A 57,019-nucleotide genomic window follows, 5' to 3' on the forward strand; every position below is an offset into this window, starting at 1 on the left:
CGGCGCGGAGCAGGGCAGGGCGTGGTCGCGGCACCTGCCGGTGACCCTGCGCCAGGTTGTGCGCGTTGTTGCGGGTGCCGTCGAAGAACAGGCCGATCCGCAGCAGGCCCGGATCAGCCGTCATGTCACTGCTGTGCTGTCCTGGTGCCATGTGCATTTCCCGTCGTGGCCACGTCACGGTAGCGCGAAAGCTTTGTGTTGGCGAAGTGTACTGACGCTTTTGACCTCACTGAACGCAGATGCGGTCGATCACAGATCGCGATTTCCATTCCCCTCATCTATTGAATTCACGCGCCCTGCGCAGGCCTGATGGCCGAACCCGGCTCCCCGGGTCGTGCTGCATCAACGCTGTCTACTTCACTCCAAGGAGCGACAAGATGATGTCCAGATCGATAGGTAAAGCGACAGGTGGTCTGTTGTTGGGATTGTCGGTAGCGGCCGCCGCGAGTGCGGCGCCGTTGTTCGAGCCGGTCACCGTGCTCAGTCGTGCATCGGCCACCAATGAGCCGGCACTGGGGCGATTGCTGGCCACCCCGTCCACCGCCGCCGTACAGGAAGTGCGAGTCGATGCCGCCGCCATCGCGCAGCCACAGCTGGAATTCGAGCTGCTCGGGCAGAAGGTGCAGGCCGTTCGCAGTAAGGTCGAGGCACTGCCGGATGGTGGCAGCGTCTGGTATGGCCAGCTGCGCTCGCCCTCCGATCGCCTGCAGGCGGCCACGTCCAATGGCCAGGACGATCCGGGCAACTCGCTGATCCTGGTGCGCTCGGGCAATACCCTCACCGGTTCGATCCGCAAGGACGGCAAACTGTATCGTCTGCGTCCGCTGGGCAACCGCCACGTGCTGGTCGAGGTGGATGAATCGCGGATGCCCGCCGATCATCCGGCTGACTACAACCAGTTGCCGAAGATCGCCATGCCGGCCAATGATCGCCTTGGCACCGCGCAGGCCTCGTCGGGAAGCCCGGCGACCATCCGCGTGCTGGTGGTGGCGACCAACGCTGCAGTGAGCGCCTACGGTGGCAACATGCAGTCGCTGGTGCAGCTGGCCGTTGCCGAATCCAACCAGGGGTATACCAACAGCAACGTGGGCCTGACCCTGCAGCTGGCCGGTTATGAAACCACCAGCTACACCGAGTCCGGCAATTTCACCACCGACCTGTCGCGCTTCCGTGGCACCAGCGACGGCTACATGGACAGCATCCACACCAGCCGCAACAACACGGCCGCCGACGTCGGCGTACTGCTGATCAACAACACCAGTTACTGCGGGCTGGCCTCGGGCATCGGCTCCACGGCGTCGACGGCGTTTGCCGCGGTGTACTGGGATTGCGCCACCGGCTACTACTCGTTCGCCCATGAAATCGGCCATCTGCAGAGCGCACGGCACGATATCGCCAGTGATCCGAGCACGTCACCGTATGCCTATGGCCATGGCTATCGTTATGAGCCGGCCAGCGGATCGCGCTGGCGCACGATCATGGCCTACGACTGCTCGGCCGGCTGCCCACGGCTGAACTACTGGTCCAATCCGAACATCAGCTACAACGGCGTGCCGATGGGCATCGCCAGCAGTGCCGACAACCAGCGCGTGCTGGTCAATACCAAGGCCACCATCGCGGCCTTCCGCTGAGGCCAAGCGCTGACCAGGGTCGGCGTCTATCAGGGTGGGACCACCTGCTCTGGTAGATGCCAACCTTGGTTGGCACCCTGCGATCGATCATTCGCGGCTGAGCGTATCCAGCGTCCAGCCGTTGGCATCCACGCGCAGCACCGAGCCCTGTTCGTACCAGTCGCCCAGCACGATGCGGGTGCAGCTGCGTCCGCCGGCCTGCAGGGTGTGGATCGCCGGGCGATGGGTATGGCCATGGATCATCGTGTCCACGCCGTGGCGCACGTAAGTGGCTTCCACTTCGGCCGGGGCCACGTCGGTGACCGTTTCGAACTGCGCACGATCGCCCTGTTTCATTTCCGACTGGCGCGCCTGGCTCGCATCGCGCGCTTTCTGCGCGAAGGCGATGCGCGCTTCCAGCGGCTGCGACAGGAACTGCGCCTGGAAGACAGGATCGCGGGTCTGGGCGCGGAACTGCTGGTAGGGAATGTCATCGGTGCACAGCAGGTCGCCGTGCTGCAGCAGCACCGGGCGGCCGTACAGCTCGATCATGCACGGGTCCGGCAGGATGCGAAGGCCGGCGCGGCGGGCATAGTCTTCGCCCAGCAGGAAATCACGGTTGCCGCGGATGAAGAACACCGGCACGCCGCTGTCGGACAGTACCTTCAGCGCATCGGCCACCGCATCGGCTGCGGCCGAGGGGGTGTCATCGCCGATCCAGGCTTCGAACAGATCGCCAAGGATGTACAGCGCGTCGGCGCCGGGCGCCTCCTCGCGCAGGAAGCGCAGGAACAGGTCGGTGATGGCCGGACGGCTGGGGTCCAGATGCAGATCGGAGATGAACAGCGTGGTCATGCGGATATTCTAGGGCATCGCTTTGCCGGTAGCGCAGGGCTCTGCCCCGTCGCAGGGCGTCACACCGGCAGCGGCAACCAGGCCAGGCTGGCCGAGGCCAGCAGTGCAGCGATGCCGGTGGCCGCCAGAACGTCGCTCGGATAGTGCAGGCCCAGTACGACGCGAGACAGGCCCACGCCGAAGGTGAACGGCACCAGCAGCGGTGCCAGCCAGGGGTAGTAGGCCAGCGCAACGATGGTGAACGACACCGCGTGCAGGGTATGCCCGGACGGGAAACTGAACTCATCCAGCGGCGCCACCCAGGCACGGATACGCAGGTCGGCCGCGTACGGCCGCGGTCGCCGGGTCCAGCGTTTCAGCCCCTTGTACAGCAGCAGCGCAGCCAGCCCGGTGGCGGCCATGTGCACCGACGCACGCAGGCCGTCGAAGCCATCAATGAGCACCAGCGCGCCCATCAACATGTACCAGAACACGCCATCGCCGAGCCGGCTGATGATCGAGAACACGCGCCGCACGCGGCGACGTCGGCAGTAGTGGTTGGCGCGGCGGCACAAGCGCGCTTCGCGGCCGGCCAGCAGTTCAAGCGGCGTGGTGCGCATGTCCGCTCCTCCGTGCATTGGCCAGTTCCGCCAGCAGGCTTTCAAACTCCGCCACCACCTGCTGCGGGTGCAGCCGCTTCATCGCCCGTGCCGCGTTGCCGCCCAGTTCACGGCGCAGGGCATCATCGGCAGCCAGTTGAACCGCTGCCTGCACGAACTGCTCGTCGCCATCCACCGCCGCACCGTTCTCGCCGTTGCGCAGGTATTCGCGGGCCGCGCCGTAGTCGAAAGCGACCGTGGCCAGGCCGCTTGCCATGCTTTCCAGTGTCACGTTGCCGAATGTCTCGCTGCGGCTGGGGAACAGGAACAGATCGCCACTGGCGAAATGGCGGGCCAGGGCATCGCCGCGCTGGATGCCGCAGAAGATGAAATCGGGATTCTCATGGGCCAGCTTCTCGCGTGCCGGGCCATCGCCGACCCAGATGAAGCGTGCTTTCGGACGCACCTGCTGCAGCTTGCGGAAGGCCTTCACCGCCAGGCCGAGGTTCTTTTCGGCGGCGATGCGGCCAACGTAGATCGCCGCCAACCCCGTACCATCGATGCCCCATTCTTCGCGCAGCGCCGGGTCGCGGCGCGACGGATCGAACTGCTGGTTGTCGACCGCACGCGCGAGCAGGCGCACACGCTCGAAGCCCTGCTCGGTCAGGAATTCCTGCAGTTCGCGGGTGGGCACCAGGGTCGCAGCGGCCTGGTTGTGGAAGCGGCGCATCCAGCGCATTGCCGCCGACTGCAGCCACGCCACGCCATAGTCGGGCAGGTATTCGTCGAAGCGGGTGTGGAAACCGGTGGCTACCGGAATGCCCAGGCGGCGCGCGGTGCGCAGTGCCGACCAGCCCAGCGGACCTTCGGTTGCCACGTAGATCGCGTCCGGGCGCTGCTGCCGCCAGTGCCGGCCCAGCCGGATCGGTGCGGGCAGGCCGAAGCGCAGGCCGGGATAGCGCGGCAAGGCCGCACCCGGAACCAGCAGGGTGCCCGGTGCCGCCTCCAGCGCTTCACTGGCCTGTCGCGGGCGGATCAGGTCGACCTCGTGGCCGGCGGCGCGCAATCCCTGCTCCAGGCCCTGCACGGTCAGTGCGACGCCGTTGATCTCCGGCGGGTAGGTTTCGGTGACGATGGCATAGCGCATGGCGGGCCTCCGGTTTTACGCATGCTCAGGCCTGGCGATGTAGCCGACATGACCGCTTTGCGACAGCGCGATGACGGCCAGGCAAGGCGAGGCCTGCGTAGTTCCGGGGCACAAAAAAGCCACGGCCCCGAAGGGCCGTGGTCGTGGTGTTGCGCCAGCGCGTGGATCAGAAGCGCTGGGTGTACTTCATGTAGATGAAACGACCGATGTCATAGCCACCGTAGTACGAGAAGACCGAGCGCGGCTTGGTGTACATGACCGGGCCCTGCTTGTCGAACACGTTGTTGGCGCCGACCGAAACAGTGGCATCCCACGGCAGGTTGTAGCGGAACTGGACGTCGTGGAAAGTAACCGAACCACGTTCGTTGTAGTTGCGCGTGCCCTTGTACCAGGGAGCGGCAACGTTCAGGTCCGAGCACTCATCGGCGTACTTGCCCGGGTTGACGCACTGTTCCTTGACGCTGGAATAGTAACGCGCGGTCCAGCTGACGCCGAAGTTCTCCAGGTCCCAGCCCACGGTCAGGTTCGAACGCACGCGGAAGCCGATGCCGGTGTTGGTGGCGATACCGTTGTTGACGGTCGGCACGATCGTGCTGTCGTTGGACGAGCGGAAGACGTCCTTGGCCACGTAGGTGGTCGACCACGAGGTGCTCAGCTTGCCGTAGTCGGTATCCAGGCGGTACGTCAGGTCCATGTCGTAACCTTCCGTTTCCATGAAGCCGGCATTGCGGTTGCCGAACTTCAGGCCGGTAACGATGCCGGTGGTCGCGTTGCGGGTGAAGCGCGCGCAACGGTCGGCCAGGCCCTGCTCATAGCAGTCGATCAGGATCTGGTTCGGGCTGTCGTCGACGATGGTGTCGTCGATGCGGATCTTCCACCAGTCCAGCGAAACGTTGAAGTTGCTGATGAAGGTCGGGCTCCAGACCACGCCCAGCGTGCGGCTGGTCGAGGTTTCCGGCTTCAGGTCCGGGTTCGAGCCGGAGGTGAACGGCGTCGGCGTGGCGGCGACGGAGCCTTCGGTCGGCTGGTTGCGGTTGTCCAGCTGGCGGAAGTTGGCAACGTCGGCGATGTCGCGTGCACAGCGGGCACGCACTTCGGCGCTGCTGCGGGCCGAGCCGTACTTGCTGTCACACGGGTCGGAGAAGTTGGCGAAGGTTTCCGAACCACCGCCGTACAGATCGGAAATGGTCGGAGCGCGGAAGCCCTGGGCCCAGGTACCACGCACCAGCAGCTGGTCGATCGGCTTCCACTTGAAGCCGAACTTGCTGTTGAGCGTATTGCCGAAGGTGTTGTAGTCCGAGAAGCGGGTCGCCGCGTTCAAGCTCAGCTCACGCGCACCCGGCAGGTCGGCCAGCACCGGCACGTTCAACTCCAGGTAGGCTTCCTTCACCTTGTACGAGCCACCGGTCGGGCCAGCGGCCAGGTTGGTGGTGGCGCCGGTCTGCGCCAGCGGGTCCGGTACGAACTTGCCGGTTTCCTCGCGGTTTTCGACGCCGAAGGCGAAGCCTAGGTCGCCGGCCGGCAGGGTGAAGAGGCTGCCGCTGATGGTGGCGAAGGCATTTTTCGAGGTCGTGCGGCCGGTCGCGTTCTCCGGCGGGAACAGCCAGTCCTGCAGGGCCTGGTTGTTGGTCATGCCATAGGGGCTTTCCACGCCATAAGGAACCAGCGGATTCCACGGCATGCAGTTGGCGATCGGCGCACCCGGTGCACCGCACTCAACCTTGCCCGTTGCCGGGTTCAGGTAGGACTTGCCGGTAGCCTGTTCGACGCGACCCTTGTGCAGGTTGCCGAAGGTGCTCTGGCGCAGTTCGTTCTTGTTGTACTGGTAGCCCACTTCCCAATCGAAGTAGCGCTCACCGATGTCGAACGAACCGTCGAATGCGGCCACGGCGCGGTAGGTCTTCAGCTCGCTGGTGCTGGTGCGCGGCACCTCCCACAGGCGGCGGTTCCAGCTCACATCGGTGGGCTTGGCATAGCCATGCTGGTTGCCGAACGGGTTGAAGTAGCTGTCAACCGACATGCCCTTGATCTTGGCGGTGGCGGTGTCGAACGGATAGCCGGCGGTGACGCGGGTCGAGGAGCGCTTGTTGTAGCCCAGCTCGGCCTTGAAGCGGATGTTGTCGGTGATGTTGGCCGTGCCCGAGAAGTACAGCGAATCACGCTTGATCGGGTAGCTCAGGTGCATCTGTTCATTGGTGTTGCTGACGTCACCGGTGAACGCGGTCGGATCGGTGAAGTGGTAGTTCGCCGGGTTCGTCGGGTCGCTGCCGCGGTTGAGCGCGTAGTCGCAGCCGGCTGCCTTGGTGCAGCCCGGGCCGCCCTTCACGCCGTAGAACTGGCCCCACTGGCTGTTGGTGGTCCAGCCATCGGTCGGGTGGCGGTCGGTGTTGCCGTAACGGCTGAAGCCGCGGTCACGTGCCCACACGGCTTTTTCTTCCGAGTGCTCGGCGGCGAAGGTGGCCGAGAAGCGGTCATTGGACCAGCCGGCAACCACGTCGACGCGATCACGGGCGCCGTCACCCTCGCTGTACTGGCCGTGGTAGACGTTGGCGGTGACGCCGTTGACGTTGGTGCGGGTGATGATGTTGATCACGCCGGCCATCGCGTCGGAACCGTAGATCGCCGAGGCGCCGTCCTTCAGCACTTCAATACGTTCGACCGCAGACACCGGCAGGGTCGACACGTCCTGGTAGCCCGAGGTGCTGATGCCCAGGCGCTTGCCGTTGACCAGCACCAGCGTGCGCTGCGTGCCCAGGTTGCGCATGTTCACGTAGGTACCACCAGCATCCTCACCGGCCGACAGTACGTTGGCGCGGCTGATGGTCGGGCTGCCCATCGCGGTCACGTTCTGCAGGATGTCCGACACCGAGCTGAAACCCTGGCGCTCGATGTCGGCGCGGGTCAGTGCCAGTACCGGCTGCGACGTTTCAACGTCCACTTGGCGGATGCGCGAACCGGTGATTTCGATGCGGTCCAGGTTGGTCGGCGAGGCGGTGCTGCTGCTCTGGGCGAACGCAGGCAGCGCAGCCAGCGTCGCGGTGGTTGCCAGGGCGTAGCGGATGGCCTGCCCCAGTGCGGTGGTGCGTGAAGTCATGACGAGCTCTCTCTCTCGGGTCGTGCAAAGGACGCCAATACGGGCGTCGAAGGAATCGGCGGGTCCAAGACCGAGCCGATGACCCGATAGTAGTCTCGTTGGTTAATGCTCTGTAAAGAGCGCATGTCGGTTTGTGTCGTTACGCATCACCTGTTTTCACCAAACGTGAACAAAAGCAGGGGTTTACGTGAAGACGCGGCACGCGCAAGCGCCGCCAGCTGCTGCGTTGCAGCAGGAATCGGCGGTCGATTGCGCGAACTGTAACGAAATGTAATCGGGCGCCGACGGCGATGCGTGGGCGCCCGGCGCCCTGCTCAGACCACGAACGGACGGAACTGGATGCCCAGTCCGGCGATGCCTTCGGTCTCGCCGATCAGGTCGGCGCGCAGCAGCGGGCGCGCATCGATGAAGGCCTGCGGCACGATCAGCGACAGGCGGCTGTCGTCGGCGGTCAACTCCAGCACCGGCAGTGGTGCGTCTTCATGCGCACGGTTGAGCAGTACCGCCAGGCGCAGCAGGGCAGCCAAGCGCCGTGCCGTCAGCAGCAGACGTTCGGGAATGGCATCGAAGGCGGTCTTGCTGATGCCGCGGCGGTGATTGCGCACCAGCGTCGCCAGCATCTGCTGCTCCTGCCGCGAGAAACCGGCGATGTCAGAGTTCTCCAGCACGTAGCTGCCATGCACGTGGTAACCGCTGTGGGCGATCATCAACCCCAGCTCATGCAGGCGTGCGGCCCAGCCGAGCATGCGTGCATCATCGGCATCCAGCTTCCAGCGTTCCTGCACCTGCTCCAGCAACGACAGTGCGGTGTCCTGCACGCGACCAGCCTGCACCGTATCGATGCCGTAGCGATGGGTGAGGGCGGCCACCGATTCATCGCGCGGGTCGTTGTCGCCGGCACGGCCGAGGATGTCATAGAGGATGCCCTCGCGCATCGCGGCCTTGCTGACCAGCAGCTTCTGCAGGCCCAGTGCCTGGAAGGCGGCCTCCAGCACCAGGATGCCGCCGGCGATGATCGGGCGGCGATCGCTGGACAGGCCGGGCAGCACGATGTCGTCGATCTTCTTGGCCTTCAGCAGCTCATCGCGGAGCTGCGGCAACGCCTCGGCGGTGATCGCGCCCTTGCTCAGCTTCATCGTCGCGCAGATCTCGCTGATGGCCTTGTGGGTGCCGGACGACCCCAGTGCCTCCTGCCAGCCCAGCGCGCGGTACTTGCTGGCGAACGGCTGGAACTCGCGGCCGATTTCGGCCAGTGCATCCTTCCAGCGCTTCTTGCTGAGTTTGCCGCCCGGGAAGAAGCGGCGGGTGCTGGCGATGCAGCCGGCCTGCAGGCTCTCGCGCTCCAGGGTCTGCATGCCCTTGCCGATGATGAATTCGGTCGAGCCGCCGCCGATATCGATGACCAGGCGGTGCTGATCGGGCTTGGGCGGTTGTGCATGGGCCACGCCCAGGTAGATCAGGCGCGCCTCTTCGCGGCCACTGACCACTTCGATGGCATGCCCGAGTGCGGTTTCGGCCGGCATCAGGAAGGCCTGCGGCGAACGCAGCTGGCGCACCGTGTTGGTGGCCAATGCACGCACGCGATGGGGGGGGACGTTGCGGATGCGCTGGCCGAACCGGGCCAGGCACTCCAGCGCGCGCTGCCGCGCTGCTGCGGAGAGTCCGCCCTTGCCGTCCAGGCCGTCGGCCATGCGCACGGTCTCGCGCAGGCGGTCGATCACCCGCAGCTGGCCAAGCGTGTAACGCGCGATGACCATGTGGAAACTATTGGAGCCAAGGTCGATGGCGGCCAGCAGGTCGCCATCCTGCAATGCGGGCGGAGTCGTGGTGGTATGCGGCATGGGCGAATGTTAGCCGAAGGGGCGGTGAACTCGTCACCGCGCGGCCTTCACATTTTGTGGTGGGGAGTGCGGCAGGGCTGCGCCCTGCACCCGCAGAGTCAACGTCAACATCAAAAGCGGGGTATCCGTGGGATGGCGGGGTGGGTCCGGTTGCGGGGGACGCTGCAAGTACGTCCCTGTAAGCTCGGTCGCGCCATCCATGGCGCTCACGCCCCCGCAACCGGCCCCACCCCGCCTTCGACAGAACTCCGCGATCGGTCGGAATGGCATGGCCTGCTCTTGGTAGGTGTCGACCTTGGTCGACACGGTAGATCCACGCCATGCGTGGATGCATCCAAACGTGCCGACCAAGGTCGGCACCTACCAGGTCAGAGTCCCTGCATCAACGCCATCTGTGCCGAATGCGGCGCTTCGTCGTGGGCCGGTGCGCGCTTGTGGTAGATGCCCTCGGCATCCAGTTCCCAGGCGTTGAGATTGTCGTCCAGGTAGTTCTGCAGCACTTCGCGATAGACCCGCTTGGCCAGTGCCGGGTCGAGGATCGGGAAGCAGGTCTCCACCCGCCGCAGCAGGTTGCGTTCCAGCCAGTCGGCGCTGGCGCAGTACAGCTCCGGTGCGCCGTCGTTGCCGAACCAGTAGACCCGGCTGTGTTCCAGGAAGCGGCCGACGATCGAGCGCACGCGGATGTTGTCCGATACGCCAGGTACGCCCGGGCGCAGGGTGCAGGCACCGCGGATGATCAGGTCGATCTGCACGCCCGCCTGCGAGGCGGCGTACAGCGCACGGATCACCTGCGCTTCGTTGAGGGCGTTCATCTTGGCGATGATCCGCGCCGGCCGCCCGGCGGCGGCGATGCGCGTCTCGCGCTCGATCCTCGCCAGGATCCCGGTGTGCAGGGTGAAGGGCGACTGCAACAGGCGCTTGAGCTTCATCTTCGAGGCCAGCCCGGACAACTGCTGGAACAGCAGGTGCACGTCGTTGCCGATGTCGGCATCGGCGGTGATCAGGCTCAGGTCGGTGTACGCGCGGGCGGTGCCGCTGTGGTAGTTGCCGGTGCCCAGGTGCACGTAGCGGCGCAGCTTGCGGCCTTCGCGGCGCACGATCAGCAGCATCTTGGCATGGGTCTTGTAGCCGACCACGCCGTACACCACCTGCACGCCGGCCTCCTGCAGCCGATCGGCCAGGCCCAGGTTGGCTTCTTCATCGAACCGCGCGCGCAGCTCGACCACCACGGTCACGTCCTTGCCGGCACGTGCCGCCTGGATCAGTGCATCGACGATCAAGGAGTCCTTGCCGGTGCGGTACAGGGTCTGCTTGATCGCCAGCACGTTCGGATCGAGCGCGGCCTGGCGGATCAGGTCGAGCACCGCTGCGAACGCGTCAAAGGGGTGGTGCAGCAGCAGATCCTGGCGGGCCACGGTCTCGAAGATGCCGTCGCTGTCGCGCAGGGTGCGCGGGGTCATCGGCGGATACTTCAGGTCCGGCTGCGCGATCAGGTCGTACAGCTGGATGATGCGGTTGAGGTTGACCGGTCCATCGATGCGGTACACCGCGTTCTCGGTCAGGCCGAAGTTCTGCAGCAGGGTGCGGACGATGTCGCGCGGCATGTCGTGGGCGATTTCCAGGCGCACCGCAGGACGGTAACCGCGGTCCACCAGCTCGTCACGCAGTGCCAGCGCCAGGTTTTCCACTTCCTCCTCGTCCACCACCAGCTCGGAGTTGCGGGTGACACGGAACTGATAGGCGCCCAGCACTTCAAGGCCCGGGAACAACTCGTCCACGAAGGTGGACAGCACCGAGGACAGGAACACGAAGTTCTGCGGCCCGCCGAGTTTTTCCGGCAGCTGGATGATCCGCGGCAGCGAACGCGGTGCGCGCACGATGGCCAGGTGGCCGCTGCGGCCGAACGCGTCGGTGCCCTTCAGCACCACCACGATGTTCAGCGACTTGTTGAGGATCTTCGGGAACGGATGCACCGGATCCAGGCCGAGCGGCGACAGCACCGGCATGATCTCGTTGCGGAAGTAGGCACGCAGCCAGCGCTTCTGGCGGTGGGTCCAGGAATTGCGGCCGAGCACACCGATGCCGGCCTCCATCAGCGCCGGACGCAGCGTCTGGTTCCAGCAGCGGTACTGCTGGTCCACCAGCTCGGCGGCGCGCTCGTGGATGGCATTGAGGATGGCCTGCGGGCTCATGCCGTCCGGGGCCGGCGGCAGGCCGAACTCCTGCGCATGACGGACCGCAGCGGCACGGATCTCGAAGAATTCATCCAGGTTGGTGCAGGAGATGCACATGAAGCGCAGGCGCTCCAGCAGCGGCACCTGCGGGTCCATCGCCTGCGCCAGCACGCGGAAGTTGAAATCCAGCTGCGACAGTTCGCGGTTGATGTACAGCGCCGGGTCGCGCAACGGATCGCTGTCCGTGCTCACGGGGAGGGGGAGGGATCCGAGGCTGCTCATGGCGTCATTCTTCGAAGGAGGTCAGGGGGGCGGACTCACGCGGTCGCACGTGGTCGGCATCGAAATGGCAGGCGAACACCGAGCCCTTGCCGACCTCGCTGTCGATTTCCAGGCGTGCGTGGTGCAGACCGAGGATGTGCTTGACGATCGACAGGCCCAGGCCGGTGCCGCCGCTTTCGCGCGAGCGGCTGCTGGAGACACGGTAGAAACGTTCGGTGAGGCGCGGCAGGTGCGTGGCAGGAATGCCGTAGCCGGTGTCACGCACCGCCAGCACCACGCCGTCGCCCTCGCGGCGGAACTCCACCGCGATGCGGCCACCGGCCGGGGTGTAGCGCACCGCGTTGGTGACCAGGTTGGAGAACGCGCTGTGCAGTTCCTTGGTCGAGCCCTGCAGGTCCACGCCGGCCAGGTCGTCGATGCTGATCTGGTGGCGGCCCTGGCTGTGCGCCTCGGCTTCGCGGCGCAGCGTGGCCAGCATGGGCTGCATGGCCACCGTCTCGGCCTCGCTGTGTTCCTGCGATTCCAGCCGCGACAGGGTCAACAGGTCTTCCACCAGCTGGGCCATGCGCTGGCTCTGCTTGCGCATCTCTTCCAGCATCGGTCCGGTTCCCGGGAAATCCTCCGGGTCCATCATGTCCAGGTAGCCGTGGACCACGGTGAGCGGGGTGCGCAGTTCGTGTGAAACGTTGGCCACGAAGTCACGGCGCACCTGTTCCAGGCGCAGCAGCTTGCTGACATCGCGGGCGATCAGCAGCCAGTAGTCGGACGAATAGGGAATCAGGCGCAGGTTCAGGCGGATCGCAGGATCGACCGGCGAGGGCACGTCCAGGATCGGTTCGGCATTGCGGCCACCGGCCAGCCAGTGGGCCAGCGGCATCGGCTGCAGGCGTTCGACCAGGGCCTCACCCAGATCGCCCGGATGGTGCAGACCGAGCAGGGCCGTGGCCGCTTCGTTGAACCACTGCACGCGCTGGCTGTTGCGGTCCAGCACCACCACGGCGTCGGGCAGCGCGGCCGCTGCAGCGCGATAGCTGCGCAGCATGTCCAACAGGCGTCGCTTGCGCACGCGCATCTCGACCTGGTTGCGGTACAGCAGGCGGTCCAGCTCATTCCAGACGCCGGTGCCCTCGGCGGCGGTATCCCAGCGCTGGCGCGCGGTCAGCCGGCGCAGCACGCGGCGCAGCCGCCAGTAATGCCAGACCAGCGTCGCCAGTGCCGCCAGCGCGATGCACAGCCACAGGTGGCCAGTGAACCATCCGACCAGACCGGCCAACAGCAACACGGTGGCCACGGTGGCCAGTGTCTTCAACCAGGCAGAGCGGATGTGGCGGGGCATTGCGGTCTCGTCGTGGGTTGCGGCGGTTCACGCAGGTGAACCGAGGGTTATAGCAGAGTTGCCGACGCCGGCACCGTGGGGTGCACGGCGCCGGCACGACGAGGCTCAGGTGGCGGTGGAGAAGCGGTAACCGGCGCCGCGCACGGTCTGCACCATGTTCTCGGCGTTGAACGGTTCCAGCGTCTTGCGCAGGCGGCGGATATGCACGTCGATGGTGCGTTCTTCCACATACACGCTGCCGCCCCACACGTGGTCCAGCAGCTGCGCACGGGTATACACGCGCTCGGGGTGGGTCATGAAGAAGTGCAGCAAGCGGTATTCGGTCGGGCCGATCGGCACCGGCTGGTCGTTGGCGAACACGCGATGGGCGGCGCCGTCGATGCGGATCGAGCCCACCGCCACGCTGCCGTCCTCGTCATCGTCGCGGGCGCGGCGCATGACCGCACGGATACGGGCCAGCAGTTCGCGCGCCGAGAACGGCTTGACCACGTAGTCGTCCACACCGGCTTCGAGGCCGCCGACGCGGTCGTTCTCTTCGCCGCGTGCGGTCAGCATGATGATCGGCACTTCGCGGGTCAGCGTTTCCTTGCGCCAGCGCCGGGCCAGGTCCAGGCCGCTGGTGCCGGGCAGCATCCAGTCCAGCAGGATCAGGTCGGGGACGCGGTCGGCGATGGCGGTCTGGGCCTCGCGGGCGTCACCGGCGTGGACAGGTTCGTAATCGCCCTTGCGAAGGGCGAAGGCGACCATTTCGCGGATCGCGGGCTCGTCATCGACGATCAGGATGCGTTTCTGCACGAGGGCACCGTAGGGCTCAGTTACTGGAGTGGTGCCAGTAGACTACGGTTTGATGACATGTTTGTGACTGCCTGGCCGGCATCTGGCATTGCTGCCATCTGCCGGTCATGCCGTGCTCAGCGGCGGTCCAGGTCCGGGTCCTGTACACCCTGCCGGCGCAGCTCGAGTACGGTGGGCGTGATCGACTCGATTCGCGCATCCACCCGGGCCCGGCCGACGTAGTCCAGGGCGGGGTTGCGCTTGAGTGCCTGCAGCTGCATCAGGGCCTGTTCGGGGCGCCCGCCCAGGAACGCTGCCTCGGCATAGGCCTCGCTGGCGCGGACACTGTCACCGGCCAGTTCACTGGCGCGGGCGTAGCGCTGCTGGAAGACCGGATCGTTACCGCTTTGCGACAGCAGCGGACGCAGCATCGCCTGCGCGCGCTGACCCGCGGCCTGGCCGCCTTGCTCGTTCAGGATCTCGGCATAGGTCAGGGCCACCGGCCGGCTGTTGGGGTGCTCATGCAGCAGCTGCTCGAAGCGCGCATTGGCCTGGGTGGATTGGCCGGTGCGCGATTCCGCCTCGGCCAGGGCCAGGGCGACCCACAGGCTGTCCGGGTGGGTCTTCAGCAGGTCGGTCAACGTCTGCCGGGCCTCGCTGGCGCCGCTGCGGCCGCCGCGCATGCTGGCCAGTGCCTGGCCGTAACGCTGGGCGTCGTCCAGGCCGTCCTTCTGCCGCCGCGCAAGATCGGCGTACTCGCGCTGCAGTTCGGCCGGGCTGTCGGCGCTGAGTACGCGCAGGCGCTCGCGGGCCCAGTTGAAATCACCACTGGCGCCGCGGCTGAGCTGGCCGATCGGCACCCGCAGCACGCTGCCGGGCAACAGCGGGTTGATGCCGCGCAGCAGCGGATCGCCCAGGGTCGGGTCGGCCGGATCCACCCGTTCCCTGCGCTCGCCGCTGGGCGTGCGCGTGGTCAGCAGCACCGTGTCCTTCTTCATCTGTTCGGCGCGGGCCTTGGCCTCGCTGATGCGGGTGGTGTTGACCGGATGGGTGCGCAGGAAGTCCGGAACGCTGTAACCGCCATCATTGCCGCGCATCGCCGAGGACATGCGCTCGAAGAAGCCGGCCATCGCATCCACGTCGTAGCCGCTGCGCGACAGCGTGCGGATGCCCAGCCGGTCGGCCTCGGATTCATTGGAGCGGGTGTAGTCGATCTGCCGTTGCTGCATCAGGCCCATGCCCGAGCTGATCGCCGCCATGGTGGCGTTGCCCGAGGAGGAGCTGTTGCTGGCCTGGGCGGCAACCACCGCCGCCAGCATGCCCAGCAGGATCGGAATCTGGTCGCGCTGGGCGCGCTCCACCCCGCGCAGCACGTGCTGCTGGGTGACGTGGGCGATTTCGTGCGACAGCACCGCCGCCACCTCGTCCTCGCGCTCGGCCGTCAGCACCAGGCCGGCATTGACGCCGATGTAGCCGCCGAGGGTGGCGAAGGCATTGATCTGGCGGTCCTTCATCACGAAGAACGTGTAGGGCTGGCGTGGCTGGTCGCTGTTGGAGCCGAGGCGGGTGCCCATGGTCTGCAGCCAGTCGTTGACCAGCGGATCGTCCAGCAGGTAGCCGTAGTTGCGCAGCTCGCGCAGCATCATCGCGCCGTACTCGGCCTGGCGGGCCGGGGTCAGCAGTTCGCCCGCCGAGGAACCAATGTCCGGCAGCTTCTCCTGGGCCTGCGCCAGCGGGGCGGCCAGGGCCAGGGTCAGGGCAGCGGTGAGCAGCAGGGGTCGCAAGCGGTCGGTCCTCGGGCAGAGTCTGCCCAGCGTGGCAGGGCAGGGGGCAACCATTCGTTAATAATCAATCCACAGTGTTGCGGGCGTGGCGTGGAAATTCCAGCGCACCGGTACCATATATGGACCGTCGATCCATCGTGGAGTTTCCCGTGACAGCCCAGTCCGCCGGCGCTACCCCCGCCATCACCATCTATTCCACCGCCGTCTGCCCGTACTGCGTGGCCGCCAAGAACTTCCTCAAGAGCAAGGGCCAGCAATGGACCGAGGTCCGCATCGACCTGGACCCGGTCGAGCGCGAGAAGATGATGGCCAAGACCCGCCGTACCAGCGTCCCGCAGATCTTCGTGGGCGACGTCCACGTGGGCGGCTACGACGACATGATGGCCCTGCATCGTGAAGGCAAGCTCGAGCCGCTGCTGGCCGGGCAGGGCCAGGCATGAGCGCGGCCGACGACGGCAGCAAGGACCGGATCGCCGAGTTCACCGATTTCCGCAAGCGCATGAATGAACGCATCCTGGGTGAGCCGAACCAGGTGGTGCGCCGCTTCTTCGCGCTGGACACGCAGACCTACCAGGCCGGCGCGCTGGACGTGAAAACCAAGGAGCTGCTGGGCCTGGTGGCCTCGATGGTGCTGCGCTGCGACGACTGCATCAGCTACCACGTGGCCCAGTGCAAGGACGCTGGCGTCACCCGTGAAGAGTTCTTCGAGACCTTCTCGGTCGGCCTGGTGGTCGGCGGCTCGATCGTGATCCCGCACCTGCGCCGTGCCGTGGACTTCCTCGACCAGCTGGAAGGTGGCGCCGCCGCCCCGGAAGCGCACGAGCATTGAGGTAGCGCCGGGCCATGCCCGGCGGGCACCTGTACGAAAGGCCGCCGGGCACGGCCCGGCGCTACCGATGACGTACATCGGGGCCTTCCCCGCGATCCAACAGCCCAGGAGCCCCCTTGTTGTTCAAGGGGGCGCGCCGGTAGGCGCGGGGATAAGGTGGAATGCGCGGGCAATTCTGCCTGAGCCGGGACTGGGACCATGGTCTATTTGGGACCTCGGCCCCGGCTCAGGCATAATTGCGGGTGAAACTTCCTTTGCGCCGGCGTTTCCGGGCACGTCCGGACGGCGTTTTTCCCCCTGTTCGGAACATCGATCAATGACGCAGAAAATTACGGTCATCCGCGGCGACGGCATTGGCCCGGAAATCATGGACGCCACCCTGTTCGTACTCGACCAGCTCAAGACTGGCCTGGAGTACGAGGACGCCGACGCCGGCCTGGTGGCCCTGGAAAAGCACGGCGATCTGATGCCGGCGGTGACCCTGGAATCGATCGCGCGCAACAAGGTCGCGCTGAAGAGCCCGCTGACCACGCCGGTCGGCGGTGGCTTCACCTCGATCAACGTCAGCCTGCGCCGCCACTTCGACCTGTACGCCAACGTGCGTCCGGCCCACACCTTCCCGAACACCAAGTCGCGTTTCGAGAACGTCGACCTGATCACCGTTCGTGAGAACACCGAAGGTGCGTACCTGGCCGAAGGCCAGGAAGTGTCGGCCGACGGCGAGACCGCCTTCTCCGGCACCCGCATCACCCGCAAGGGCTCCGAGCGCATCGTGCGTTACGCCTTCGAGCTGGCCAAGAGCACCGGCCGCAAGAAGGTCACCGCCGTGCACAAGGCCAACATCATCAAGTCGACCTCGGGCCTGTTCCTGGCCGTGGCCCGTGAAGTCGCCGCGCAGTACCCGGACATCGAGTTCCAGGAAATGATCGTCGACAACGCCTGCATGCAGCTGGTGATGCGTCCGGAACAGTTCGACATCATCGTCACCACCAACCTGTTCGGCGACATCATTTCCGACCTGTGCGCGGGTCTGGTCGGTGGCCTGGGCCTGGCTCCGGGCGCCAACATCGGCAAGGACGCGGCGATCTTCGAAGCCGTGCACGGCACCGCACCGGACATCGCCGGCCAGGGCAAGGCCAATCCGTGCGCACTGCTGCTGGCAGCGGCACAGATGCTGGACCATGTCGGCCAGCCGGAAAACGCCGAGCGCCTGCGCAAGGCCATCGTGGCCACGCTGGAAGCCAAGGATTCGCTGACCGGCGACCTCGGCGGCACCGGCAACACCATGGGCTTCGCCAAGGCGATCGCCAGCCGCCTGTAAGCAGCGGCCCGACCCCCGGTCGGATCCCACAGCGGGGCGCCTTCGGGCGCCCCGCTGCGTTTCACCACCTCCACAAAAACTGATCTGTGCAAATTTCGCACAGATCGTGTGCTCGGAAGCGGCTGGTTCGTGCGTTCAGCGCTCCGCATCCTGTGCCGACTTTCCCTCGCACAGGAGCTTGACCATGAACCTCGCTGCTTTCGGCCTGGCCAGCCTGATCGGCATGGCGGCCACCACCCCGGCGGCCGCCGCCGAGTCGTCCCATCCCACCATCCGCCATATGGCCGGCGCCCCGGCTGCCACCTCGCTCGACGCAGCGAAGACGGCCGTGCTGGTGATCGATTTCCAGAACGAGTATTTCGATGCCAGCGCCGCCGTTGGTTTCGCCGGTGGTCGCATGGTCATTCCCGATGGCGTGGCGGCCCTGCGGCAGACCCGTCGCGTGGTCGACTTCGCTGATGCCAATGGCATCCGCGTGATCCATGTGCAGCACGTGCTGCCGGCCGGCGCGCCGCTGTTCGCAGAGGGCAGCGTCAACGCGGCGTTCCACCGTGACATGCAGCCGCGCAAGGGCGAGACCGTGGTGCAGAAGGACAACGTCAGCGTGTTCGCCGGTGCCTCGGCAGCGGTATTGGACAAGGCGCTGAAGGACGCCGGTATCGACACCCTGATCGTCACCGGCCTGCAGACCCATGCCTGCGTTGCCGGTGCTGCACGTGATGCCGCTGCGGCGCCGCGCGGCTATCGGGTGATCGTGGCCTCCGATGCCTCTGCCAGCCGTGATCTGGATCTGGCCAATGGCGGGAGCATCGGCCATCGCGCATTGCATGAAGCGTCGCTGGCGCAGATCGAGGATGCCTTTGGCGATGTCATGACCACCTCGGCGATTCTGGCCCTGCCGGTGCGCAAGGCCGGCGGCGACGCTTGATAAGCTGGCGGGGTCCGCAGCCAGCGGGCCCCGCCGACCGGAGTCACCTCCCGATGGATCATTTCGCCGCCCTGCGAGCTTTGCGCGCGATCGTCGATGCAGGCAGTTTCACTGCCGCCGCCGAGCGGCTGGATACTACCCATTCGGCGATGTCGCGGCAGTTGCGTCAACTTGAAGAGCACCTGCAGGTGCGGCTGCTGGATCGCAACAGCCGGCGGTTGTCGTTGACCGAGGCCGGGCGCGACTACTATCGCGAGGCAGTGGCGCTGCTTGAACGGCTGGAGGCCGCCGATGATCGTGCGCGGGCCGGCCAGGCCCAGCCCAGCGGGCGCGTGCGGGTCAGCGTGCCGCAGGTGGTCGCCAGCCAGGAGTTGCCGCATTGGCTGCCTGGCTTCCTGGCGCGCTATCCGCAGGTGGCGCTGGAACTGTCGGCCGACGATCAGCTGGTCGATGTGGTCGGCGGTGGCTTCGATCTGGCCCTGCGCATCGCGCCGTCCTTGCCTGACAGCCAACTGGTCGCCCGTGAACTCGCGCGCTGCCCGCGCATCCTGGTTGCGGCGCCAGCCTATCTGGCCCGGCATGGACTGCCTCGACAGGTGGCCGATCTGCAGAACCACACGTTGTTGGCATTCAACCCGGTTGCTGCGATCACGCCGTGGCAGCTGCACGGGCCGCGCGGTGCCATGGTCAGCGTGGAAGCAGGCCAACGACTGCGCGTGGACGCCACACCGGCACTGTATGCGGCCGTGCTGGCCGGCATGGGCATCAGTCTGTTCACTGCGCTCACCGTGCAGGAAGACCTGCGCGCTGGCCGGTTGATCCGCGTGCTGCCCAGCTGGCACGGTGGCACGCGCTGCTATTTCGCGCTGTATCCGCATGCGCGTGCGCTGGCGCCGAAGGTGCGCGCGCTGGTCGATCATCTGGCCGCGCATTACGCTGCAGCGTCGGGTGCGGCAGGGTAGTTGCACGGCAGCGGTGAGGAGTGGGGATGGAGTCGGTGTATCTGCTGGTCGCGCTGGGCGCGATCGTCGCGGGGTTCGTACAGGGCCTGTCCGGTTTCGCGTTCGGCATGGTCGCGATGTCGTTCTGGGCGTGGGGGCTGGATCCCCGGCTTGCGGCGACGCTGTCGGTGTTCGGCGCGCTGGTCGGCCAGTTGCTGGCGGTGTTCACCGTGCGCCGTGGCTTCAACCTGCGCCTGCTGCTGCCGTTCGTGCTCGGCGGGTTGGCGGGCATTCCGCTGGGCGTGCTGGTGCTGCCACAGCTGGACATGGTCTGGTTCAAGGCGCTGCTAGGAGGATTCCTGGCGCTGTGGTGCCCGGTGATGCTGATGGCGCGTTCGTTGCCACCGGTCACCGTTGGCGGCAGGTTTGGCGACGCGCTGGCCGGCATGGCCGGCGGTGTGCTCAGCGGCATCGGTGGCTTCGCCGGACCGGTGCCGACGCTGTGGAGCACGCTGCGTGGCTTCGGCAAGGACGAGCAGCGCGCGGTCATCCAGAACTTCAATCTGGCGATGCTGGCGGTGACCATGGCCACCTATGTTGGTACCGGCATGGTGACCCGGCAGATGCTGCCGTACTTCGCCATCGTCGCACCGGCGATGCTGGTGCCAACGCTGCTGGGGGCGAAGCTGTATGTCGGTATCAGTGAAGCGCGTTTCCGGCAGATCGTGCTGGGGCTGTTGACGGCCTCCGGCGTTGCCATGCTGGCCTCGTCGTTGCCGTTGCTGCTGTCCCGTGGGGCGGCGGGATGAGGGCTCAGGCGGGCCGCAGCATGCGGAAGCGTTGCTCGGCGGTGATCCGGAAGTAGTCGGCCGGTCCGCCGCCACGCAGGATGGTGTCGCTCGCGGCAGTGTCGTAGATGCCGTCGACGAGCAGCCGCGTATCGATATGCACGGCGACCACTTCTCCCAGTACCAGCCAGCCATTGGTGTCGTTACCGGCCGCATCACGCAGACGCACGATCTGCGTGCAGCGGCACTCCATGCTTACCGGGCTCTGCGCCACGCGCGGCGGTGCAACCTGCTCCGAGGGCAGTGGTGTCAGCCCCGCCAATGCGAACTCGTCCACTTCGGGCGCGACGGCGCGGCAGCTTTCGTTCATTGCCTTGGCCAGGTCGAATGTGGCGAGGTTCCAGACGAACTCGCCGGTGGCTTCGATGTTGCGCAGCGAGTCCTTGCGCCCCTGGCTGCTGAAGCCAATGATCGGCGGCGTGTAGTTGAAGGCGTTGAAGAAGCTGTAGGGCGCCAGGTTCACATTGCTGTCGGCATCACGACTGGAGATCCAGCCGATGGGGCGCGGGCCGATGATGGCGTTGAAAGGATCGTGCGGCAGGCGATGGCCGTCGGCCGGGCGATAGCTGTGGAAGCGGGGAGGGAGGGTGTCTGCCATGGGTGTGTTTCCGGGGGAGTCGAGCGTGCTCGACGCTACAGAAAAGGCCGCGATCCCGACGGACCGCGGCCTTGTCGTTTACGGCATGGATTGGATCAGCGCTGCTGGATCTTCGACAGCAGGCGCAGGAACTCCACATACAACCAGACCAGGGTCACCATCAGGCCGAATGCGCCATACCATTCCATGTACTTCGGCGCGCGCTGGGCCACGCCGGTTTCGATGAAGTCGAAATCCAGCACCAGGTTCAGCGCGGCCACGACCACCACGAACAGGCTGAAGGCGATGCCCAGCCAGCTGGCGTCATGGATCACCGGCACGTTGATGTTGAAGAAGCCAAGCACGAACGACGCCAGGTACAGCAGGGCGATGCCGCCGGTGGCGGCGACCACGCCGAGCTTGAAGTTTTCGGTGGCCTTGATCAGGCCGCTGCGGTAGGCGAACAGCAGCGCGAACAAGGTGCCGAAGGTCAGCAGCACCGCCTGGAACACGATGCCGGGGAACTTCATGTTGAACACGGCCGAGATGGCGCCCAGGAACAGGCCCTCCACCAGCGCATACATCGGCGCGGTGACCGGCGACCACTCCTTCTTGAAGACGGTGATCAGGGCCAGCACCAGGCCGCCGATCGCACCGCCCATGGCGTACAGCTTGGCGCCGGCCATCACCTGGCCGTAGTCGTCCACGGTCTGGTTCCAGGCGAACGCTGCAGTCAGCACGGTCAGCAGCAGCAGGAAGCCGGTCTTGTTGACGGTGCCATTGAGGGTCATTACCTGGCCGGGGCTGGTCACCACCGAGCCACTGGCCAGATCGAGGAAGGTCGACTCGGAAAGAGCCGGGTTGCCGCTGCGCATGCGAGGTCTCCGTGCGAAAAGGGGGGCGATTCGGCCATCCGGCCGATGGCTGCGAGCATAGCCGATGGCTGCGCAAGCTGTGGTCATGGCCGGGCAGGGCGGGGATTGCGCGTTGACAGTTCGCACGACGCTTGGCCACAATGGTCAGCTCCCCGGGTCCACGCCCGAGGGGATTGCAACACCGGGGTATAGCGCAGTCTGGTAGCGCGCCTGCTTTGGGAGCAGGATGTCGGGGGTTCGAATCCCTCTACCCCGACCAATCCACATCACGTCGGATTGGACGCCGTTCCGGTTCGGGCGCCCGTAGCTCAACTGGATAGAGCACCGGCCTTCTAAGCCGGCGGTTACAGGTTCGATTCCTGTCGGGCGCGCCATTGGTTGGTGCGACACCGGAACGTAGCTGGCGGATGTGAAGAAGTGCTTGCAAAAGCCTGTCGACTCCACCAGAATGTCGGACTCGCTTCGGCGGACCTGAACTTCGGTGACAGTCCTCGGGCAACGTATCAAGCGTCAACGTCGGCAGCATCGACGGTGAAGCGAAAGTTTCAGTGGTGGCTGTAGCTCAGTTGGTTAGAGTACCGGATTGTGATTCCGGTGGTCGGGGGTTCGAATCCCCTCAGCCACCCCACTGATTCAACCGCATCGGCAACGCCGAAACGGTATTGCAATAAACAGAGTGCACGCTACAATGTGCGTCTGAGTTTCAAGGGCTGTTAGCTCAGTTGGTAGAGCAGTTGACTCTTAATCAATAGGTCCAAGGTTCGAATCCTTGACAGCCCACCAAGACAGAAGCCATCGGGTCCACCCGGTGGCTTTTTTCTTCAGATGTAACCCTTCGCGATGGATCGCCGGTTGCAGTGCTTGTTTCAACGACGTTGAAGAAAGTACTTGCAATGCCCTCGCGGATCGGGTCATAATTCGCCCCCCCGATTTCGGGCTGTTAGCTCAGTTGGTAGAGCAGTTGACTCTTAATCAATAGGTCCAAGGTTCGAATCCTTGACAGCCCACCAGACGAAAGCCACTTGGTCCGCCAAGTGGCTTTTTTCTTTCTGTCTCCGCTGGCGTGGAGCCGGCTGGAGGATAGCCCCCTTGAGTCAAGGGGGCGCGGCGAAGCCGGGGGGATGTGGGTGTGGGTGAGAGGGGCCCGCGCGGTGCGCAGCAGCGCGTGGGGCGGCAGCGCGAATGCGCAGCCGCGTCCCCAAGGTTCGAATCCTTGACAGCCCACCAGACGAAAGCCACTTGGTTCGCCAAGTGGCTTTTTTCTTGCCTTCGACAGCACTGGTAGGTCCGCGCCCTGCGTGGATGAAGGCTGTACGAAACGCGCAATCCACGCATGGCGTGGATCTACTGAAGCACGGCTGAAATCAGCGTCAAATGCGTCATCGGCATGTTCAATGCTGTGAGCTGCTTCTCACCGGTTGCCATCGGCATCGCTCCCAATGGGTGTTCCGCGCCGAAGGCGCATGCATGAGGAATGCTTTGATGGCCATTAACAGGACTGTGGGTCTGATGCTGTCCGGCCTGACGGTGATCGTGCTGTCAGGTTGCAGGGCGGACGACGCCGCCACTGCCGGGGCAGCGCCGGATCACGCGCGGACGGTGGAGCGCGCTGCGGATGTCGAGCATGTGCCCGCGCAACCGGTCGACACGGCGATGGCAATGCGTCCGGCCCAGGCAACGGGTGAGGGGGTACCTGCGGAGACGGTTGAAATGAAGCGCCCTGAAGACGGCGCGACGCTTGAGGCCCGCCAGCGCGATGCTGCGGTGGGCAGCGACGGTGCGGCGTCCGGGCAGGTGCAGCCCGCGCATTGATCCGGTGGCCCGGGTCGGCACCCGCCGCCCGGGCCGCTTTCTCCATCAAATTGCGTATTCAGTTTTGTGGAAGCCTTCCGCTTTCCGCCCCCGCCTGCAACAATGAACGCCTGAGCCGGCCACGCGAAAGTGGCGGAATTGGTAGACGCCCTGGATTTAGGTTCCAGTGCCGCAAGGCGTGGGGGTTCGAGTCCCCCCTTTCGCACCAGGCCGGCCCGTCCCCCGCCCAGTCGGGCATTCCGCGTCAATCCCTGCGCCCCGCCATGCTGGCGGCGCCGCCCGAATTGGGCGAAACTAAAGGGCTGCGGCAAGCAGGCGCGTCATCGACGTCGTGTCCTTACAACCGTTTCATCCATCATCGAGCCGGGGGCCAGGGCGCCACCGGTGGCAGGAGTCAACATGCAAGCTTCGATCGAAACCATCGGCAACCTGGAACGCCGCCTGAGCTTCTCGCTGCCGGAAGACCGTCTGCAGAGCCACATCAACGGCCGCCTGGGCGAAATCGCCCGCACCACCCGCATCAAGGGTTTCCGTCCGGGCAAGGTGCCGGCCAAGGTGATCGAGCAGCGCTTCGGCGCGCAGGTCCGTGGCGAGGCGCTGGACGGCCTGCTGCGCGAGACCTTCGATGCCGCCGTGCGCGAGCACGACCTGCGCATCGTCGGCAGCCCGCGCATCGACAAGGGTGACGAGGGCGAGTTCTCCTTCGTGGCCACCGTCGAAGTGGTGCCGGACTTCGGTGACATCGACGTCAGCAAGCTGACCGTCGTGCGCCACACCGCCGAGATCACCGATGCCGACATCGACCAGATGATCGAGAACCTGCAGACCCAGCGTCGCAGCTGGTCGCCGGTCACCCGTGCCGCGCAGGACGGCGATCTGGTCGCACTGGAAACCTGGTCGCAGGCCGGTGACGAGCGCCTGCCGGCGGAAGGCACCGAGAAGGGCAGCATCGTGCTCGGTCAGGGCATGATGTTCGAGACCATCGAGCAGGGCCTGGTCGGCATGACCAAGGACGAAGAGAAGACCCTGGACGTCGAGTTCCCGGCTGACTGGCGCGTGCCGGCGCTGGCGGGCAAGACCGTGCAGGTCACCGTCAAGGTCACCGACATCTCCGAGCCGGTCGTGCCGGCGGTCGATGAAGCCTTCATCAAGAGCTTCGGCGTGAAGGGCGGCGACGTCGAGCAGTTCCGCAGCGACATCCGTGCCAACCTCGAGCGCGAGCTCAAGGGCGCGCTGATGAACCGCCTGCGTCGTGAAGTCGGCGAGCAGCTGATCGCGGCCTACGCTTCGGTGGAAATGCCGCCGCGCCTGGTCGAGAACGAAGCCCGCGCCATGCTGGCCCAGCAGGTCGAGCAGATCCGCCGCAGCGGCCGCAACCCGGGCGAGATCCCGGCCGACGCCCACGAAGGCTTCAAGGACGCTGCTGCCAAGCGCGTGCTGGTCGGCCTGGTGGTCGGCGAAGTGGCCCGCAGCAACGACCTGCGCCTGGAGCCGAAGCGTCTGAATGAAACGATGCGTCTGATCGCTTCGACCTACGAAGAGCCGGAGCAGGTCATTGAGATGTACCGCAACGACCCCCAGCTGATGTCTGGCCTGCAGAACCGCGTGATGGAAGAGCAGGTGATCGACTGGATCGCCGAGCGCGCCCAGCACACTGAAGAAAAGCTGTCGTTCCAGGACGCGATCCGCCAGTAATCCCTGGCGGATTGCCGGATACCCCGCGCCAGCCCTGGCGCGGGGGTGTTTCCCCCCAAGATAGGTACCTCACGAAATGGACAACCGAACCAAAGCCCTGAACATGGTTCCCATGGTGGTCGAGCAGACCAGCCGCGGCGAGCGTGCCTACGACATCTATTCGCGCCTGTTGAAGGAGCGTCTGATTTTCCTGGTTGGCCCGATCGACGATCACATGGCCAACGTGGTGGTGGCGCAGCTGCTGTTCCTGGAAGCGGAAAACCCGGAAAAGGACATCAGCATCTACATCAACTCGCCGGGTGGCGTGGTCACCGCCGGCATGGCGATCTACGACACCATGCAGTACATCAAGCCGGACGTGAGCACCATCTGCGTCGGCCAGGCCGCCTCGATGGGCGCGCTGCTGCTGGCTTCCGGTGCAGCCGGCAAGCGCTATGCGCTGCCGAACTCGCGGGTGATGATCCACCAGCCGCTGGGCGGCTTCCAGGGCCAGGCCACCGACATCGACATCCACGCTCGCGAGATCCTGACCCTGCGCGCGCGCCTGAACGAAGTGCTGGCCAAGCACACCGGCCAGTCGCTGGAGACCATCGCGCGCGATACCGAGCGCGACAACTTCAAGAGCGCGGTCGATGCGGTCGCCTACGGCCTGGTCGACCAGGTCCTGGAGCGTCGTCCGGAAGAGTCGATCCAGGCCGGCTGACCGGCACTCACGGGGCCATGGCAGGCCCCGTTCCTGCAGGGTCGGGTGGACTGATGTCCCTCCGGCCCTGTGTTATTCTCGAATCGAACCCCCGTTCAGCGGGTGGCGTAACTGGGTAAGCGAAGCATGAGCGAAGACCGCCAAGGTCGTTCCACGGACACCGGCAAGATCCTCTACTGCTCTTTCTGCGGCAAGAGCCAGCATGAAGTGCGCAAGCTGATTGCCGGTCCGAGCGTGTTCATCTGTGATGAGTGCGTGGAGCTGTGCAACGACATCATCCGTGAGGAGCTTGAGGAAAAGGCGCAGTCGGCACGCAGTTCGCTGCCCAAGCCGCGCGAGATCCTCGAGGTGCTCGACCAGTACGTGATCGGCCAGAACCGCGCGAAGCGGACGTTGGCCGTGGCCGTGTACAACCACTACAAGCGCATCGAGAGCCGCCAGAAGAACGACGAAGTCGAGCTGGCGAAGTCGAACATCCTGCTGGTCGGTCCGACCGGTTCGGGCAAGACCCTGCTGGCCGAGACCCTGGCCCGCCTGCTCAACGTGCCGTTCACCATGGCCGACGCCACCACGCTGACCGAAGCCGGTTACGTGGGCGAGGACGTGGAGAACATCATCCAGAAGCTGCTGCAGAAGTGCGACTACGACGTCGAGAAGGCACAGCAGGGCATCGTCTACATCGATGAAATCGACAAGATCTCGCGCAAGAGCGAGAACCCTTCGATCACCCGCGATGTGTCCGGCGAAGGCGTGCAGCAGGCCCTGTTGAAGCTGATCGAAGGCACCGTGGCCAGCGTTCCGCCGCAGGGTGGGCGCAAGCATCCGCAGCAGGAATTCCTGCAGGTGGACACCAAGAACATCCTGTTCATCTGCGGCGGCGCGTTCGCTGGCCTGGACAAGGTGATCCAGCAGCGTTCCAACGACGCCGGCGGCATCGGTTTCGGCGCCAAGGTGAAGAGCAGCGAGCGCAAGCAGGAAGTGGGCAAGGTGCTGGCCGAAGTCGAGCCGGAAGACCTGATCAAGTTCGGCCTGATTCCCGAGTTCGTGGGCCGCCTGCCGGTGGTCGCGACCCTGGAGGAACTGGACGAGCCGGCCCTGATCCGCATCCTGACCGAGCCGAAAAACGCCATCACCAAGCAGTTCAAGAAGCTGTTCGAGATGGAAAACGTGGAACTGGAGTTCCGTCCGGACGCGTTGTCGGCCATCGCCAAGAAGGCGCTCAAGCGCAAGACCGGCGCCCGTGGCCTGCGTACCATCGTCGAATCGGTCCTGCTGGACACCATGTACGACCTGCCGTCGCAGGAAAACGTCAGCAAGGTTGTCGTGGATGAATCGGTGATCGAGCACAAGTCCGAGCCGTACCTGATCTACCAGACCCCGCCGGCCCCTGAACAGAAGGCCGCTGGCGCCGAATGATTCTTTCAACTTGTTGAATAGAAAGAATTTTCTCGGAACGTCTTGCATCTGAAAGCCGATGGCCCCATAACGGGGCCATCGGCTTTTTTTGTCTCCGGAAGATGCCCTCCCGGAGACGGTTTTCCCCTTCCCTGGAGCCCCCATGGCCCGTTCCCCAAGTGAGACCCTCGACCTGCCGGTCCTGCCGCTGCGCGACGTAGTGGTATTCCCGCACATGGTCATCCCGCTGTTCGTCGGCCGCGACAAGTCCATGCATGCGCTGGAACAGGCAATGGAAGCGGACAAGCGCATCCTGCTGCTGGCGCAGAAGTCGGCCGAAACCGATGACCCGCAGGCCGCTGACCTCTACCAGGTCGGCACCCTGGCGCAGGTGCTGCAGCTGCTGAAGCTGCCCGACGGCACCATCAAGGTGCTGGTCGAGGGCCTGTCGCGCGTGCAGGTGACCAGCGTCAGCGAACGTGATGGCTCGCTGCACGGCCAGGCCGTCGAAATCGAGGCCACCGACGCACGCGAGCCGCGCGAGATCGAGGCCATCGCCCGCTCGCTGATGTCGCTGTTCGAGCAGTACGTCAAGACCAACCGCAAGCTGCCGCCGGAGCTGCTGCAGACCCTGGCCGGCATCGATGAGCCGACTCGCCTTGCCGACACCATCGCCGCGCATATCAGCGTGCGGTTGTCGGACAAGCAGCGCCTGCTGGAAACGCTGGCCGTGGGCGAACGCCTGGAGATGCTGGTCGGTCTGGTCGATGGCGAGATCGACGTGCAGCAGATGGAAAAGCGCATCCGCGGCCGCGTGAAGTCGCAGATGGAAAAGAGCCAGCGCGAGTACTACCTCAACGAACAGATGAAGGCCATCCAGAAGGAACTGGGTGACCTCGACGACGCGCCGGGCGAACTGGAAGAGCTGGCGCGCAAGATTGCCGAAGCGGGCATGCCCAAGCCGGTGGAAACCAAGGCGCGCAACGAGCTCAACAAGCTCAAGCAGATGTCGCCGATGTCCGCCGAAGCGGCGGTCGTGCGCAACTACCTGGAGTGGCTGCTGGGCGTGCCGTGGAAGAAGCGCAGCAAGGTGCGCAAGGACCTGAAGGCCGCGCAGGACACCCTCGATGCCGATCACTACGGCCTGGAGAAGGTCAAGGAGCGCATCCTTGAATACCTGGCGGTGCAGTCGCGTGTGAAGCAGATGAAGGGCCCGATCCTGTGCCTGGTCGGACCGCCGGGCGTGGGCAAGACCTCGCTGGGCCAGTCCATCGCCAAGGCCACCAACCGCAAGTTCGTGCGCATGTCGCTGGGCGGCGTGCGCGACGAAGCCGAGATCCGTGGCCACCGTCGTACCTATGTCGGTTCGATGCCGGGCCGCATCGTGCAGAACCTCAACAAGGTCGGCAGCAAGAACCCGCTGTTCGTGCTGGACGAGATCGACAAGATGTCGATGGACTTCCGCGGAGATCCGTCTTCGGCGCTGCTGGAAGTGCTCGACCCCGAGCAGAACAACGCATTCAACGACCACTACCTGGAAGTGGACCTGGACCTGTCCGAAGTGATGTTCGTGGCCACCTCGAACTCGCTCAACATTCCGGGGCCGCTGCTGGACCGCATGGAAGTGATCCGCATCCCCGGTTACACCGAGGATGAGAAGCTCAACATCGCCACCCGTTACCTGGCTCCCAAGCAGATCAAGGCCAATGGCCTGAAGCCGGAAGAGCTGGAGATCGGCAGCGATGCGATCCAGGACATCGTGCGCTACTACACGCGCGAATCCGGCGTGCGCAACCTGGAACGCGAGATCGCCAAGATCTGCCGCAAGGTGGTGAAGGAGATCGCGCTGGGTGGACCGCAGCCGGTGGCGAAGGCGAAGAAGGGCGCGCGCAAGTCCAAGGCGCTGGTGAGCGTGTCGAGCAAGAACCTGGACAAGTACCTGGGCGTGCGTCGCTTCGACTTCGGCCGTGCCGAAGAAGAGAACGAGATCGGCCTGGTCACCGGTCTGGCCTGGACCGAAGTCGGTGGCGATCTGCTGCAGATCGAATCGACGCTGGTGCCGGGCAAGGGCCAGCTGATCCTGACCGGCCAGCTCGGCAACGTGATGAAGGAATCGGCGTCGGCGGCGTTGTCGGTGGTGCGTTCGCGTGCGGTCGGCTTCGGTATCGATCCGGAGTTCCTGCAGAAGCACGACGTGCATCTGCACGTACCCGATGGTGCGACGCCGAAGGATGGCCCCAGTGCCGGTGCGGCGATGGTGACCTCGCTGGTGTCGATGCTGACCAAGGTGGCCGTGCGCGCCGATGTGGCGATGACGGGCGAAATCACCCTGCGTGGTCGCGTCACCGCGATCGGCGGCCTGAAGGAGAAGTTGCTGGCGGCACTGCGCGGCGGAATCCGCACGGTGATCATCCCCGATGAGAACCGCAAGGATCTTGCCGACATTCCCGCCAACGTCACCCGCGATCTGGAGATCGTGCCGGTTAAGTACATCGAGGAAGTGCTTGATCTGGCGCTGGAACGTCCGCTGGCGCCGAAGAAGACGCGCAAGAGTGCGCAACGCGTCACGGTGCGCAGCAAGGCCAAACCGAGTGGAAACGCCCGCGTCAAGCATTGATGCGTCCTGTCGAAATGCTTGAAACCCGCGTCGTTGCTGGCTTTCCAGCTTGCGTGGGGGTAGGGCCGCTGGTATAAAAGCAGCACTCGCGAATGAGTGATCGCAGTCAGCGCTCACTGAATTCGGCGAACCGTTTCCACATGGCAACCGCATGCAGACGTCGTGCGGTTGCTTCCCTGTCGAATACGCGGAACCCACCGCCAAAGGAGTTGTAAAGAATGAACAAGACCGAATTGATCGATGCCGTTGCTGAAGCTGCCGACCTGACCAAGGCCGAGTCCAGCCGCGCTGTCGATGCCGTCGTTGCTGCCGTCACCAAGGCGCTGAAGGACGGCGATGCGGTCACCCTGGTTGGCTTCGGTACCTTCCAGGTCCGCGACCGTGCTGCCCGCACCGGCCGCAACCCGAAGACCGGCGACACCATCAAGATCGCTGCTTCGAAGAATCCGTCGTTCAAGGCTGGTAAGGCCCTGAAGGATGCTGTAAACTAAGCGGCTCGCTGGGGTGCTTAGCTCAGCGGTAGAGCGTCTCCTTTACACGGAGAGGGTCGGGGGTTCGAAACCCTCAGCACCCACCACAGCACCGCGGTAAGTTTGAAATGTGGAGCGGTAGTTCAGCTGGTTAGAATGCTGGCCTGTCACGCCGGAGGTCGCGGGTTCGAGTCCCGTCCGCTCCGCCATTTTCAACGAGGCCCCCGGCCGAAAAGCTGGGGGCCTTGTTTTCTCTCCAACCTCCCGGTTGCAGAGAAAACAAAGAGGTCTGCAATACGGAGCGGTAGTTCAGCTGGTTAGAATGCTGGCCTGTCACGCCGGAGGTCGCGGGTTCGAGTCCCGTCCGCTCCGCCATTGCAAAACTCTTAAATCCTCGTGAAAAAACTTTGAAAAAAGTGTTCAGCGGGGTAGGTTTTCAGGAAGTCTTCGGATATACTGAGCGCCTGCAAAGTTTCAAGCGCGGAGCGGTAGTTCAGCTGGTTAGAATGCTGGCCTGTCACGCCGGAGGTCGCGGGTTCGAGTCCCGTCCGCTCCGCCAACTCTAAGAGCCCTCGACGCAAGTCGGGGGCTTTTTCTTTGCGTCGTTTTCATCGTTTGATGCGCGCGATCGTGTCGATCGCCTGGCCAGGGTGGCGCCAGACCCCGCCGGCACTGCTTTTGGTCCACGCCGCGAAGCGGGTTACACTGCCGGGCTCGCCAATCAAGCCTTGTGATTCCTCACCATGCTGCAGAAACTCCGCGACAAGACCTCAGGCTGGATCGTTACCGTGATCCTGGGGCTGCTGATGATTCCGTTCCTGTTCGTCATCGACAACAGCTACCTCGGTGGCGTCGGCGCACAGAACGTCGCCAAGGTTTCGGCACCGCCGACCTGGTGGCGCTCGGCACCGTCCTGGTGGCCGGTGCGCATGATGTGGCAGCACCATGAGATCAGCGCACAGGATTTCCGCACCCGTTTCGAGCAGGAACGCATGCGCGAACGCCAGCAGCAGGGCGAGAACTTCGACCCGCGCGCGTTCGAAAGCACCGAGAACAAGCTGGCCGTGCTCGACCAGTTGATCGACGAGCAGGTCGTGCGCCTGGTCGGTGAGCAGGCCGGTGTCGTGATTGGCGACGGCGCTGTGCGCGAATACATCACCACCATTCCGGGCTTCCTGGGCGCCGATGGCAAGTTCAGCGAGAGCAATTACCGTCTGGCCCTGGCCGGTGGCAATCCGCCGCGCACGCCGACCCAGTTCCAGGAACTGGTACGTGAGAGCCTGCAGCAGTCGGTGATCCCGTCGGGCCTGCAGAACTCCGGCTTTGTCACCCAGGCCGAGACCGAGCGTCTGTTGAAGCTGCTGGGCGAAACCCGCGATGTGGAACTGGCCGCGCTGCCGGAAGTTCCGGTTGATACCGCGCCGGTGACCGACGCGCAGATCAAGCAGTGGTACGACAGCCATGGCAAGGATTTCCGCCAGGCCGAATCGGTGTCGCTGGAATATGTCGAGCTCAATGGTGCGAACCTGCCGGCGCCGACCGCGGCCGACGAGGCAACCCTGCGCAAGCGCTATGAAGACGAGAAGGCCAAGTTCACCACGCCGGAACAGCGCCAGGCGGCGCATATCCTGATCACCGGCGACGGTGCTGAAGCCAAGGCCGCCAAGTTGGCTGTCGAAGCAAAGGCGGCAGGTGCCGACTTTGCCGCGCTGGCCAAGGCGAACTCGGAAGATCCCGGTTCCAAGGCGCAGGGCGGTGACCTGGGTTGGGTGGAACGTGGCGCGATGGTCAAGCCGTTTGAAGACGCACTGTTTGGCGCCAAGGCCGGTGAAGTGATCGGCCCGGTCAAGACCGACTTCGGCTTCCACATCATCAAGGTCGCTGCGGTTCGTGGCGGCCAGGGCAAGTCGTTTGAAGAAGTGCGTGACACCCTGGCAGCCGAGCAGCTGAAGGCCGACGGTGAGCGTGGCTTCAACGATCTGGCAGGCCGCCTGGTCGATGCCATCAACAAGAGCCCGAGCGACCTGGCCGCAGCCGCCAAGGACGTCGGCCTGCCGATGCAGACGCTGGGCCCGATCACGCGCACCACCGCCACCGGCATTGCCGCTGATCCGGCCGTGCTGCGTGCTGCCTTCTCCGACGTCCTGGTGCAGGACGGTACCGCCAGCGATCCGATCGCCCTGGGTGGCAGCAGCAACCACAGCGTGGTGATCCGTGTTGCCGCGCATACCCCGGAGCAGGCGCTGCCGCTGGACAAGGCGCGTGAGCAGGTGATCGCCGCGATCCGTGCCGACCGTCAGCGCCAGGCCGGTGACAAGGCCGCCGATGCCCTGCTGGCCAAGCTGAAGGCGGGCGCGACCCTGCAGTCGCTGGCCGCCAGCGAGAAGCTGCAGCTGAGCCCGATGCCGGGCCTGCCGCGCAGCCAGCCGGTGCCGACCCCGGAGATCAACCGCGCGATCTTCAGCGCGCCGGTGCCGGCCGAAGGCAAGCCGAGCTACGGCAAGGTCGACGTCAACGGTCATGCACTGGTCTTCGCAGTGAACAAGGTCAACCCGGGTGACATCAAGGAAGTGACCGCCGAGCAGCAGAAGCAGCTGAAGGACCAGCTGAGCCAGATCGACGGCATGGCTGCTGCCAAGGCGTACATCGACGCGATGCGCAAGCGCTTCCTGGTGCAGACCACCGAAGCGAACCTGTAAGCCTCTGGCGAGCAGGAACGAAAAGGCCCGGCATTGCCGGGCCTTTTTTGTTGTTGCAACCTCGATCAAACCGTGACCCGAGCAATGAGTGCCGACCAAGGTCGGCCGCTACCAGAAGCGAAGCAACCCGCGCCTGTTCACGCTCTTCATCTTCTGATCCGTGGGTGCCGCCGGAAACTGTCCGCGGCCGGGCAGGTGGGCTGCGCAGGGGCGTGAGCCGCATGGATGCGGCGACCGAGCTTACAGGGATGTACTTGCAGCGGCCCCTGCGCAGCTCACCTGCCCGACCGCATACGAGCGATCCGGGCCACCCGCGAGGGGCTCCGCCGTTGGCCGGAAACCGCGCGGCGGCGCCGCGCCGACCTCAGTCTTCGACGCGCAGTACCGCGCCTGGCTTCAGCACGCTGCTGCCGCTCAAGCCGTTCAGCGACAACAGTGCCTTGACCGGCATGCCGTAGCGGCGGGCGATGGTCCATGCCGATTCGCCGTTGCGCACGGTGTGGCGGCGGTTGCGCGGGCGATCAGCAGCCGACGCGACCACCTTTGCCACCTGCGGGCTCGGCGCCGCGCTGGCGGTGCTGGCCAGTGCGGTGGCAACTGTCGTGCTGGCGATGTCGGCTACGTTCGCGCTGGACGCCGAAACCGGGGCCAGTACGCGGGCCGTGCCCGACGGGCGGTTGCCGGCGGCCAGGGCCGGGTTCAAGCGGGCGATCTTCGCCGGGTCCAGGGCGCGCTGTGCGGCCCACTGCTGGACGCTGGTGCCCGCCGGCAGGGTGTGGTCCTTCAGCACCGGGACAGTGCGGTCCAGCGAGGCCATCACGCCCGGCTGGTCTTCCACGTCTTCCAGCACGCAGGCCAAGGCATGCAGCTTCTCGACGTAGGCGTGGGTGACCGGCGACAGCCCGGGCAGGCCGGCCGGCTTGGCGTTCTGCGCGTTCATGCCGGCCTTGCGCATGGACTGCAGCACGCGGTACTCGCCAGCGTTGTAGGCCATGGTGGCCAGGCGCCAGTCGCCACCGAACATGCCATGCAGGGTCTTCAGGTAGCGCACGGCGGCCTGAGTGGACTCCACTGCAGACAGCCGGCCGTCGTAGTTGTTGCTCATCGGCACGCGATGGTTGCGTGCGGTGGTAGCGATGAACTGCCACAGGCCGGTCGGGCCGCTGCCGTTGCGGGCATTGGGCCGGTAGCCGCTTTCGACGAAGGGAATCAGGGCGAATTCGGTCGGCAGGTTGGCCTTGCGCAGCTCTTCGACCACATAGCCGAACAGCACCAGCGCGTCATCATCCTGGTTGGCCAGCCGCGAAGGGGCGTGGGCGAACTGCTTCTGCCAGCGCGGGCTGGTGGCCTCGGCGTCACAGGTGGGTTCAGCCAGGCCGTCGCGGAAGCTGGAGAAGATCTCCTGGCCGTTGCGTACCGATGCAGCCGGCAGCGTCGACGGATCCAACGGCAGGGCCGAGGCGGCGGTCAGGTTCTGGCTGATGCCGGCGCCCAGCGATTGTGCGCCGGCAGTTCCGGCCAACCCCAGGACGAGACCCAGGGCCAGCGGCAGACTTCGGCGACTCATGCGCGGAAGCCGTCTTTCCAGTGCCGGAGACCGGCCATGACGTCGACGTCATCCACGACCTCGCGCCCCAGGTGCGCCGACACCGCCGCGCGGATGGGCGCAGTGTGGGTACGCAGGAACGGATTACAGGCAATTTCATCGGCCAGGGATACTGGCAGGGTGGAACGGTCATCGCGGCGCATGGCCAAAGCCTCCTCTTGGCGCTGCAACAAGGCAGCGTTGGCGGGGTCGACATGCCGCGCGAAGACGGCATTTGACACGGTGTACTCGTGAGCGCAACACAGCAGCAGTTGCGCGGGCAGGGCACCCAGCTTGCGCATCGATGCCAGCAGCTGGGACGGCGTACCTTCGAACAGGCGTCCACAGCCCAGGCTGAACAACGAATCTCCGCTGAAAAGCTGTTCAGCGGTGTGAAACGCGATGTGGCTGCGGGTGTGCCCGGGGACGGATAGTACGTGGAACATCTGGCCCAGTGCCTGAACACGTTCACCTTCGCCGACCCGCTCGGTGGCCATCGGGATGCGCGCTTCGACCGGTGCGACCACGCGCACGCCAGGGAAACGCGCCTGCAGCGCCGCTACCCCGCCGATGTGATCGTCGTGGTGATGGGTGAGCAGGATGGTGTCCACGCGCACGCCTTGGGCAGCCAGCGCCAGTACCGGCGCAGCATCGCCGGGATCGACGACCACGGCAGCACCGTCGTCGGCGATCAGCATCCAGATGTAATTGTCCGCAAATGCGGGCAGGGCAGTCAGTCGCATAGAATTGGACCATGCCCGCGCTGCAGAGCACCCGTCAAGCGAGCCAGGCCCCGTGGTTCGACAGCGAACCGGCGGAGGCCTTGCGCGTGCTTGAACGGCAACTGCTGCTGCCGCAGCTGTCGCTGCTGCCGGCCCGGCCGTGGTTGTGGATCGCCCCCAGCGCCGGCTGGCTGGCCGATGCGCAGCTGGGCGGGCGTGGCCTGCGCCTGCATCGCCAGGGCAGTGGTTACGCCGGCGATACCCGCTGCGCACTGCCGTTGCCGCTGCCCAACGAGAGCGTCAACGCCATCGTGCTGCAGCATGTGACCGTCGGTGATGCCGACCATCTGCTGGACGAATGCGAACGCGTGTTGATGCCCGGCGGCCATCTGTGGCTGACCAGCCTCAATCCGTTCAGCCCGTTCCGCACCCGATGGCGCCAGCACGGGCTGGCGGTGCGCACGCCACAGCGGATCCGCCAGCTGCTTGAGCGCCATGGGCTGGAATGCGAGGACACGCGCTACCTGGGGCCGATGTGGCAGGGGGCCGGCAGCCGCCGTCGCGGCGGCTGGGCCCCCCTGCGCGCGGCCTGCCTGTTCCACGCTGAAAAACGCACGCTGGCCCTGCCCGGGCCGACCCCGTTGCCCGTGCGCTGGCACGGCACCGTTGCTACCTGATCTGGAGTTGTATTGAAAACCATCGAAATCCACACCGACGGTTCCTGCCTCGGCAATCCCGGCCCCGGCGGCTGGGCGGCGCTGCTGCGCTACAAGGGGCACGAGCGCGAACTGAGCGGTGGTGAAGCGCATACCACCAACAATCGGATGGAGCTGATGGCGGCCATTTCCGGCCTGGAGTCGCTGACCGAGCCCTGCGAGATCGTCCTCTACACCGATTCGCAGTACGTACGGCAGGGCCTGACCCAGTGGCTGCCGGGCTGGATCCGCAAGAACTGGAAGACCGCCGGCGGTGATCCGGTGAAGAACCGTGAACTGTGGGAGCGCCTGCAGGCCGCCACGCTGCGGCACCAGATCGATTGGCGCTGGGTGAAAGGACACTCCGGCGACCCGGACAATGAACGCGTGGATACCCTGGCCCGCAACGCCGCGATCCAGATCCGCGACGGCAGCCCGGTAAACTGAGCCCATGCGTCAGATCATCCTTGATACCGAAACCACCGGCCTGGAGTGGAAGAAGGGCAACCGCGTCGTCGAAATCGGCTGCGTCGAGTTGTTCAAGCGCCGCCCGACCGGCAACACCTATCACCAGTACCTGAAGCCCGACTGCGAATTCGAACAGGGCGCGCAGGAAGTGACCGGCCTGACCCTGGAATTCCTGGCAGACAAGCCGGAGTTTGCGCAGGTCGTGGAGGAGTTCCTGGCCTTCATCGATGGCGCCGAGCTGATCATCCACAACGCCGCGTTCGATCTGGGCTTCCTCGACAACGAGCTGTCCCTGCTCGGCGAGCAGTACGGGAAGATCACCGATCGCTGCACGGTGATCGATACCCTGGCGCTGGCGCGCGAGCGTTTCCCGGGTCAACGCAACTCGCTCGATGCGCTGTGCAAGCGGCTGGGCGTGGACAACTCGCACCGCGCCCTGCATGGCGGTCTGCTGGATGCGCAGATCCTGGGCGATGTGTACATCGCACTGACCTCGGGCCAGGAGGAGATCGGCTTCGGGCTGGGCGATGATGATGCCGGTGGCGCTGCGGTGTTGCAGGCGTTCGATGCGTCCAAGCTGCTGCCGCGCCCGCGCGTGGTGGCCACGCCGTCGGAACAGGAAGCACATGCGGCGCGCCTGGAGCGGCTGCGCAAGAAGGCCGGCCACGCATTGTGGGACGGCCCGAAGGTGGAAGAGGCTGCGAGCGCGTAGGCGACCGCGGCAGCCACGCATGGCGTGGTGATACGGGTGAAATGCAGCCACGCATGGCGTGGCTCTACGGTAGATCCACGCCATGCGTGGATGCCGTTGCTCAGTGGCAGCGCACCAGGATCACGGTGATGTTGTCCGATGACGCGCCAGCGCAATCGCGCTGCCGCCCGACAATTTGCGTTGCAAATCGTGGGCCCCGTCTCACCAGCATCCATACCCCCGCCGCTTCGCGGCCGCCCCCTGACTCAGGGGGCTTCCCTCCAGCCGGCTTCAGTGGCAGCGCACCAGGATCACGGTGATGTTGTCCGAGCCGCCGCCGTCGAGGGCGGTGGCGACCAGGCTGTCCACGCATTCCTGCGCGCTGGCATCGTCGAAGGCGAGGGTGCGGGCGATGCCGCGGTCATCCACTTCCTCGGTCAGGCCATCACTGCACAGCAGCAACTGCATGCCCGGGCGCAGCTCGCCGCTGGTGGTTGCCACATTCAGGTGTGCCGGGTCGGTGACGCCCAGTGCCTGGGTGACCACGTTGCGGTGGGGATGGGCGCGCGCCTGCTCGGCGGTCAGGTTGCCCTGCGCGACCAGTTCCTGCACCACGCTGTGGTCCTGGCTGAGCTGGGCAAGCTGGCCATCGCGCCACAGGTAGGCGCGGCTGTCGCCGACCCAAGCCACTTCGTAGCGGTTGCCCTGCACCCGTGCAGCGACCACGGTGGTGCCCATCGGCAGGCTGTCGTTGCGCCGGCGCGAGGCGCGGATGATCTCTTCGTCGGCCGTGCGGATCGCCTGCGCCAACGGCGCGCCACGGCGGATCTCGCGGACGATGGTCTCGCGCGCCAGTGCGCTGGCCACTTCGCCGCAGGCGTGCCCGCCCATGCCGTCGGCCACCAGCCACAGGGCCAGCTCGCCGTCACCGTAATAGGTGTCCTCGTTGAGCTCGCGGCGCAGGCCGGGGTGGGTGAGATGTCCGAATTCGATCATGGTGGCTGCTGGGGACGGGGTAATGCCGGGGAGAACGGCATCATCACGGCCAAGCGGACATCCGGCAAGCCATGCAGTCAGGAAAATTTCACTTCATCGGGCGTAATGACTTGTCGTCAGCCGCGCTTCCTCGTATGATGCGCGTCCCCGGTTCGCTGGGGAACATCTGGAGAGGTGGCAGAGCGGTTGAATGTACCTGACTCGAAATCAGGCAGGCGTTTATAGCGCCTCGGGGGTTCGAATCCCCCCCTCTCCGCCAGATAAAGAAAAAAGCCGTCCCATGGGGCGGCTTTTTTCATGGCCCGCGTTCGAGCAGTGCACGCGCATGCAGCAACGATCTGCGCCGACCCTGCGGGGGGATGAGAAGCCCCGACGGGGTTCGACGGTTCTGCAGGAGCAGAGCCGGACAGCCGCAGGCTGGCCCTGGAGCGCGCAGCGCGCAAGGGCGGGGTGCATGGATGCACCCCGCAATCCCCCCCCTCTCCGCCAGATAAAAAGAAAAGGGCTGCCGAAAGGCAGCCCTTTTCTTTTTATCTGGCGCGGGGATGCGAAGTGCGCTTTGCGCGCTTCGCCCCATGCGTTGCTGCGCAACGAATGGGCCCCTCCCTTTGCCGGCCTCTCCCCGCCCCTGTCGGGGCAGCCCCTCAACAGAGGGGCTTGTTCCTCCAGACAGATCAGTAGATCCACGCCATGCGTGGATGCCTCTGCCCGCCGTGCGCTGCGGGTTACCATGTATCCCATCACCTGCTGGAGCTCTCTCGATGACCGCTGAAATCCTCGTCCCCGTTTCATTCGGCGAGCTGCTGGACAAGATCTCGATCCTGCAGATCAAGTCCGAGCGCATTAGTGACGAAGGCAAGCTGGCCAACGTACGCAAGGAGCTGTCCGCGCTGGAAACCACCTGGATGGCGCACCCGGCGGCAGTGAAGGACATTGCCAAGCTGCGTGCCGAGCTGAAGGCGGTCAACGAGCAGCTGTGGGAGATCGAGGACGACATCCGCCTGAAGGACAAGGCGCAGGCCTTCGATCAGGGGTTCATCGACCTGGCGCGCAGCGTGTACCTGCGCAACGACGAACGCGCGCGGATCAAGAAGGCGATCAACCTGGCGCTGGGCTCGGCCTATGTGGAAGAGAAGTCCTACCAGGACTACACGCAGCGCGCGTAATCCCAGGCAGCCCGATGCAATGGATCCACGCCATGCGTGGATGGAACCACCGGGCTGCGGGACGGTGCGGGCCAGGGCCCGCACCCACCAGGCCCCGCTCAGCCGTTCGGTCCGCCACTCAGCCCAGGTGGTCAGCCACGTAGCGCTCGAACGCAGCAATGCCGTCCTCGACGGTGATCAGTTCCATCACGTCGTCGAATTCGATCTTGGTGCCCCACTTGAGGTCGGCGGCCTGTTTGCCCAGGTACTTGCGCGCCGCGTCGTCGTAGCGGTCCGCGCAGTAGCGGCGGTCCGAGTACGGGCCGCTGCGGTTCGGGTTGCTGGCCGCGTGCAGGCCCAGCACCTTGGCGCCCATGGCATTGGCGATGTGCATCGGACCGGAGTCCGGCGTCATCACCAGGTTGGCGCGGGCCAGCAATGCCGGCAACTGCTTCAGCGTGTCCTTGCCGACCAGATCCAGCGCCGGAACATCCAGCTGGGCCAGGATGGCGTCGGCCATGCTGCGCTCCAGTTCGCTGCGACCACCGCACAGCACGATCCGCCAACCACGCGTGACGGCATGGTTGGCGACCTCGGCATAGCGGTCGGCGTACCAGTTGCGGCGCACGTGGCTGGAGCAGGGCGAGATCATCAGCACCGGCCTGCCATCGTCCTGCCATTGCGCAGCGGCCCAGTCATAGGCGGCCTGCGGTACGGCCAGGTCCCAGCTGACGTCGGTCTGGCGCAGGCCCAGCGGCTCGCAGAAGCTGCCGATGGCATCGAGCACATGGATGCCCGGGCGATCAGCGATGCGTTCGTTGATGAAGAGGCCGTGCAGGTCCTTGGAGCGGCTGCGGTCGTAGCCGATGCGGCGCTCGGCGGGAATGAAGGCCGACAGCACGTTCGCGCGGAACGCCACCTGCATCTGCAGCAGCGCCTCGAAACGCCCGGGCGGCAGCTGCTTGCGCAGTTCCTTCACCCCGGCCATGCCGGTCTTCTTGTCGTAGGCATGGAAAGTGACGCCCGGCAGGCCATCAAGCAGCTTCTGCCCGACCTTGTCGATGATCCAGTGGATCGGCGTGTCCGGGCGCGCGGCCTGCAGGGTGCGCACCAGCGGCACTACGTGGGTCACATCGCCAAGAGCGGACAGGCGCAGAAGACACAAGGAGGAGGACGCTGATGCCATGTGTTGTTAGACTCAAAGGAATGGTCGCATTCGACGCCAATGAAGCGCTGACGCCATGCCGCGAGGGTCGCGGCATCGGGGCCATTCTGTTCGACCGCGAGCGGCTGCGGCAAGCCGACATCGGTCTGTTCTCGCCACAGCACTGGGCCGGCAAGGCCCGGCCGGTGGGTGAGGGTGGCCGTGGCAGTGCCTGGTTCGTGGATGCGCCGTTCGGTCCCAGCGTGCTGCGGCACTACCTGCGCGGGGGGCTGGCGGCCCGGATCAGCCACGACCAGTACATCTGGCGGGGCGCGGACCGGACCCGCAGTTTTGCCGAATTCCGGCTGATGCGCGCGCTGCGCGAGAAGAAGCTGCCGGTGCCCAGGCCGATTGCCGCCTTCTACATGCGTGAAGGCCTGCGCTACCGCGCCGCGATCCTGATGGAACGGATCGAAGGGGTGCGCTCGCTGGCCGACCGCGCGCTGGTGGCCGGGCGCGGTGCGCCGTGGGAGGAAACCGGGCGGATGATCGCGCGCTTCCACCGTGCCGGCCTGGACCATGCCGATCTCAATGCGCACAACATCCTGTTCGACGGCAACGGCCATGGCTGGCTGATCGACTTCGATCGCGGGGTGATCCGCATCCCGGCCACCGCCTGGCGCGAGCGCAATCTCAAGCGCCTGCTGCGCTCGCTGATCAAGCTGCGCGGCGAGCGCAGCGTGGAAGACGTGGAAAAAGACTACGCGCGTCTGCGTCGCGCCTATGACATGGCCTGGAACCGGGGCACCTGATGGACTGGTCGTTGCGTTTCCTCGGCGTCGGCAATGCGTCGGCGGTCGAGCTGGGTTCGCCGATGTCGGTGATCGAGCGCGATGGCCGGCCGTGGCTGACCATCGACTGCGGCGGCGAAGGCCTGACCGCGTTCAAGGCGCACTACGGGCATATGCCGCAGGCGCTGTTCGTCACCCATGTACACCTGGACCATGTGGCGGGTTTCGAGCGGCTGTTCGTGGACACCTTCTTCAGCGCGCAGCGGCGCGGCAAGGTGCGCCTGTACGTGCCGGCCACGGTGGTGCCGCTGCTGCACAAGCGCATCGGCGATTACCCGAACGTGCTGGCCGAGGGCGGCGCCAACTTCTGGGATGCCTTCCAGCTGATCGTGGTGGGCGATGCGTTCTGGCACGAGGGTGTGCGCCTGGAAGTGTTCCCGGTGCGCCACCACTGGCCGGAGACGGCCTATGGCCTGCGCCTGCAGGGCGCGCTGACCTGGAGCGGCGATACCCGGCCGATTCCGGAAATGCTGGCGCGCTTTGCCAATGACAATGAGCTGATCGCCCACGATTGCGGGTTGCATGGCAATCCTTCGCACACCGGCGTGGATGACCTGGAGCGCGAGTACAGCACCGAGCTGCAGGCACGGATGATGCTGTACCACTACGCCAGCGTGGCCGATGGCCAGGCCCTGGCCGCGCGCGGGCACCGGGTGGCACAGCCGGGGCAGTGCGTTGTGCTGGCCACGCCGACTGCTCCGCACGTACTGGCGCAGGATCCGCCGTGAGCAGCGCTGGCCACGCCGCAACGCCGGCGTTGGCTGCCGAGCTGGAGCGACTGGAACGTGCACTGCATTGCCCGCAGGTGCGCGCAGATCATCAGCGTCTGGCGGCATTGCTGGATGAGGATTTCAGCGAGATCGGCAGCTCCGGCCAGTGCTACGGCCGTGAGACCGCGCTGGAAGAGATCCCGCTGGAGCGTGCGCAGGTGGTGATCGAGTCGGGCCAGTACGCCGTGTGGATGCTGGCAGAGGGGCTGGCCCAGGTGCGTTACCGCAGTCGCTATCACGTCGATGGCCAACCGCAGCGCTGGGTGCTGCGCAGCTCGCTGTGGCGTCTGCATTCAACAGGCTGGCGGGTGGCGTTCCATCAGGGGACGCCCGAGGCACGGTAGCGCCGGGCCATGCCGCGAAAGGCGGCAACCAGGGTTGGCATCCATCAGGGGCGGGGTATCGCCTGAAAAGGCGGTGGCCCCGCCGGCTGACCTCGGCGCCCGCGTCGATCGATACCGTTGCTGCCTTCCGGCCCTGGCGGAGTTTTCGACCTAGCGTCGCGAGGGGCCGACGGGGCCACCATAGAGACGTTGGCCGCCCGGAGGCGGCCGATTCACGGATCAGGGGAAGCAGCGCGTCGTGCGCCGGAGACCACAGCCGGACTGCGCATCAGTTGACCGATGGCAGACGCGCATTCTAGCGCAGGCATGGGTGCTGACGCCAGCTTCACGCGCTGAATCCGATGTAACCCGTTGGCTGCGGCATCGGACCGGGGCTGCCGCCGTTGCTAGAATCCGGCCGCAGGAGGAACGACCTCCCCCACATCGGGATTCAATGACCAGGACGGCCTGGCCCTACCAAAGGAGGGCTGTCATGGCCTGGATCTATCTGTTGTTTGCCGGCTTGCTGGAAATCGTCTGGGCCGTGTCGATGAAGCAGTCTGAAGGCTTCACCAAACTCACCCCCACCGTCATCACCATCGTCGGCATGATCGCCAGCTTCTGGCTGCTGGCCATCGCCATGCGCAGCCTGCCGCTGGGCACCGCATATACGATCTGGACCGGCATCGGCGCGGTCGGTGCCTTCGTGGTCGGCATCGTGTTCCTGGGCGAGCAGGTCAGCCCGATGCGGATTGGCGCAGCGGTGCTTATCGTCGCTGGCCTGGTGCTGATGAAACTCTCCAGCAGCTGAGGCTGGCAACTGGTGTGACGGGGATAAGGATATTCCCGTTTTGCCAGAACAAGAGAATATGCATTTTCGGCAAAGTCGTGACGATTGCCGTGATTATTTGACGGCCATCATGAAAATAACGTGCCGGATTCACGTGGTGCTGGCGGTGGCGGCCGCACAGTGCGCCCATTCGTCAAGCGAAACCGGGGAGTTTTCGCGATGACGGACGTGCAGGGGCACGCAGTTCCTGCAGCGCTCTGACGTGAAAGTGTGATTGTTTTCCAGGGTTGATACCGCAGGTCTTGTTCCCAAGGTGGGGCAGGGCGGGACGACATCACCTCAAAAAAACCTGCCTGCTGTGCCACCGGTCATTTCATGGAGATTTACCGATGAACCGCATTTACCGTCTGGTTTTCAATCGTGCCCTTGGCGTAATGCAGGTTGCTTCGGAGGTCGCCCAGAATCCCGGCGGAAGTGCCGCCACCTCGGCAAGGTTGCCGCGATTGCGGACGCACCAGTTGGCGGTGGCCTTAGCCGCCACGCTGGCCAGTGGTTCGGCGTTCGCGGCGTGCAACACGGTGGGCGCAGTCGTTACCTGCGACCCTGGCACTACGGTCAACAACTACACCAACGCTACCTCCGGCATCACGCTGAACGTACTGGCGGGGGCCACGCTGCGCACGCCCCCGGTTATCGGTGGTGGCAACGCGGCGACGTTGAGCGGCGACAACGTGACGGTCAACAACAGTGGCACGATCGATCCGAGCTCGATCATCCTCGCCTCGCCCGGCCTGGTCGTCGGCAATGGTTCGGCCAACAACAGCGCGATCGTCGTCAACAACAATGCAGGCGGCCAGATCAAGGGGGTCGTCAACATCGCAACGCTGCTGGGTTTCGGTGGACAGGCGCTGGTGGCACAGAATGTCAACGGTACCACCACCATCAATAACACCGGCCTGATCAGCACGTCGTTGATCGGCGTTGGCAGTGTGTCCGACGCGACCACGGTGGTGACCTATGGCGGCGCGGCAGCCAATGTGACCAACAGCGGCAGCATCGACGGACGCGTCGGCCTGGGAGCCTCTGGCGGCAATACATTCCTCAATGCGGGCACTGTCAACGGCAGCGTGCACCTGGGTGACTCGACCGGCGGTAATACCTTCACGGCCGTTGCCGGTTCCAGCGTCTCCGCGAGTGGCGGCGTTGCAGGCGCGGGTACGCTGACCGGCATTGCCGGCGTAAAGGTTGCGGCTGCAGGCACGGTCAACGCAGGTGCCGGTACCGGTGCGGCCAACAACACGCTGGTACTGCAGGACAACGCCGGCAACAACGGTCCGGTATCCAGCATCGGCTGGAGCAACTATCTGGGCTTCCAGAAGCTGACCGTCAACAGCGGCACCTGGAATCTGCAGGGACCGTGGTCTGGAACAGGGGCGATCACCCTCGGCGGTGGCCAGGTGAACTTCGACAGCAACACGTCGTTCGGTTCCGGGCTGTTCACCGTCAACGGCGGCGCGATCGCTGCAGGTGGTACAGGCCTGTCCCTGGGCAACAACTTCGCCCTCAATGCCGGGCTGACCCTGGGCGGCACCAACGCCTTTGGTTTGAGTGGCGTGCTTTCGGGGGCGGGCGGCCTGACCGTCAACAACACCGGCGTGGTCACGCTGGGCGGCGCCAATCTGTTCTCCGGTGGCGTCAACCTCAACGCCGGTGGCTTGCTGCTTGGCAATGCCGGTGCACTTGGCGGCGGCAGCCTGACGGTAGGCGGCAGCGCATCGCTGGATACCAGCGGGGCCTTCAACCTCGCCAACAACATCGTCGTCAACAGTGGGGGCAACCTCAATCTGCTCGGCAGCAATGCGGTCACCCTCAATGGGTCGTTGTCGGGTGCGGGCAACTTCATCAAGAGCGGTACGGGCACGCTGACCCTGGGCGGCGCGAATTTGCTGACCGGTGGTTTCTCGATCACCGGGGGGGCGCTGGCGCTCGGTGCGGGTGGCAGTCTGTCGCCCACCGGTGCGTTGACGCTGGCCACCGGCACGACGCTGGACCTCACCGTTGCAGCCAACCAGGCCGTGGGTTCGCTGGCAGGGCTCGGCGGCACCGTGAACCTGGGCACCCGCACATTGACCCTCGGCGGGCTCGGCAACACCTCCTTCGCTGGCAACTTCACCGGCACCACGGGCGGCTTGATCAAGGTGGGTACCGGCGTGCAGACCCTGTTGGGCAGCAACGCGCTTACCGGCGGCGTGGCCCTCAACGGCGGCGGGCTGCTGCTGGGCAACAGCAACGCGTTGGGCACAGGTACGTTGAGCGTCGGTGCTGAAGTCACTCTGGACGGCACAACCGCGCTTTCGTTGGGCAACGACGTCTCGCTTGGCACCGGAGGTTCGCTGGCGCTGCAGGGCGGGCAGCCGTTGGTATTCAACGGTGTGATTTCCGGCGACGGCAGCCTGGTCAAGAACGGCGCCGCACTGCTCACGTTGAATGGCGCCAACACATTCGGCGGCGGTGTGGTCGTCAATGGCGGCAACCTGCTGCTGGGCAGCAACACGGCACTGGGTACCGGCCTGTTGGACATCAACAATGCCGCCACGCTGGATGCAAGCGCGGCGTTGAACCTGACCAACAACATCAACCTTGCCGCAGGTGGTTCGCTGAACGTGCTGGGCGGCCAGCCGCTGACGCTGGGCGGCGTCCTGGGTGGCAATGGCGGCCTGATAAAGAGCGGCGCTTCGACCCTGACGCTGACCGGCGCCAATACCTTCACCGGCGGCCTGAACGTTGCTGCCGGTACGGTGGCGCTGGGCAGCGGCGGCAGCCTGGCCGCGACCGGTGCGGTCAGCCTGTCGGGGGCCGGGGCGGCGCTGGATCTTTCCCTGGGGGGCAATCAGACCATCGGTGCACTGTCCGGCGTGGCAGGTGCCACCGTGGCCTTGGGTGCCAACACGCTCGCCTTTGGCGGCGCGACCAACCAGACCTTTGCCGGTGTGATCAGTGGCGTCGGCGGAGGCCTGGTAAAGAACGGCAGTGGCGTACAGACATTGACCGGTGCAAACACCTTTACCGGCGGCGTCGCACTCAATGCCGGCGGGCTGCTGCTGGGCAACAGCGGCGCGCTGGGAACCGGTGCGCTGAGCATCACCGGTGCTGCGACGCTGGACGGCACTACCGCGCTCAACCTGGGCAACCTCGTCAACCTTGGCGCGGAGCTGACGTTGGGGGGCAGCAACAACATCACCTTGGCCGGCGACATCTCCGGCGTCGGCAGCCTGACCAAGAACGGCGCCTCGCTGCTGACCTTGAACGGCGCCAATGGCTTCAGCGGAGGTCTGAACCTCAATGCCGGCAGCGTGGTGCTGGGCAGCAGCGCAGCGGCAGGGACCGGCGCGCTGAACATCGGTGGCAACGTGTCGCTGGACGGATCGACCGCACTGAACCTGACCAACAACGTTGCATTGGCTACCGGTGCGATCCTTACGCTCCCCGGCAGCCAGAACGTCACCCTGGGCGGCGTGGTGTCCGGCGACGGTGGCCTGGTGAAGAACGGCGCCACGGTGTTGACGCTCAATGGTGCCAATACCTTCGGTGGCGGCCTGAGCCTAGCCGGCGGCGGCCTGCTGCTGGGCAACAGTGGAGCGCTGGGAACCGGCGCACTGAACGTTGCTGCGAACGCAAGCCTGGATGGCATCGTTGCGCTTGATCTGACCAATGCGGTCAACCTTGGCGCAGGCTCGGCACTGACGCTGATCGGCAGCAACGCACTCACGCTCGATGGCGTGATTTCCGGCACCGGCAGTCTGGTCAAGAACGGCGCCGGTACGTTGACCCTCGGCAACGCCAACGGCTTCAGTGGCGGCCTGGCGTTGAACGGTGGCAACCTGCAGCTGGGCAATGCCGGCGCTCTGGGAACGGGCGCGCTCAACGTCGGCGGCAATGCAACGCTGGATACTGCAGCAGCCTACACCGTAGGCAACGCGATCAACCTGGCTTCGGGTACCACGCTTGCCCTGCAGGGCAGCAATGCGCTGACGCTCGGCGGTGTGGTGGCCGGCAATGGTGCACTGGTCAAGAACGGTGCGGCCTCGTTGACCCTGACCAATGCGAACACCTACGTCGGCGGTACCACGATCAACGCTGGCACCCTGGCACTTGGCGCGGGCGGCAGCCTGGCTCTCGGTGGTGACGTCACCCTCGGCGGTGCTGGCGCGGGCTTTGACATATCGGCGGCAACCGGCAGCCAGGCCATTGGTGCGCTGAATGGCGTGCTCGATTCGACGGTTGCGCTGGGCGGAAATTCACTGACCTTCGGCACCGCCACCAATGCGGTGTTCGGCGGCGTGATCAGCGGAGGCGGTGGCCTGGTCAAGGTGGGCGCAGGGGTGCAGACCCTGTCCGGCGTCAACACCTTCGGCGGCGGCGTCAGCCTCAATGCTGGTGGCCTGGTGCTCGGCAATGACGCGGCGCTGGGCAGCGGTGCGCTGACCGTGGGCGGTGCGGCGACGCTCGATACCAGCCTGGCAGCGACGCTGGTCAACAACATCGCACTCAACGCCGGCTTGACCGTGCTGGGCAGCAATGCGCTGACGCTCAACGGGGTGATCTCCGGCACCGGCGGCCTGACCAAGAACGGCGCTGCCACGCTCACCTTGAACGGTGTGAACACCTATACCGGCGGCACCAATGTCAATGCCGGCACGCTGGCACTGGGGGCAGGTGCAAGCCTGGCCGCCAGCGGCATCGTCAACCTGGCCACTGGCGCCATCCTGGATCTCTCTGCGGGCAGTGGTACCCAGACCTTCGGCACGCTGACCGGCAATGGCACGGTCAACCTGGGGGCGAACTCGATCACCGTCGGCGGACCGACCAACGGTGTCTTCAGCGGCTCCATCGCCGGCACCGGTGGCCTGATCAAGGAGGGGACCGGCACTGAAACGCTGACCGGTACCAACACCTTCACCGGTGGCACGCTGATCAACGCGGGCACGCTGGCGATCGGTGCCGGCGGCAGCCTGGCGGCAACAGGCGCGGTTACGCTGTCCGCGCCGGGCACCGGCTTCGATATCTCGGCCGCGGGCAACCAGGCGATCGGCGCGCTCAACGGCGTCGCCGGCAGCGCCGTGGCGCTGGGTGGCAACACGCTGACCTTTGGCGGCACCGACAACGGCACCTTCGATGGCGTGATCGGTGGTACCGGCGGGCTGGTCAAGAACGGCGCGGGCATCCAGACGCTGGGCGCTGCCAACCTCTTCAGTGGTGGGGTTGCACTCAACGGTGGCGGCCTGGTGGTCGGCAACAATGCCGCGCTGGGTACCGGCGCGCTGACCGTGGGCGCCAACGCGTCGCTGGACAGCAGCATTGCCGCGACTCTCGGCAACGACATCGGCCTGCTGGCCGGCGCGACGCTCAATCTGCTCGGCAGCAATGCATTGACGTTGGGCGGGGCAGTCACTGGCGACGGTGGCCTGATCAAGAACGGCGCGGCAACGGTGACCCTGACCGGCAGCAATACCTTCACCGGCGCTACGGTCATCAACAGCGGCACGCTGGCGATCGGCGCGGGCGGAAGCCTGTCGCCGACCGGTGCGGTGAACCTGGCCGGTACCGGCACGTTCGACATCTCCGCCGGTGGCAATCAGGGCATCGGTTCGCTGGCGGGCGTTGCCGGCAGCACGGTGTCGCTGGGCGGCAACAACCTGACTCTGGGAGGCACCACCGACGCGACCTTCAACGGCGCCCTGACCGGCAGCGGTGGACTGGTCAAGAATGGCAGCGGCGTGCAGACGCTCAACGGTGCCAGCACCTTCGGTGGCGGCGTCACCCTCAATGCCGGCGGCCTGGTGGTGGGCAACAACACGGCGCTGGGTACGGGCACGCTGACGGTCGGCGGCGCTTCCACCCTTGATTCCAGCAGCGCGGTGATCTTGGCCAACAACATGGTGCTCAACGCCGGCCTGACCGTACTTGGCAGCAACGATCTCACGCTCAATGGCGATCTGTCGGGTACCGGCAGCCTGACCAAGGACGGCGTTGCTACTCTCACGTTGAACGGCACCAACACCTATACCGGCGGGACCAACATCAACGCGGGTACGCTCGCCCTCGGTGCCGGTGCCAGCCTCAGCGCAAGCGGCATCGTCAATCTCGCCACGGGTGCCACCTTCGATCTTTCAGCGGGCAGTGGCACGCAGGTGTTCGGCACGCTGATCGGCAATGGTACGGTCAACCTCGGTGCGAACACGTTGACCATCGGTGATTCCACCAACGGCGTGTTCAGTGGTTCGATCGGCGGCACCGGTGGCCTGATCAAGGCAGGCACGGGTACCGAGACATTGACCGGCACCAACACCTTCACTGGCGGCACCACCATCAACGCCGGCACGCTGGCGATCGGTGCCGGTGGCAGCCTGGCCGCAACCGGCGTGTTGAACCTGGCCAACGCCGGTACCGGTTTTGACATCTCCAGCGGTGGCAACCAGGCCATCGGTATGCTGTCGGGTGTTGCCGGCAGCACGATCAGCCTTGGCGGCAACACGCTGACCACCAATGCAGCGGGCAACAGCACGTTTGCCGGCGACATCAGCGGCACCGGTGGTCTGGTCAAGAACGGTGCGGGCGTGCTCGGCCTGACTGGCAGCAACACCTTCGGTGGGGGAGTGGCGCTCAATGCCGGTGGTCTGTCGCTGGGCAGCAATGGTGCCTTGGGTACCGGCGCGCTGACCGTCGGCGGTGATGCCACGCTGGATGGCAGTGTGCCGCTGACCCTGGGCAACAACGTGCAGCTGGCAAGCGGCACGCTGACCCTGCTGGGCGGTACGCCGCTGACGCTGGACGGCGATATCGCCGGCAGTGGCAGCCTGCTCAAGGATGGCGCAGCGACGGTGACCCTGGGCGGTGCCAGCAGCTACACCGGTACCACGACGATCAACAGCGGCACCCTGGCAGTCGCCGCCGGTGGCAGCCTGTCCTCGGCCAGCACGGTGAATCTGGCCGGCGCCGGAACGCTGGACATCAGTGCGGCCGGCAACCAGAGCATCGGTGGCCTGGCCGGTGTTGCCAGCGGCAACGTGGTGCTGGGCGGTTCCACGCTGACCACCGGCGGCAGCAATGCCAGCACCACCTTCGGCGGCACCATCGGCGGAAGCGGTGGGCTGGTGCAGACCGGCACCGGCACCTTGACCCTGACCGGCAACAACACCTACACCGGTGGCACCACCATCAACGGGGGCAGCACGTTGCAGATCGGCAATGGCGGCGCGACCGGTGCGATCGTCGGCGACGTGACCAACAATGGCGCGCTGGTGGTCAACCTGTCGGGCAACACGACACTCGGTGGGACTGTCAGCGGCAGCGGTGGCCTGACCCAGGCGGGCAGCGGCACGCTGACCCTGACCGGCAACAACACCTATACCGGCGGCACCACCATCAATACCGGTGGCACCCTGCAGGTGGGCAACGGTGGTGCCACGGGGGCGATCATCGGCGACGTCGGCAACAGCGGCAGCCTGGTGTTCAACGTCGGTGGCAACACCACGCTCGGTGGCGTGGTCAGTGGCAGCGGCGGGCTGACCCAGGCCGGAGCCGGCACGCTGACCTTGACCGGCAACAACACCTACACCGGCGGTACCACCATCAACACCGGCGGTACGCTGCAGGTCGGCAATGGTGGTGCCAGCGGTGCGATCGCCGGCAACGTCAACAACAACGGCAGCCTGGTGTTCAATGTCGGCGGCAACACCACGCTTGGCGGCGTGGTCAGTGGCAGCGGCGGGTTGACCCAGGCGGGCAGCGGCACACTGACCCTGACCGGCAACAACACCTATACCGGCGGCACCACGATCAACGCTGGTGGCACCGTGCAGATCGGCAACGGCGGCGCCAGCGGCGCGATCACCGGCAACATCACCAACAACGGTGGCCTGGTGGTCAACACCGGCGGCACCACGACACTGGGTGGCAGCATCAGTGGCACGGGCAGCATCGTGCAGGCCGGCCCGGGCCCGCTCAACCTGGGCGGCAACAGTGGCGGATTCACCGGTACCGGCCAGGTCACCGGCGGTGGCCTGAATGTCACCGGCACCATCGGTGGCCAATGGACCATCGGCAGCGGCACCACGTTGTCGGGTACCGGCACCATCGGTGGCAGCGCTGGCGGCGTCACCGTGAGCAATGGCGGCGTGCTGTCGCCGGGCAACGGCCCAGGCAATGGCAGCAGTGGCGGCAACGGTGCGGGCACGATCACCGTGGGTGGCAACCTGACTCTGGCACCAGGCAGCACGTTGTCGGTCGACCTGGGCGCTACCGGCAGTGACGTGGTGCAGGTGGGCGGCAGCGCGAACATCGGCGGTGCATCGGTGGTGGTCAATGCCATCGACCCGAACACCAGCTACCAGCAGGGCCAGCAGTACACGATCATCAACGCAGGCGGCGGCGTCAGCGGGCAGTTCGTGCCGCCAACCACCACCTCTGCGTTCCTCTCACTGAGCCCGGTCTATACACCGAATGCCGCGCAGCTGAAGATCGATGTGAAGCAGACAGCGGCCTTCGTCACTGCTGCGCAGACCCGCAACCAGCTGGGCGTGGCATCGGCGCTGGACAGCCTGCCGCAGACCGGCGCGGCGCTGGGCCTGTACAACACGCTGCTGGCCTACGACACCGCCACCGCGCGCAACGCCTTCAACCAGCTCTCCGGTGAAGTGCATGCGGCCAGCCGTGCAGTGTTGCTGTACGACAACTACCTGGAAGAGGGCATCCGCCAGCGTCTGGGCAGCGAGCTGCCGACGGTGCGTGGCGAGCGCGCTTCGGCATGGCTGGCCGGTAGCGGCAAGGTGTTCAAGCAGGACGGTGATGGCAACGGTGACGAGATCCGTGCCAACCGCAATGCACTGATGGCCGGTGTCGACTGGAAGCTCGGCGAGCATGTAGTGCTGGGTGCGGCGGCAGGCAGCGAGCGGCTGGACACGCGGCTGTACGATCGCCAGTCGCGTGCACGCCTGCGTGGCAATACCTATGGGCTGTATGCGCAGGGCGAGTGGAACAACGGGTTTGCGGTCGGTGGCAGCGTGTCGCGCGGTGATTACCGCACGCGCACCACGCGTGAAGTGCCGCTGCTGGCACAGACGCTGCACAGCCGCCAGGATTCGGATGTCACCATCGCCCAGATCGAAGGCAGCTGGACCTGGACCCATGGCAGGACGCAGCTGCAGCCGTACGTGCAGTTCACCAAGCACTGGGTGGACAGCGATCGCGCGGTGGAGCAGGGCGGCAGCGCAGCGCTGGTGCTGGAGGGCGGCAAGGACACGCTCAATGTCAGCACCGTCGGCGTACGCGGCCGCTGGGATGTGGGCAGCGGCGAGCGCTATCCGGCACAGTTGACGGTCGGGCTGGGCTGGCAGCACGCGTCCGGTGACACCGACGTGGCCAGCCGGCAGAGTTTCGCCGTCGGTGGCAATGCGTTCGATGCCTACAGTGCCGTGATGGCGCGCAATGCCCTGGTCAGCCAGGTCGGCGTAGCGGTCGGCCTGGGACGCAGCAGCCAGCTGTCGCTGTTCGTGCAGGGCCAGCATGGCGACGGTCGCAACGATATCGGTGGCCAGTTGAACCTGCGCGTCGGGTTCTGATCTGGCGTGCCAACGGTAGATCCACGGCATGCGTGGATCCGTCGGGAGCGGGGGCTACAGCACCCGCTCCATTTCCACGGCGTCGATCCCGGCGCCGTGGCCGTCGGCCACTACGCGTACCACCTGGAAGCCGAGGCCGGCATAGAAGCCCTGCGTGTGCTGGCTGGTGCTGAGCGTGATGCGCTGGATCGACCGGTCTGCTTCAGCCTGGTGCAGGCGGGCCACTGCCAGCGCGCGTCCCAGCCCCTGTCTGTGGCGACCTCGTTCAACCATGCCCCAGCAGAAGCTGGCGCTGCCTTCGCCACAGTTCCAGAGGCCGCCACAGGCCACCACCTGGCCCTCGACTTCGATCACCTGGAATGCGCACTGCGCGGCGTGTTCATGCAGGAAGCGTTCGAAGTCTCCTCGCTCCTGGGGGGCGAAATAGGTGGGCACGTTGCTGTCGAAGATCGACAGGCAGACGGTGATGTCGCTGCAGCGGTAGGGGCGAGGTGTCATGAAGGAACGTCATCGTGGTGGCGGGCACATTGTGCGCGAGGTCCGTGCCATTGATGTCTGAACATGGCGAGCCCGGAAACCGGTTCGGGCGCAGACTGCAGGTCCCCGTCATCAGGAGGTTCCATGTCGAATGCTCATGCCCGTTTCGTAAAACTCCACCAAGGCGCCGATCTTTACGTGCTGCCCAACGTATGGGATGCCGGTGGCGCCCGCCTGGTCCAGCAGCAGGGGGCTCTCGCGGTGGGAACATCGAGTGCTGCGATGGCGTGGTCCTGCGGTCATGCCGATGGCGGTGCGCTGCCTGATACCGCGCTGCTGCAGCGGGTTTCCGAAATCGTTGGTGTGACCTCGTTGCCGGTCACGGTCGATATCGAGGACGGCTACAGCGATGCCCCCGATGTGATCGCTGCGAGGGTGCTGCGCCTGGTGGAAGCGGGTGCGGTCGGGATCAACATCGAAGACGGCGCTGGCAGCCCTGAGGTGCTGGTGGCGAAGATCAGCGCCATCCGTTCTGCGCTTGGCGGGCGATCGCTGTTCATCAATGCGCGCACCGATGTGTATCTGCGCAGCTTGGCCGAAGGCGATGAGGCGGTCAGGATGAGCATCGATCGGCTGCAGGCCTATGCGCGTGCCGGTGCCGACGGCGGCTTCGTGCCGGGTCTGCGCGCGCTGGACGAGGCTGCTGCGGTTGCCGGTGCCGTGCCGCTGCCTCTCAACCTGATGTGGCTGCCGGGGATGGCGTCGTTTGCTGCGCAGTCGCAGGCCGGCGTGCGGCGGCTGAGCGCAGGGCCCGCGTTGTTCATGCACGCATGGACCGCGATGGCTGCGGCGACCACGGATTTTCTCGGCGACGCGATGGCGATGCCGGAGGGGGCACCGGGGTATGCGGCCTTGAACCAGCTGTTCAGCGAAAGGTGAGGGCGCTGGGGACGGGGCCAGCGGGAGGCTGGGGCATGGGGAGGTAGTCGACTCGACCCGGTCGAGACATCCACGCATGGCGTGGATCTACTGCCATATCTGGAGGAACAAGCCCCTCTGTTGAGGGGCTGCCCCGACAGGGGCGGGGAGAGGCAGGCAAAGGGAGGGGCCCCGACGTTGCGCAGCAACGTCTGGGGCGAAGCGCGCGCAGCGCACTTCGCGTCCCCAGCCAGATAAATAAAAAAGGCCGCTGTCCGGTTCTACTCCTGCAGAACAGTCGAAGCCCTGCCTGCGCGGTTCCATCGGGCATCCACGCATGGCGTGGATCTACTGATGCATCTGGAGGAACAAGCCCCTCTGTTGAGGGGCTGCCCCGACAGGGGCGGGGAGAGGCAGGCGAAGGGAGGGGCCCGGACGTTGCGCAGCAACGTCTGGGGCGAAGCGCGCGCAGCGCACTTCGCGTCCCGCGCCAGATAACTGAAAAAGGCTGCCCTTTCGGGCAGCCTTTTTCAGTTATCTGGCGGAGAGAGGGGGATTCGAACCCCCGAAGCGCGGTTTAGACGCTTACACACTTTCCAGGCGTGCTCCTTCAACCACTCGGACACCTCTCCGGATCCCTGCCATCGGCAAACGCCTCAGCAGGGGCGCAGATTCTAGCGGGCGCAGCGGCAGGACACAAGCACTGGTTTGCAGGGCGAGAGGGCTGGACAGGCGTGGCACAATGGAACATCCGATGGAAGACGGTGGCCTGATGTCCTATCTCGTCCTTGCCCGCAAGTGGCGTCCGAAGCGTTTTGCCGAGCTGGTGGGCCAGGAACACGTGGTCCGTGCGCTCAGCAATGCGCTGGACAGCGGCCGGGTCCACCACGCGTTCCTGTTTACCGGCACCCGCGGCGTGGGCAAGACCACGATCGCGCGCATCTTCGCCAAGTCGCTGAACTGCGAGCAGGGCACCAGTGCCGATCCCTGCGGCCAGTGTGCGGCCTGCCTGGACATCGACGCCGGTCGTTACATCGACCTGCTGGAAATTGATGCCGCGTCCAATACCGGCGTGGACGATGTGCGCGAGGTGATCGAGAACGCGCAGTACATGCCCTCACGTGGCAAGTACAAGGTGTACCTGATCGACGAAGTGCACATGCTGTCCAAGGCTGCGTTCAATGCGCTGCTGAAGACGCTGGAAGAGCCGCCGGAACATGTGAAGTTCCTGCTGGCCACCACCGACCCGCAGAAGCTGCCGGTCACCGTGCTCAGCCGCTGCCTGCAGTTCAACCTCAAGCGCCTGGACGAAGATCAGATCCAGGGGCAGATGACCCGCATCCTCGCCGCCGAGGAGATCGAGTCGGACCCGACCGCCATCGTGCAGCTGGCCAAGGCCGCCGACGGCAGCCTGCGTGATGGCCTGTCGCTGCTCGACCAGGCCATTGCCTACGCCGGCGGTGCGCTGCGCGAGGACGTGGTGCGCACCATGCTGGGGACGGTCGACCGCACCCAGGTGGCGGCCATGCTCGATGCCCTGGCCGAGGGCGATGGCCCGCGCCTGCTGCAGGTCGTTGCGGCACTGGCCGAGTTCTCGCCGGACTGGAGCGGCGTGCTTGATGCGCTGGCCGAGGGCCTGCACCGCATCCAGGTGCAGCAACTGGTGCCGGGCGCGTCCGCCGCTGCCGAAGGACTGGATGCCAGCGTGTTCGCCGAGCGCCTGCGCCCGGAAGTGGTCCAGCTCTGGTATCAGATGGCCTTGAACGGTCGTCGTGATCTGCCATTGGCGCCCAGCCCGCGCGCCGGCTTTGAAATGGCCGTGCTGCGCATGCTGGCGTTCCGGCCCGCGGCTGCCGTGCCGTCGGTGCCGCGTACCCCGGAATCCTCCGGTGGCAGCGCACCGACCGGTACGGGCCAGACCGGGGGCGGCATTGCGGGCAGCCACGAAGGAGCTGCCCCGGCCGCCGCTGCTGCGCAGGGAGCCGTCGCCGTCACCCAGGCCGCTGCAGCACCGGTGCCGGTGGAGGCAACCGCACAGACGCCGACCCCGGCACCACAGCCCGAACCCGAGCCGGAACCCGAGCCGACCCCGGAACCGGATCCGACGCCTGAACCTGAACCGGTTCCGGTCGAGGAACCCGGGTCGCCGCCGCCGATGAAGGTGCAGCTGGCTCCCGAGGCGGCCACGCCCAAGGCGCCCGCCGAGGCAGACGACCTGCCGCCGTGGGCGACCGACGAGGACACTGCCCGCGATGAGGCGCTGGCCGCTGAGATGGCGACGCCCGACGCGGCCATGGTCGCCCCGTGGCACGAGCCGCCAGCGCCGGCGCCGCAGCCGGTTGCAGAGGCTGTCGCGGTGCCGGAGCGTCCGTTCCGTGCGGAGGGCATCGCGATCGCCCCGGCCGTCGCGGCTGTCGCTTCCGACCGCGCCGCGGTGGGCAGCGTCAGCGATCTGGCCTGCGCCGAGGACTGGCTCGACCTGGTTGCCAACAGTGGCCTGAGCGGTCCATCGCGACAGCTTGCGGCCAATGCGGCCTTCATCAGTTGCCAGCATGGGGTCTTGAAACTGGGCCTTTCGCCCGGATTTGAATACCTGCGCTCCGAGCGCGCGCTGGCAGCGCTGGGCGAGGTGCTGGAAA

42 protein-coding genes, 12 tRNA genes and 1 other RNA gene (2 of these 55 cut by a window edge) are annotated in these 57,019 nt (G+C 65.8%); 36 read left to right on the forward strand and 19 right to left on the reverse strand.

The genetic code is table 11. The annotated features are described in order from the left end of the window. Window positions 1-157 carry the 5' portion of a DUF2235 domain-containing protein gene (locus HFK18_RS00305; protein WP_180163716.1) on the reverse strand. 1,316 nt of this gene lie to the left of the window's left edge, so only the first 157 of its 1,473 coding nucleotides appear in the window; it begins with the start codon at window positions 155-157; its stop codon lies beyond the left edge, outside the window. Window positions 158-377: 220 nt separating this feature from the next. Between HFK18_RS00305 and HFK18_RS00310 the strand changes: the two genes are divergently transcribed. Next, a complete protein-coding gene (locus HFK18_RS00310; RefSeq protein ID WP_180163717.1) occupies window positions 378-1,631 on the forward strand; it encodes a zinc-dependent metalloprotease in 1,254 nt (417 codons plus the stop codon). Between the two features lie 87 nt (window positions 1,632-1,718). Here HFK18_RS00310 and lpxH read toward each other — a convergent pair whose 3' ends face one another. From lpxH to HFK18_RS22055, 9 genes are all read right to left on the reverse strand, one after another. Next, window positions 1,719-2,465, reverse strand: a complete 747-nt coding sequence (gene lpxH, locus HFK18_RS00315) for a UDP-2,3-diacylglucosamine diphosphatase (protein WP_180163718.1) — start codon at window positions 2,463-2,465, stop codon at window positions 1,719-1,721. Window positions 2,466-2,524: 59 nt separating this feature from the next. Then, the gene (locus HFK18_RS00320; RefSeq protein WP_180163719.1) at window positions 2,525-3,064 is read right to left on the reverse strand and encodes a phosphatase PAP2 family protein; all 540 of its coding nucleotides are present in this window, start codon (window positions 3,062-3,064) and stop codon (window positions 2,525-2,527) included. Then, window positions 3,045-4,190 carry a glycosyltransferase family 1 protein gene (locus HFK18_RS00325; RefSeq protein WP_180163720.1) on the reverse strand — a complete coding sequence of 382 codons (1,146 nt, stop codon included), beginning with the start codon at window positions 4,188-4,190 and terminating at the stop codon, window positions 3,045-3,047. Before HFK18_RS00325 ends, HFK18_RS00320 begins: the two co-directional genes overlap by 20 nt. A gap of 166 nt (window positions 4,191-4,356) precedes the next feature. Beyond that, window positions 4,357-7,284 carry a TonB-dependent receptor gene (locus HFK18_RS00330; protein ID WP_180163721.1) on the reverse strand — a complete coding sequence of 976 codons (2,928 nt, stop codon included), beginning with the start codon at window positions 7,282-7,284 and terminating at the stop codon, window positions 4,357-4,359. Between the two features lie 314 nt (window positions 7,285-7,598). Beyond that, on the reverse strand, window positions 7,599-9,125 hold the full coding sequence (gene ppx / locus HFK18_RS00335) for an exopolyphosphatase (RefSeq protein ID WP_180163722.1): 1,527 nt from the start codon (window positions 9,123-9,125) through the stop codon (window positions 7,599-7,601). A 368-nt stretch (window positions 9,126-9,493) separates the two neighbouring features. Beyond that, complete coding sequence (ppk1, locus tag HFK18_RS00340) at window positions 9,494-11,581, reverse strand: polyphosphate kinase 1 (RefSeq protein WP_025878118.1); 2,088 nt, start codon at window positions 11,579-11,581, stop codon at window positions 9,494-9,496. A 4-nt stretch (window positions 11,582-11,585) separates the two neighbouring features. Next, window positions 11,586-12,917, reverse strand: coding sequence for a phosphate regulon sensor histidine kinase PhoR (gene phoR, locus HFK18_RS00345; RefSeq protein WP_025878120.1), 1,332 nt, complete (start codon window positions 12,915-12,917; stop codon window positions 11,586-11,588). Between the two features lie 105 nt (window positions 12,918-13,022). Next, window positions 13,023-13,712: a phosphate regulon transcriptional regulator PhoB gene (phoB, locus tag HFK18_RS00350; RefSeq protein WP_089239076.1), complete on the reverse strand. Its 690-nt coding sequence runs from the start codon at window positions 13,710-13,712 to the stop codon at window positions 13,023-13,025. A gap of 116 nt (window positions 13,713-13,828) precedes the next feature. Beyond that, window positions 13,829-15,529, reverse strand: coding sequence for a M48 family metalloprotease (locus HFK18_RS22055; protein WP_180163723.1), 1,701 nt, complete (start codon window positions 15,527-15,529; stop codon window positions 13,829-13,831). A gap of 95 nt (window positions 15,530-15,624) precedes the next feature. Between HFK18_RS22055 and grxC the strand changes: the two genes are divergently transcribed. The 6 genes from grxC (at window position 15,625) to HFK18_RS00385 (ending at window position 20,303) form a co-directional block, all read left to right on the forward strand. Continuing rightward, on the forward strand, window positions 15,625-15,915 hold the full coding sequence (gene grxC / locus HFK18_RS00360) for a glutaredoxin 3 (protein WP_025878124.1): 291 nt from the start codon (window positions 15,625-15,627) through the stop codon (window positions 15,913-15,915). Continuing rightward, a complete protein-coding gene (locus tag HFK18_RS00365) occupies window positions 15,912-16,304 on the forward strand; it encodes a carboxymuconolactone decarboxylase family protein (RefSeq protein WP_046986956.1) in 393 nt (130 codons plus the stop codon). Before grxC ends, HFK18_RS00365 begins: the two co-directional genes overlap by 4 nt. A 316-nt stretch (window positions 16,305-16,620) precedes the next feature. Then, entirely contained in the window at window positions 16,621-17,625 is a 1,005-nt protein-coding gene (locus HFK18_RS00370; protein ID WP_099819170.1) for an isocitrate dehydrogenase, read from the forward strand. A 184-nt stretch (window positions 17,626-17,809) separates the two neighbouring features. Then, window positions 17,810-18,553 (forward strand): cysteine hydrolase, encoded by a 744-nt coding sequence (locus tag HFK18_RS00375; protein WP_180163724.1) that lies wholly within the window; start codon window positions 17,810-17,812, stop codon window positions 18,551-18,553. 53 nt (window positions 18,554-18,606) lie between these two features. Beyond that, entirely contained in the window at window positions 18,607-19,515 is a 909-nt protein-coding gene (locus HFK18_RS00380; protein WP_180163725.1) for a LysR family transcriptional regulator, read from the forward strand. A gap of 26 nt (window positions 19,516-19,541) precedes the next feature. Beyond that, complete coding sequence (locus HFK18_RS00385) at window positions 19,542-20,303, forward strand: sulfite exporter TauE/SafE family protein (RefSeq protein WP_180163726.1); 762 nt, start codon at window positions 19,542-19,544, stop codon at window positions 20,301-20,303. Window positions 20,304-20,307: 4 nt separating this feature from the next. Here HFK18_RS00385 and HFK18_RS00390 read toward each other — a convergent pair whose 3' ends face one another. Together HFK18_RS00390 and HFK18_RS00395 are read right to left on the reverse strand one after the other, a co-directional pair. Then, window positions 20,308-20,940 (reverse strand): flavin reductase family protein, encoded by a 633-nt coding sequence (locus HFK18_RS00390; protein WP_180163727.1) that lies wholly within the window; start codon window positions 20,938-20,940, stop codon window positions 20,308-20,310. Window positions 20,941-21,035: 95 nt separating this feature from the next. Then, the gene (locus HFK18_RS00395; protein ID WP_099819174.1) at window positions 21,036-21,794 is read right to left on the reverse strand and encodes a Bax inhibitor-1/YccA family protein; all 759 of its coding nucleotides are present in this window, start codon (window positions 21,792-21,794) and stop codon (window positions 21,036-21,038) included. 182 nt (window positions 21,795-21,976) lie between these two features. Between HFK18_RS00395 and HFK18_RS00400 the strand changes: the two genes are divergently transcribed. The 17 genes from HFK18_RS00400 to HFK18_RS00480 all read left to right on the forward strand — a co-directional run bounded on the left by HFK18_RS00400 (window position 21,977) and on the right by HFK18_RS00480 (window position 33,185). Beyond that, a tRNA-Pro gene (locus HFK18_RS00400) sits at window positions 21,977-22,053 on the forward strand. 38 nt (window positions 22,054-22,091) lie between these two features. Further along, window positions 22,092-22,168: transfer RNA gene (locus HFK18_RS00405), tRNA-Arg, on the forward strand. Between the two features lie 177 nt (window positions 22,169-22,345). After that, window positions 22,346-22,422 (forward strand) — tRNA-His (locus tag HFK18_RS00410). Window positions 22,423-22,501: 79 nt separating this feature from the next. Then, window positions 22,502-22,577, forward strand: a tRNA-Lys gene (locus HFK18_RS00415). Between the two features lie 151 nt (window positions 22,578-22,728). Further along, window positions 22,729-22,804 (forward strand) — tRNA-Lys (locus HFK18_RS00420). 499 nt (window positions 22,805-23,303) lie between these two features. After that, the gene (locus HFK18_RS00425; protein ID WP_180163728.1) at window positions 23,304-23,606 is read left to right on the forward strand and encodes a hypothetical protein; all 303 of its coding nucleotides are present in this window, start codon (window positions 23,304-23,306) and stop codon (window positions 23,604-23,606) included. Window positions 23,607-23,729: 123 nt separating this feature from the next. Further along, window positions 23,730-23,814: transfer RNA gene (locus HFK18_RS00430), tRNA-Leu, on the forward strand. A 191-nt stretch (window positions 23,815-24,005) separates the two neighbouring features. After that, window positions 24,006-25,301, forward strand: coding sequence for a trigger factor (gene tig / locus HFK18_RS00435; RefSeq protein ID WP_100551677.1), 1,296 nt, complete (start codon window positions 24,006-24,008; stop codon window positions 25,299-25,301). Between the two features lie 76 nt (window positions 25,302-25,377). Further along, entirely contained in the window at window positions 25,378-26,004 is a 627-nt protein-coding gene (gene clpP, locus HFK18_RS00440) for an ATP-dependent Clp endopeptidase proteolytic subunit ClpP (RefSeq protein WP_025878142.1), read from the forward strand. Between the two features lie 126 nt (window positions 26,005-26,130). After that, window positions 26,131-27,420 (forward strand): ATP-dependent Clp protease ATP-binding subunit ClpX, encoded by a 1,290-nt coding sequence (clpX, locus tag HFK18_RS00445; RefSeq protein WP_099819177.1) that lies wholly within the window; start codon window positions 26,131-26,133, stop codon window positions 27,418-27,420. A gap of 142 nt (window positions 27,421-27,562) precedes the next feature. Beyond that, on the forward strand, window positions 27,563-30,016 hold the full coding sequence (gene lon / locus HFK18_RS00450) for an endopeptidase La (protein WP_099819178.1): 2,454 nt from the start codon (window positions 27,563-27,565) through the stop codon (window positions 30,014-30,016). Between the two features lie 218 nt (window positions 30,017-30,234). Further along, complete coding sequence (locus tag HFK18_RS00455) at window positions 30,235-30,507, forward strand: HU family DNA-binding protein (protein WP_004146343.1); 273 nt, start codon at window positions 30,235-30,237, stop codon at window positions 30,505-30,507. 11 nt (window positions 30,508-30,518) lie between these two features. Continuing rightward, a tRNA-Val gene (locus HFK18_RS00460) sits at window positions 30,519-30,593 on the forward strand. Window positions 30,594-30,618: 25 nt separating this feature from the next. Continuing rightward, a tRNA-Asp gene (locus tag HFK18_RS00465) sits at window positions 30,619-30,695 on the forward strand. Window positions 30,696-30,784: 89 nt separating this feature from the next. Then, a tRNA-Asp gene (locus tag HFK18_RS00470) sits at window positions 30,785-30,861 on the forward strand. Window positions 30,862-30,968: 107 nt separating this feature from the next. After that, window positions 30,969-31,045: transfer RNA gene (locus HFK18_RS00475), tRNA-Asp, on the forward strand. A 184-nt stretch (window positions 31,046-31,229) separates the two neighbouring features. Further along, window positions 31,230-33,185, forward strand: coding sequence for a peptidyl-prolyl cis-trans isomerase (locus tag HFK18_RS00480; protein ID WP_180163729.1), 1,956 nt, complete (start codon window positions 31,230-31,232; stop codon window positions 33,183-33,185). A 364-nt stretch (window positions 33,186-33,549) separates the two neighbouring features. Here HFK18_RS00480 and HFK18_RS00485 read toward each other — a convergent pair whose 3' ends face one another. After that, window positions 33,550-34,752, reverse strand: a complete 1,203-nt coding sequence (locus tag HFK18_RS00485; protein ID WP_180163730.1) for a lytic transglycosylase domain-containing protein — start codon at window positions 34,750-34,752, stop codon at window positions 33,550-33,552. Next, window positions 34,749-35,513: a hydroxyacylglutathione hydrolase gene (gene gloB / locus HFK18_RS00490; protein ID WP_180163731.1), complete on the reverse strand. Its 765-nt coding sequence runs from the start codon at window positions 35,511-35,513 to the stop codon at window positions 34,749-34,751. The genes HFK18_RS00485 and gloB overlap by 4 nt, the downstream gene beginning before the upstream one ends. Before the next feature lie 11 nt (window positions 35,514-35,524). On the opposite strand from gloB, the gene HFK18_RS00495 reads away from it, so the two are divergent. From HFK18_RS00495 to dnaQ, 3 genes are read left to right on the forward strand one after another with little or no spacing between them, the layout of a single operon-like run. Next, on the forward strand, window positions 35,525-36,169 hold the full coding sequence (locus tag HFK18_RS00495; protein WP_180163732.1) for a hypothetical protein: 645 nt from the start codon (window positions 35,525-35,527) through the stop codon (window positions 36,167-36,169). Between the two features lie 12 nt (window positions 36,170-36,181). Continuing rightward, entirely contained in the window at window positions 36,182-36,634 is a 453-nt protein-coding gene (gene rnhA / locus HFK18_RS00500) for a ribonuclease HI (protein ID WP_025878155.1), read from the forward strand. A gap of 4 nt (window positions 36,635-36,638) precedes the next feature. Continuing rightward, complete coding sequence (gene dnaQ, locus HFK18_RS00505) at window positions 36,639-37,367, forward strand: DNA polymerase III subunit epsilon (RefSeq protein WP_180163733.1); 729 nt, start codon at window positions 36,639-36,641, stop codon at window positions 37,365-37,367. 270 nt (window positions 37,368-37,637) lie between these two features. Here dnaQ and HFK18_RS00510 read toward each other — a convergent pair whose 3' ends face one another. After that, a complete protein-coding gene (locus tag HFK18_RS00510; RefSeq protein ID WP_099819184.1) occupies window positions 37,638-38,342 on the reverse strand; it encodes a protein phosphatase 2C domain-containing protein in 705 nt (234 codons plus the stop codon). A gap of 168 nt (window positions 38,343-38,510) precedes the next feature. Between HFK18_RS00510 and HFK18_RS00515 the strand changes: the two genes are divergently transcribed. Both HFK18_RS00515 and HFK18_RS00520 read left to right on the forward strand, forming a co-directional pair. Continuing rightward, window positions 38,511-38,601: transfer RNA gene (locus HFK18_RS00515), tRNA-Ser, on the forward strand. Between the two features lie 502 nt (window positions 38,602-39,103). After that, on the forward strand, window positions 39,104-39,508 hold the full coding sequence (locus HFK18_RS00520; protein ID WP_032977378.1) for a DUF6165 family protein: 405 nt from the start codon (window positions 39,104-39,106) through the stop codon (window positions 39,506-39,508). A 118-nt stretch (window positions 39,509-39,626) separates the two neighbouring features. On the opposite strand, the gene HFK18_RS00525 is transcribed toward HFK18_RS00520, so the two are convergent. Further along, a complete protein-coding gene (locus HFK18_RS00525) occupies window positions 39,627-40,673 on the reverse strand; it encodes a glycosyltransferase family 9 protein (protein WP_100551682.1) in 1,047 nt (348 codons plus the stop codon). 20 nt (window positions 40,674-40,693) lie between these two features. On the opposite strand from HFK18_RS00525, the gene HFK18_RS00530 reads away from it, so the two are divergent. Genes HFK18_RS00530 through HFK18_RS00540 form a run of 3 tightly spaced genes read left to right on the forward strand, consistent with a single transcriptional unit; the run spans window position 40,694 to window position 42,596 of the window. Continuing rightward, complete coding sequence (locus tag HFK18_RS00530; RefSeq protein WP_089239126.1) at window positions 40,694-41,443, forward strand: 3-deoxy-D-manno-octulosonic acid kinase; 750 nt, start codon at window positions 40,694-40,696, stop codon at window positions 41,441-41,443. Next, window positions 41,443-42,210 (forward strand): MBL fold metallo-hydrolase, encoded by a 768-nt coding sequence (locus HFK18_RS00535; RefSeq protein ID WP_180163734.1) that lies wholly within the window; start codon window positions 41,443-41,445, stop codon window positions 42,208-42,210. The genes HFK18_RS00530 and HFK18_RS00535 overlap by 1 nt, the downstream gene beginning before the upstream one ends. Next, the gene (locus HFK18_RS00540) at window positions 42,207-42,596 is read left to right on the forward strand and encodes a nuclear transport factor 2 family protein (RefSeq protein ID WP_180163735.1); all 390 of its coding nucleotides are present in this window, start codon (window positions 42,207-42,209) and stop codon (window positions 42,594-42,596) included. Before HFK18_RS00535 ends, HFK18_RS00540 begins: the two co-directional genes overlap by 4 nt. Window positions 42,597-42,672: 76 nt before the next feature. Here the strand turns inward: HFK18_RS00540 and ffs are convergent. After that, an RNA gene (gene ffs, locus HFK18_RS00545) (signal recognition particle sRNA small type) lies at window positions 42,673-42,769 on the reverse strand. Between the two features lie 299 nt (window positions 42,770-43,068). Between ffs and sugE the strand changes: the two genes are divergently transcribed. Together sugE and HFK18_RS00555 are read left to right on the forward strand one after the other, a co-directional pair. Beyond that, complete coding sequence (sugE, locus tag HFK18_RS00550) at window positions 43,069-43,386, forward strand: quaternary ammonium compound efflux SMR transporter SugE (protein ID WP_180163736.1); 318 nt, start codon at window positions 43,069-43,071, stop codon at window positions 43,384-43,386. A 368-nt stretch (window positions 43,387-43,754) separates the two neighbouring features. Then, a complete protein-coding gene (locus HFK18_RS00555) occupies window positions 43,755-52,985 on the forward strand; it encodes an autotransporter-associated beta strand repeat-containing protein (protein WP_180163737.1) in 9,231 nt (3,076 codons plus the stop codon). 54 nt (window positions 52,986-53,039) lie between these two features. On the opposite strand, the gene HFK18_RS00560 is transcribed toward HFK18_RS00555, so the two are convergent. Next, complete coding sequence (locus HFK18_RS00560; protein WP_180163738.1) at window positions 53,040-53,483, reverse strand: GNAT family N-acetyltransferase; 444 nt, start codon at window positions 53,481-53,483, stop codon at window positions 53,040-53,042. A 123-nt stretch (window positions 53,484-53,606) separates the two neighbouring features. On the opposite strand from HFK18_RS00560, the gene HFK18_RS00565 reads away from it, so the two are divergent. Further along, on the forward strand, window positions 53,607-54,401 hold the full coding sequence (locus HFK18_RS00565; protein ID WP_218946480.1) for an isocitrate lyase/phosphoenolpyruvate mutase family protein: 795 nt from the start codon (window positions 53,607-53,609) through the stop codon (window positions 54,399-54,401). A gap of 518 nt (window positions 54,402-54,919) precedes the next feature. Here HFK18_RS00565 and HFK18_RS00570 read toward each other — a convergent pair. Then, window positions 54,920-55,012, reverse strand: a tRNA-Ser gene (locus tag HFK18_RS00570). A 140-nt stretch (window positions 55,013-55,152) separates the two neighbouring features. Between HFK18_RS00570 and dnaX the strand changes: the two genes are divergently transcribed. After that, window positions 55,153-57,019, forward strand: partial view of a DNA polymerase III subunit gamma/tau gene (gene dnaX / locus HFK18_RS00575; RefSeq protein WP_180163740.1) — the 5' portion only. Its footprint extends 212 nt past the window's final position; the window shows 1,867 of its 2,079 coding nt (coding positions 1-1,867); the start codon lies at window positions 55,153-55,155; its stop codon lies beyond the right edge, outside the window.

This window comes from Stenotrophomonas sp. SbOxS2 (assembly GCF_013416715.1).
GTDB classification, from domain to species: domain Bacteria; phylum Pseudomonadota; class Gammaproteobacteria; order Xanthomonadales; family Xanthomonadaceae; genus Stenotrophomonas; species Stenotrophomonas lactitubi.

Bases quoted from the DNA above. Each gene is read 5' to 3' on its own strand.
- HFK18_RS00365 (WP_046986956.1), top strand. From the start codon at position 15,912: ATGAGCGCGGCCGACGACGGCAGCAAGGACCGGATCGCCGAGTTCACC.
- phoR (WP_025878120.1), bottom strand. From the start codon at position 12,917: ATGCCCCGCCACATCCGCTCTGCCTGGTTGAAGACACTGGCCACCGTG.
- HFK18_RS00555 (WP_180163737.1), top strand. From the start codon at position 43,755: ATGAACCGCATTTACCGTCTGGTTTTCAATCGTGCCCTTGGCGTAATG.
- HFK18_RS00565 (WP_218946480.1), top strand. From the start codon at position 53,607: ATGTCGAATGCTCATGCCCGTTTCGTAAAACTCCACCAAGGCGCCGAT.
- clpX (WP_099819177.1), top strand. From the start codon at position 26,131: ATGAGCGAAGACCGCCAAGGTCGTTCCACGGACACCGGCAAGATCCTC.
- clpP (WP_025878142.1), top strand. From the start codon at position 25,378: ATGGACAACCGAACCAAAGCCCTGAACATGGTTCCCATGGTGGTCGAG.
- HFK18_RS00395 (WP_099819174.1), bottom strand. From the start codon at position 21,794: ATGCGCAGCGGCAACCCGGCTCTTTCCGAGTCGACCTTCCTCGATCTG.
- tig (WP_100551677.1), top strand. From the start codon at position 24,006: ATGCAAGCTTCGATCGAAACCATCGGCAACCTGGAACGCCGCCTGAGC.
- HFK18_RS00380 (WP_180163725.1), top strand. From the start codon at position 18,607: ATGGATCATTTCGCCGCCCTGCGAGCTTTGCGCGCGATCGTCGATGCA.
- HFK18_RS00325 (WP_180163720.1), bottom strand. From the start codon at position 4,190: ATGCGCTATGCCATCGTCACCGAAACCTACCCGCCGGAGATCAACGGC.
- HFK18_RS00535 (WP_180163734.1), top strand. From the start codon at position 41,443: ATGGACTGGTCGTTGCGTTTCCTCGGCGTCGGCAATGCGTCGGCGGTC.
- HFK18_RS00525 (WP_100551682.1), bottom strand. From the start codon at position 40,673: ATGGCATCAGCGTCCTCCTCCTTGTGTCTTCTGCGCCTGTCCGCTCTT.
- ppk1 (WP_025878118.1), bottom strand. From the start codon at position 11,581: ATGAGCAGCCTCGGATCCCTCCCCCTCCCCGTGAGCACGGACAGCGAT.
- HFK18_RS00320 (WP_180163719.1), bottom strand. From the start codon at position 3,064: ATGCGCACCACGCCGCTTGAACTGCTGGCCGGCCGCGAAGCGCGCTTG.
- dnaQ (WP_180163733.1), top strand. From the start codon at position 36,639: ATGCGTCAGATCATCCTTGATACCGAAACCACCGGCCTGGAGTGGAAG.
- HFK18_RS00510 (WP_099819184.1), bottom strand. From the start codon at position 38,342: ATGATCGAATTCGGACATCTCACCCACCCCGGCCTGCGCCGCGAGCTC.
- HFK18_RS00375 (WP_180163724.1), top strand. From the start codon at position 17,810: ATGAACCTCGCTGCTTTCGGCCTGGCCAGCCTGATCGGCATGGCGGCC.
- HFK18_RS22055 (WP_180163723.1), bottom strand. From the start codon at position 15,529: ATGGTTGCCCCCTGCCCTGCCACGCTGGGCAGACTCTGCCCGAGGACC.
- gloB (WP_180163731.1), bottom strand. From the start codon at position 35,513: ATGCGACTGACTGCCCTGCCCGCATTTGCGGACAATTACATCTGGATG.
- sugE (WP_180163736.1), top strand. From the start codon at position 43,069: ATGGCCTGGATCTATCTGTTGTTTGCCGGCTTGCTGGAAATCGTCTGG.
- HFK18_RS00370 (WP_099819170.1), top strand. From the start codon at position 16,621: ATGACGCAGAAAATTACGGTCATCCGCGGCGACGGCATTGGCCCGGAA.
- HFK18_RS00560 (WP_180163738.1), bottom strand. From the start codon at position 53,483: ATGACACCTCGCCCCTACCGCTGCAGCGACATCACCGTCTGCCTGTCG.
- HFK18_RS00530 (WP_089239126.1), top strand. From the start codon at position 40,694: ATGGTCGCATTCGACGCCAATGAAGCGCTGACGCCATGCCGCGAGGGT.
- HFK18_RS00480 (WP_180163729.1), top strand. From the start codon at position 31,230: ATGCTGCAGAAACTCCGCGACAAGACCTCAGGCTGGATCGTTACCGTG.
- HFK18_RS00485 (WP_180163730.1), bottom strand. From the start codon at position 34,752: ATGAGTCGCCGAAGTCTGCCGCTGGCCCTGGGTCTCGTCCTGGGGTTG.
- HFK18_RS00425 (WP_180163728.1), top strand. From the start codon at position 23,304: ATGCTGTCCGGCCTGACGGTGATCGTGCTGTCAGGTTGCAGGGCGGAC.
- HFK18_RS00520 (WP_032977378.1), top strand. From the start codon at position 39,104: ATGACCGCTGAAATCCTCGTCCCCGTTTCATTCGGCGAGCTGCTGGAC.
- lpxH (WP_180163718.1), bottom strand. From the start codon at position 2,465: ATGACCACGCTGTTCATCTCCGATCTGCATCTGGACCCCAGCCGTCCG.
- HFK18_RS00385 (WP_180163726.1), top strand. From the start codon at position 19,542: ATGGAGTCGGTGTATCTGCTGGTCGCGCTGGGCGCGATCGTCGCGGGG.
- lon (WP_099819178.1), top strand. From the start codon at position 27,563: ATGGCCCGTTCCCCAAGTGAGACCCTCGACCTGCCGGTCCTGCCGCTG.
- HFK18_RS00330 (WP_180163721.1), bottom strand. From the start codon at position 7,284: ATGACTTCACGCACCACCGCACTGGGGCAGGCCATCCGCTACGCCCTG.
- HFK18_RS00390 (WP_180163727.1), bottom strand. From the start codon at position 20,940: ATGGCAGACACCCTCCCTCCCCGCTTCCACAGCTATCGCCCGGCCGAC.
- HFK18_RS00310 (WP_180163717.1), top strand. From the start codon at position 378: ATGATGTCCAGATCGATAGGTAAAGCGACAGGTGGTCTGTTGTTGGGA.
- HFK18_RS00455 (WP_004146343.1), top strand. From the start codon at position 30,235: ATGAACAAGACCGAATTGATCGATGCCGTTGCTGAAGCTGCCGACCTG.
- ppx (WP_180163722.1), bottom strand. From the start codon at position 9,125: ATGCCGCATACCACCACGACTCCGCCCGCATTGCAGGATGGCGACCTG.
- HFK18_RS00495 (WP_180163732.1), top strand. From the start codon at position 35,525: ATGCCCGCGCTGCAGAGCACCCGTCAAGCGAGCCAGGCCCCGTGGTTC.